This window comes from Oscillospiraceae bacterium MB08-C2-2 (assembly GCA_035621215.1).
In the GTDB taxonomy this organism is placed as follows: domain Bacteria; phylum Bacillota; class Clostridia; order Oscillospirales; family Ruminococcaceae; genus WRAV01.
Genome location: CP141729.1, coordinates 2,767,857 through 2,825,527 on the forward strand (window position 1 = coordinate 2,767,857; position 57,671 = coordinate 2,825,527).

Annotated in this window: 53 protein-coding genes, 1 tRNA gene, 1 pseudogene and 1 CRISPR repeat array; of the genes and pseudogenes, 44 read left to right on the forward strand and 11 right to left on the reverse strand. The window is 50.2% G+C overall.

The genetic code is table 11. The annotated features are described in order from the left end of the window. Nucleotides 1-169: 169 nt before the first annotated feature. Both U6B65_12415 and greA read left to right on the forward strand, forming a co-directional pair. A complete protein-coding gene (locus tag U6B65_12415) occupies nt 170-1,072 on the forward strand; it encodes a hypothetical protein (protein WRS27123.1) in 903 nt (300 codons plus the stop codon). A 132-nt stretch (nt 1,073-1,204) separates the two neighbouring features. Continuing rightward, a complete protein-coding gene (gene greA, locus U6B65_12420) occupies nt 1,205-1,684 on the forward strand; it encodes a transcription elongation factor GreA (GenBank protein ID WRS27124.1) in 480 nt (159 codons plus the stop codon). Nucleotides 1,685-1,844: 160 nt separating this feature from the next. Here the strand turns inward: greA and U6B65_12425 are convergent, their stop codons facing one another. The 3 genes and pseudogenes from U6B65_12425 to U6B65_12435 all read right to left on the reverse strand — a co-directional run bounded on the left by U6B65_12425 (nt 1,845) and on the right by U6B65_12435 (nt 5,977). Then, complete coding sequence (locus U6B65_12425) at nt 1,845-3,203, reverse strand: ABC transporter permease (GenBank protein WRS27125.1); 1,359 nt, start codon at nt 3,201-3,203, stop codon at nt 1,845-1,847. After that, complete coding sequence (locus U6B65_12430) at nt 3,190-5,010, reverse strand: hypothetical protein (GenBank protein ID WRS27126.1); 1,821 nt, start codon at nt 5,008-5,010, stop codon at nt 3,190-3,192. The genes U6B65_12425 and U6B65_12430 overlap by 14 nt, the downstream gene beginning before the upstream one ends. 247 nt (nt 5,011-5,257) lie before the next feature. Continuing rightward, nucleotides 5,258-5,977 (reverse strand): annotated as a pseudogene (locus U6B65_12435) (ABC transporter ATP-binding protein). A gap of 518 nt (nt 5,978-6,495) precedes the next feature. On the opposite strand from U6B65_12435, the gene U6B65_12440 reads away from it, so the two are divergent. From U6B65_12440 to U6B65_12605, 34 genes are all read left to right on the forward strand, one after another. Beyond that, nucleotides 6,496-7,038: a stage V sporulation T C-terminal domain-containing protein gene (locus U6B65_12440; protein ID WRS27127.1), complete on the forward strand. Its 543-nt coding sequence runs from the start codon at nt 6,496-6,498 to the stop codon at nt 7,036-7,038. A gap of 168 nt (nt 7,039-7,206) precedes the next feature. Then, nucleotides 7,207-7,698: a ribosome maturation factor RimP gene (gene rimP, locus U6B65_12445; protein ID WRS27128.1), complete on the forward strand. Its 492-nt coding sequence runs from the start codon at nt 7,207-7,209 to the stop codon at nt 7,696-7,698. Further along, nucleotides 7,695-8,747, forward strand: a complete 1,053-nt coding sequence (nusA, locus tag U6B65_12450; protein WRS27129.1) for a transcription termination factor NusA — start codon at nt 7,695-7,697, stop codon at nt 8,745-8,747. Before rimP ends, nusA begins: the two co-directional genes overlap by 4 nt. Before the next feature lie 208 nt (nt 8,748-8,955). Then, entirely contained in the window at nt 8,956-9,228 is a 273-nt protein-coding gene (locus U6B65_12455) for a YlxR family protein (protein WRS27130.1), read from the forward strand. Next, the gene (locus tag U6B65_12460) at nt 9,218-9,535 is read left to right on the forward strand and encodes a 50S ribosomal protein L7 (protein WRS27131.1); all 318 of its coding nucleotides are present in this window, start codon (nt 9,218-9,220) and stop codon (nt 9,533-9,535) included. The genes U6B65_12455 and U6B65_12460 overlap by 11 nt, the downstream gene beginning before the upstream one ends. A gap of 6 nt (nt 9,536-9,541) precedes the next feature. Then, nucleotides 9,542-12,088 (forward strand): translation initiation factor IF-2, encoded by a 2,547-nt coding sequence (gene infB, locus U6B65_12465; GenBank protein WRS27132.1) that lies wholly within the window; start codon nt 9,542-9,544, stop codon nt 12,086-12,088. 197 nt (nt 12,089-12,285) lie between these two features. Beyond that, nucleotides 12,286-12,624 carry a 30S ribosome-binding factor RbfA gene (gene rbfA / locus U6B65_12470; protein ID WRS27133.1) on the forward strand — a complete coding sequence of 113 codons (339 nt, stop codon included), beginning with the start codon at nt 12,286-12,288 and terminating at the stop codon, nt 12,622-12,624. Nucleotides 12,625-12,666: 42 nt separating this feature from the next. Continuing rightward, nucleotides 12,667-14,547 (forward strand): tRNA pseudouridine(55) synthase TruB, encoded by a 1,881-nt coding sequence (gene truB, locus U6B65_12475; GenBank protein WRS27134.1) that lies wholly within the window; start codon nt 12,667-12,669, stop codon nt 14,545-14,547. Continuing rightward, nucleotides 14,544-15,458 (forward strand): bifunctional riboflavin kinase/FAD synthetase, encoded by a 915-nt coding sequence (locus U6B65_12480; protein WRS27135.1) that lies wholly within the window; start codon nt 14,544-14,546, stop codon nt 15,456-15,458. The genes truB and U6B65_12480 overlap by 4 nt, the downstream gene beginning before the upstream one ends. Nucleotides 15,459-15,492: 34 nt before the next feature. After that, a complete protein-coding gene (locus tag U6B65_12485) occupies nt 15,493-15,969 on the forward strand; it encodes an Lrp/AsnC family transcriptional regulator (GenBank protein WRS27136.1) in 477 nt (158 codons plus the stop codon). Beyond that, entirely contained in the window at nt 15,969-17,126 is a 1,158-nt protein-coding gene (locus U6B65_12490; GenBank protein WRS27137.1) for an aminotransferase class I/II-fold pyridoxal phosphate-dependent enzyme, read from the forward strand. The genes U6B65_12485 and U6B65_12490 overlap by 1 nt, the downstream gene beginning before the upstream one ends. A 42-nt stretch (nt 17,127-17,168) precedes the next feature. Next, nucleotides 17,169-18,314: a DUF362 domain-containing protein gene (locus tag U6B65_12495; protein ID WRS27138.1), complete on the forward strand. Its 1,146-nt coding sequence runs from the start codon at nt 17,169-17,171 to the stop codon at nt 18,312-18,314. 8 nt (nt 18,315-18,322) lie between these two features. Next, nucleotides 18,323-19,201, forward strand: coding sequence for a 4-(cytidine 5'-diphospho)-2-C-methyl-D-erythritol kinase (ispE, locus tag U6B65_12500; protein ID WRS27139.1), 879 nt, complete (start codon nt 18,323-18,325; stop codon nt 19,199-19,201). A gap of 436 nt (nt 19,202-19,637) precedes the next feature. Next, nucleotides 19,638-20,261, forward strand: a complete 624-nt coding sequence (spoIIR, locus tag U6B65_12505; GenBank protein ID WRS27140.1) for a stage II sporulation protein R — start codon at nt 19,638-19,640, stop codon at nt 20,259-20,261. 587 nt (nt 20,262-20,848) lie between these two features. After that, nucleotides 20,849-21,730, forward strand: a complete 882-nt coding sequence (locus tag U6B65_12510) for an HAD family hydrolase (protein WRS27141.1) — start codon at nt 20,849-20,851, stop codon at nt 21,728-21,730. A 191-nt stretch (nt 21,731-21,921) separates the two neighbouring features. Next, nucleotides 21,922-22,917, forward strand: coding sequence for an aldo/keto reductase (locus tag U6B65_12515; protein WRS27142.1), 996 nt, complete (start codon nt 21,922-21,924; stop codon nt 22,915-22,917). Between the two features lie 284 nt (nt 22,918-23,201). After that, nucleotides 23,202-23,456 (forward strand): pro-sigmaK processing inhibitor BofA family protein, encoded by a 255-nt coding sequence (locus tag U6B65_12520; GenBank protein WRS27143.1) that lies wholly within the window; start codon nt 23,202-23,204, stop codon nt 23,454-23,456. Between the two features lie 290 nt (nt 23,457-23,746). Next, nucleotides 23,747-24,199 (forward strand): GNAT family N-acetyltransferase, encoded by a 453-nt coding sequence (locus U6B65_12525; GenBank protein WRS27144.1) that lies wholly within the window; start codon nt 23,747-23,749, stop codon nt 24,197-24,199. A 146-nt stretch (nt 24,200-24,345) separates the two neighbouring features. Beyond that, a tRNA-Pro gene (locus tag U6B65_12530) sits at nt 24,346-24,422 on the forward strand. A gap of 271 nt (nt 24,423-24,693) precedes the next feature. Then, a complete protein-coding gene (locus U6B65_12535; GenBank protein WRS27145.1) occupies nt 24,694-25,188 on the forward strand; it encodes an adenylate kinase in 495 nt (164 codons plus the stop codon). Nucleotide 25,189: 1 nt separating this feature from the next. Next, complete coding sequence (locus U6B65_12540; GenBank protein ID WRS27146.1) at nt 25,190-25,540, forward strand: DUF2200 domain-containing protein; 351 nt, start codon at nt 25,190-25,192, stop codon at nt 25,538-25,540. A 53-nt stretch (nt 25,541-25,593) separates the two neighbouring features. After that, complete coding sequence (locus U6B65_12545; protein WRS27147.1) at nt 25,594-26,199, forward strand: methyltransferase domain-containing protein; 606 nt, start codon at nt 25,594-25,596, stop codon at nt 26,197-26,199. An 84-nt stretch (nt 26,200-26,283) separates the two neighbouring features. Further along, nucleotides 26,284-26,514, forward strand: coding sequence for a hypothetical protein (locus tag U6B65_12550; GenBank protein WRS27148.1), 231 nt, complete (start codon nt 26,284-26,286; stop codon nt 26,512-26,514). Between the two features lie 195 nt (nt 26,515-26,709). After that, nucleotides 26,710-27,585 (forward strand): AraC family transcriptional regulator, encoded by an 876-nt coding sequence (locus U6B65_12555; GenBank protein WRS27149.1) that lies wholly within the window; start codon nt 26,710-26,712, stop codon nt 27,583-27,585. A gap of 458 nt (nt 27,586-28,043) precedes the next feature. Then, the gene (locus tag U6B65_12560; protein WRS27150.1) at nt 28,044-28,490 is read left to right on the forward strand and encodes a hypothetical protein; all 447 of its coding nucleotides are present in this window, start codon (nt 28,044-28,046) and stop codon (nt 28,488-28,490) included. A 495-nt stretch (nt 28,491-28,985) separates the two neighbouring features. After that, nucleotides 28,986-31,394, forward strand: coding sequence for a CRISPR-associated helicase Cas3' (gene cas3, locus U6B65_12565; GenBank protein ID WRS27151.1), 2,409 nt, complete (start codon nt 28,986-28,988; stop codon nt 31,392-31,394). Between the two features lie 14 nt (nt 31,395-31,408). Continuing rightward, a complete protein-coding gene (gene cas5c, locus U6B65_12570) occupies nt 31,409-32,125 on the forward strand; it encodes a type I-C CRISPR-associated protein Cas5c (GenBank protein ID WRS27152.1) in 717 nt (238 codons plus the stop codon). Between the two features lie 9 nt (nt 32,126-32,134). Continuing rightward, nucleotides 32,135-33,988 (forward strand): type I-C CRISPR-associated protein Cas8c/Csd1, encoded by a 1,854-nt coding sequence (gene cas8c, locus U6B65_12575; protein ID WRS28954.1) that lies wholly within the window; start codon nt 32,135-32,137, stop codon nt 33,986-33,988. Continuing rightward, entirely contained in the window at nt 33,985-34,839 is an 855-nt protein-coding gene (cas7c, locus tag U6B65_12580) for a type I-C CRISPR-associated protein Cas7/Csd2 (protein ID WRS27153.1), read from the forward strand. Before cas8c ends, cas7c begins: the two co-directional genes overlap by 4 nt. Beyond that, on the forward strand, nt 34,826-35,500 hold the full coding sequence (gene cas4 / locus U6B65_12585; GenBank protein ID WRS27154.1) for a CRISPR-associated protein Cas4: 675 nt from the start codon (nt 34,826-34,828) through the stop codon (nt 35,498-35,500). Before cas7c ends, cas4 begins: the two co-directional genes overlap by 14 nt. After that, complete coding sequence (cas1c, locus tag U6B65_12590; protein WRS27155.1) at nt 35,497-36,528, forward strand: type I-C CRISPR-associated endonuclease Cas1c; 1,032 nt, start codon at nt 35,497-35,499, stop codon at nt 36,526-36,528. Before cas4 ends, cas1c begins: the two co-directional genes overlap by 4 nt. A 3-nt stretch (nt 36,529-36,531) precedes the next feature. Then, nucleotides 36,532-36,822 (forward strand): CRISPR-associated endonuclease Cas2, encoded by a 291-nt coding sequence (gene cas2, locus U6B65_12595; protein WRS27156.1) that lies wholly within the window; start codon nt 36,532-36,534, stop codon nt 36,820-36,822. 158 nt (nt 36,823-36,980) lie between these two features. Further along, a CRISPR array of direct repeats spans nt 36,981-39,913; the repeat unit is 33 nt; unit sequence GTCGCTCCTCCTGCGAGGAGCGTGGATTGAAAT. Nucleotides 39,914-40,167: 254 nt separating this feature from the next. Beyond that, entirely contained in the window at nt 40,168-40,782 is a 615-nt protein-coding gene (locus tag U6B65_12600; protein ID WRS27157.1) for a formate/nitrite transporter family protein, read from the forward strand. 121 nt (nt 40,783-40,903) lie between these two features. Further along, complete coding sequence (locus U6B65_12605) at nt 40,904-41,365, forward strand: GNAT family N-acetyltransferase (GenBank protein WRS27158.1); 462 nt, start codon at nt 40,904-40,906, stop codon at nt 41,363-41,365. Between the two features lie 84 nt (nt 41,366-41,449). Here U6B65_12605 and U6B65_12610 read toward each other — a convergent pair whose 3' ends face one another. From U6B65_12610 to U6B65_12645, 8 genes are all read right to left on the reverse strand, one after another. Next, nucleotides 41,450-41,821 carry a desulfoferrodoxin family protein gene (locus U6B65_12610; protein WRS27159.1) on the reverse strand — a complete coding sequence of 124 codons (372 nt, stop codon included), beginning with the start codon at nt 41,819-41,821 and terminating at the stop codon, nt 41,450-41,452. A 199-nt stretch (nt 41,822-42,020) separates the two neighbouring features. Further along, nucleotides 42,021-43,337, reverse strand: a complete 1,317-nt coding sequence (locus U6B65_12615; protein ID WRS27160.1) for a fucose isomerase — start codon at nt 43,335-43,337, stop codon at nt 42,021-42,023. 69 nt (nt 43,338-43,406) lie between these two features. Beyond that, entirely contained in the window at nt 43,407-44,324 is a 918-nt protein-coding gene (locus tag U6B65_12620; GenBank protein WRS27161.1) for a DMT family transporter, read from the reverse strand. Between the two features lie 163 nt (nt 44,325-44,487). Continuing rightward, nucleotides 44,488-45,234 carry an ABC transporter ATP-binding protein gene (locus U6B65_12625; protein WRS27162.1) on the reverse strand — a complete coding sequence of 249 codons (747 nt, stop codon included), beginning with the start codon at nt 45,232-45,234 and terminating at the stop codon, nt 44,488-44,490. A gap of 15 nt (nt 45,235-45,249) precedes the next feature. Further along, nucleotides 45,250-46,023, reverse strand: a complete 774-nt coding sequence (locus U6B65_12630; GenBank protein WRS28955.1) for an ABC transporter ATP-binding protein — start codon at nt 46,021-46,023, stop codon at nt 45,250-45,252. Further along, nucleotides 46,002-46,790: an ABC transporter permease gene (locus U6B65_12635; protein ID WRS27163.1), complete on the reverse strand. Its 789-nt coding sequence runs from the start codon at nt 46,788-46,790 to the stop codon at nt 46,002-46,004. Before U6B65_12635 ends, U6B65_12630 begins: the two co-directional genes overlap by 22 nt. Then, nucleotides 46,791-47,582 (reverse strand): ABC transporter permease, encoded by a 792-nt coding sequence (locus U6B65_12640; protein WRS27164.1) that lies wholly within the window; start codon nt 47,580-47,582, stop codon nt 46,791-46,793. It abuts the gene before it with no gap. Nucleotides 47,583-47,681: 99 nt separating this feature from the next. Beyond that, entirely contained in the window at nt 47,682-48,818 is a 1,137-nt protein-coding gene (locus U6B65_12645) for an ABC transporter substrate-binding protein (protein ID WRS27165.1), read from the reverse strand. A 611-nt stretch (nt 48,819-49,429) separates the two neighbouring features. On the opposite strand from U6B65_12645, the gene U6B65_12650 reads away from it, so the two are divergent. The 8 genes from U6B65_12650 (at nt 49,430) to U6B65_12685 (ending at nt 57,635) form a co-directional block, all read left to right on the forward strand. After that, nucleotides 49,430-50,662: an ROK family transcriptional regulator gene (locus tag U6B65_12650; GenBank protein WRS27166.1), complete on the forward strand. Its 1,233-nt coding sequence runs from the start codon at nt 49,430-49,432 to the stop codon at nt 50,660-50,662. 38 nt (nt 50,663-50,700) lie between these two features. After that, the gene (locus U6B65_12655) at nt 50,701-51,762 is read left to right on the forward strand and encodes a M24 family metallopeptidase (GenBank protein ID WRS27167.1); all 1,062 of its coding nucleotides are present in this window, start codon (nt 50,701-50,703) and stop codon (nt 51,760-51,762) included. Between the two features lie 136 nt (nt 51,763-51,898). Next, nucleotides 51,899-52,483, forward strand: coding sequence for an isoprenylcysteine carboxylmethyltransferase family protein (locus tag U6B65_12660; GenBank protein ID WRS27168.1), 585 nt, complete (start codon nt 51,899-51,901; stop codon nt 52,481-52,483). Next, entirely contained in the window at nt 52,480-53,199 is a 720-nt protein-coding gene (locus tag U6B65_12665) for a flavodoxin family protein (GenBank protein WRS27169.1), read from the forward strand. The genes U6B65_12660 and U6B65_12665 overlap by 4 nt, the downstream gene beginning before the upstream one ends. 244 nt (nt 53,200-53,443) lie before the next feature. Next, nucleotides 53,444-54,337 (forward strand): hypothetical protein, encoded by an 894-nt coding sequence (locus U6B65_12670; GenBank protein WRS27170.1) that lies wholly within the window; start codon nt 53,444-53,446, stop codon nt 54,335-54,337. A gap of 171 nt (nt 54,338-54,508) precedes the next feature. Then, entirely contained in the window at nt 54,509-54,679 is a 171-nt protein-coding gene (locus U6B65_12675; protein ID WRS27171.1) for a 4Fe-4S binding protein, read from the forward strand. A 645-nt stretch (nt 54,680-55,324) separates the two neighbouring features. Further along, nucleotides 55,325-57,289, forward strand: a complete 1,965-nt coding sequence (locus tag U6B65_12680) for a 6-hydroxymethylpterin diphosphokinase MptE-like protein (protein WRS27172.1) — start codon at nt 55,325-55,327, stop codon at nt 57,287-57,289. Continuing rightward, entirely contained in the window at nt 57,267-57,635 is a 369-nt protein-coding gene (locus tag U6B65_12685; protein WRS27173.1) for a hypothetical protein, read from the forward strand. Before U6B65_12680 ends, U6B65_12685 begins: the two co-directional genes overlap by 23 nt. Nucleotides 57,636-57,671: the final 36 nt, after the last annotated feature.

The following is a 57,671-nucleotide window of genomic DNA, read 5'->3' on the forward strand; positions in this document are numbered from 1 at the left end:
CTATCCCGAGCCCTTCCCGCATAGACATACTGTATGTGTAATTCATATGCCGCAGAGATTTTAGAGGGATGCATTTCTTTTAAATCCGGCGGGGTATATACGCAGGCTGTGCCCGCTGGCTTTGCGGCACAATTGTCGATGCAGGGTGAGGGTGGTTTGGATGTTTGTTGTGTTGGAAATAAATGATCGGCAGGAGCCGGGTTTATTACACCGTCTTGCGGGAAAGCTGACAAAAGCCAAGCTTCAGCTGGAGCGGGAAACTCTGTTTGGCAAAAGCTATGGGAGGCTTCGGGTCAGCTCCTTGGAAAAGGAAGCCGATTGGTGGCGTGTCTATCAGTATTTGGGCCGTTATGGCCGGCGGCTTCTGTTGCCGGAAGGTGTGGAAGTTCCCGGCGGCGTTCCACTTCTGGGTTTTCACAGCGGGCTTTTTGATACCGAGGTGCTCTTTCATACAGCCTGTGCCATTATCAGCCGCAGCCGCATGCAGATGTATCGCCGCCTTGTGGGGCTTATAGACCCGGACGGCCGCTATGTCAGCCAGTTGGCCGGTTTGCTGAAGTATTTTACTGCGGTGAAGGTGCATACGGACAGGCCGGATTTATATCGGCCAGCCTGCCGGGAGATGATGGAAACCTTTGGGGCACCAGTGATGATCTGCGAAAGCCTTGCAGGTCTGGAAGGCTGTGTAATGGTGCTGTGCCCACAGCCTTTTGAAACGGAGCAGCCCCTTCGTTTGAGCGGCCCCGTGTTGGGCGATGAGAACATCCGCCTGCCCTGCAAGTTTGATTTAATTTCTCACCTTGAGGTGGAATTGCCCCAGGATATAAAGGAAAAGCTGCCCCCGGGGGTATCTCCCCATGAGTTTGCAGGTGCGCTTTATGAGCTGTTGGATATACGCAATCAGCCCCTTGTGGCTAAAAATATGCGATACAATCACAAAGTTTCCAGTTTGGGAGAGGTTGTGGGGCTGCTGGCCCGGCAATTTGAAGTGGCCACTTCCAATACGCCGCCCTGTGAGGCGAGAGAGGAGGAACGGGTCACAACCCGCTCGCCCTTCTCGGTGGAGCTATAGGCAATTATGCTTAAAATAAGACCAAACTTTTAATTTTTTTCGATCACTTGACAGCCTTGGGCACTTTTACTATAATACTGTTATTGCCTGAGGCCCTAATCAGCAAGAGTATTGGATAAGGGGAGAATATAAATGTCCGGAGAAATTCTCATGACCATGGATGGTTACAACCAGCTTAAGAGAGAGTTGGATGAACTTCGCACAGTTCGCCGCCGGGAAATTTCGGAGAAAATCCGTGTTGCTCGCGGTTTTGGTGACCTTTCTGAAAACAGCGAATACGATGAAGCCAAGAACGAACAGGCTATTGTGGAATCTAAGATTGCGACTCTCGAAGAGCAGTTTAAAAAGGCAAAGGTGATTCAGACCGATAAAATTTCTACAGAATTTGTTTCGGTTGGAACACAGGTTACCCTGTTGGATATCGAGTTTGATGAGGAAATGTCCTATCGTCTTGCCAGCGTGGTGGAGGCACATCATTCTTCTGTTGAAACCATCACCGATGAATCCCCGGTTGGCCGGGCTGTAATCGGCCACAAGGTGGGCGATACAGTGGAGGTTACTGTTCCCAATGGCGAAGTAGTTCGGTATAAGATCGTGGCAATCAGCCTTTAACGAGGGTATCCCCACAGAAAAGATTATGAAAACATTTTATACTTAAAAACGCCCTGAATCCGTAGATTCAGGGCGTTTTTCTGCTTTGCTTACACTTTTTCTCAAATAAACAAAGCGATTTTTCTTTGCGTACTTTCTTTTTTTCTAAAAAGACAGTACGTTATTCTTGTTTGATGGCTTCCAGTGCGCTGATGCGAACGGCACGGTTAGCGGGGTAAAAACCGGCACCGATGCCGATAAAGGTGGCAAAGCTCATCCCCAGCAAAACCAGCCACAGAGGAATAATGGACATTTTAGCTCCAGCCATTCCGCCCATCCCCAAGCTTTCACCCAGAGAACCGCCAAAGGTGTTGAGCAGATAGCTGAGCAGGTAGCTGAGACCCACGCCGATTACACCACCAAAAAAGCCGATCAGCCCCGCTTCTACCAGAAACACCTGCCGAATGTTGCTCACAAGGCACCCCAGCACCTTCATAACACCAATTTCACGGGTACGCTCATACACCGACATGATCATGGTGTTTGTGATGCTAATGGCCGCCACAAACAGTGTGATAGCCCCTATGCCCCCCAGAATCAGCTGAATCTGCTGAGCCGATTTTTGCAGGCTTTGGCGGTAGCTTTCCATGCTCCACGTGTTGTTGAAGCCCATTTCCTTAATGGCTGCCTCCACCTCCGCAACATATTTCAGCTCCGTGGCCTTAACCTTAACTGTCTGGAAGGTGCTCTTTTCCTTTTTTTGATCCTGTGTCAGCTTTACGCTGTTTTCTTTGTTATAGGCTTCTGTCAGCATGCGGAAATCATCTACCCGCATAAACACGCCGTTAGCGGTTTCCCAGCCTTTGGCGTAATCCTGCTTGAGGATACCGACTACCTTTACCTTGTATTCCAAGGTCTTAGCTCCCTCTTTCTGAGGCTCCATCTTAAGGGTAAATTCCGAATCCATCGGGTCAAAATAAGGGTCAGGCATTTCTTCGCCTTCGCCATAGCCAAAGCGGATGTATCCGCCACGTTTTTTCTTGGTATCCCGGAAATCATAGACTGCCTGTGAGCCCAAAATCACCGGAATTACCTTGGTATTGTAGCCGGAGGGAAAGCTTTCTCCCTGTGTTATTTCATAGCCCAGCTTTTCAATGGCTTCGGGATAAATCAGCGTCGGGGACATCCACATGGAATAGCGGTCCTTGCGTCCGGTGACCAGATTCACACTGCCATCAAAATTGCCGTAGCTGACAGGGGTGGCAATTTCCACATTGGGCAGTGCCTGTATCTGCTTGACAGCTTCATCGTTGAGAGAAACCGCATCGCCGCTGTAGCGCCCGCCGTTGATTTCAATCACAGTCAGATCACCGGCCTCCGCCAGCATTTGCTCCTGACTGGCATTGATGCCCACGCCAAGAGAAATCATCACCACAATGGAACAGGTTCCGATCACCACACCCATAACGGTGAGAAAGGTGCGCATTTTACGCCGAGTGAGATTTTGGACACACATTGCCAGTAAATCAGAAATCTTCATCCAAGTCTTCCTCATTTCCCTTAGCCTTGATACGCTTGATGATATACAGAGCCAAAGGCCCTGCAATCAGCAACCCGCCCACTGTACACAGGGATAACTGAAGCCAGTTGATCGACTTATTCTCCTCCCCCATGCCCGGGTCCACAGGCTCGGGATCTACAGGAGGCATCCACGCTTCTTCAACGGTTACGTTATAAGGCAAAGTAATGTGGTTGGTCACCATATTTTCATTTTCATATTGCAGCACAATTTCGCCGCTAAACTCACCGGCAGTGCTTGGAACCAGAGTGAATTCCAGTGAACCGGTTTTACCGGCCTCCACATTCCCGAAATGCTGGGTATCGGGAACAGCTTCACCAAAGGTGTTTACCCCAGATACATTGTAGACGGTGGATTTTCCACGGTTAATAAAGTTCAGTGTGAAATAATAGTTTTCGCCTACCTCCATAATTTCCGGCAAATCGGTGATGGGGTCTACCTCAAAACGGTCAATCTGGGTGATAGGGATGGCAATTTTCTCAGTGGTTTCGCCCTTTTCACGCTTTTTATCCACCAAGTATTCATAGGCAAATTTAATCTCCACCGATTTGCTGCCTACAGCCGCCCCTGCCTTGGCTTGCAGCCGGATTTGATGACCCATGCTGCCGCCTGCTTTCAGAGCGTCAATATAAACGCTGTTAGAAGCAGTGGCAATGGTCAAATCCTCAGGAGGAGTAATGGTCATGACAATGTTTTCCAGAGGAATGTCGGAGCTGGTGTTTTTAAAGCTGATATCCAGGGGGAACTCCTGACCGGCCTGAATATAATCCTTGCCGTAATTGTATTGGCTGATGATGATAAAGGGAGTGGGCGGCGCAACCCCGCTGCTATCATCGCCTACTTTAGCTTGGGGAATGGTGGCTGTACCATTGCCGGCAACCCGTTCGCCGTTCCACATATAGTATTGGGTGCGGAACCGCAGAGAGGTGGCAGAGCCATCCCACCGGATGTTGGAGAAAGTTAGGCGGAAGCGGGCATAGTCGAAGCCATCGGATTTATCGGGGTTGATCAGCCGAAGCTGGCCTTTGTTGTTGACCGAAGAAGTAAAACCAGATTCGGATACCAGATACCCGGTGAAATCCTCCTCGTTCATGTCCTCCACATCCTCATAGAGGAGGCCAAAATCGGTGAATACGATTTCCAGCTTGCCCACAACGGAATCCTTATCCAGAAAATCGATCACATCGCCCTTGGAATCCCGAGCGGTGACTTTATCCACCACAATGTCAGGTGTCCAGAGCTGGGGGTCATCATCGCCCCCGGAAGAGGAACTATCCTTATAATATTTTGAGTCAATGCTAAAATCTGCAACGAGAATTTCAGATATAGCTGTACCGCCGCTATTACTTAGAAAGGATATTCCAGAAATCTTAAATGGAGAAGCACGGTCTTGTGAACCATTAAAAACGGCGTTTTTAATGGTAAAGATCAGTGTTCTATCATCATTTGCTACAGTAATAGATTCGTATTTCTTGCTAAATCCGCCACCAGTTAATTCAAAAGTTACTTTGTTGTTTGTATTATTAAGGGAGGCGATTTGATAGCCATCAGCAACTCTCACTTTGAATTCCAGAGTATACTTGTCCCGAGACGCAAGCTTTCGGGAAATTTCGTATTCCTTATTTACATCAGTGTATATAGTTAAACTGGAATCAGTATATGCGCCAGCCGCATAGGCCGTCATGGAAAATAGTCCGCCTAAGGAAGTAGCCAGCAAAAGCAGAGCAGCGATAAGCGCAGCGGCTCTGGTTAGTTTTTTATTGTTCATGGGGTTCATCCTCTCCGGTTGTTTTTGGGGCTTCGGAGGCATTGCCTCTTTCGTCGGGCATAGGCTGGTTTGGCGGCTGAGCCTTGTTCACGATGGCGGAGGCATTGCCTCTTTCGTCGGGCGTAGGCTGGTTCGGAGATTGGCCTTTGTGGTCGGTGGCGGAGGCATTGCCTCTTTCGTCGGGCATAGGCTGGTTAACAGGTGGGCCTTTAGGTGAGGATGCCCTTTCGGTTAAGGTATCCTTCACAATGTTGCCGTCCCGCAGGGTAATCACCCGGTCGGCATATTCCGCCAGCTCCACATCATGGGTGACCAGCACCAAGGTGAGGTTGCTCTCCTTGGCCATCTTCACCATCAGTTCCATAACCTCAATGGTGGTTCTGGAATCCAGGTTTCCCGTTGGTTCATCGGCAAAAATAATTTTGGGCCTGGCCACAAAGGCACGGGCAATGCCCACACGCTGTTGCTGGCCGCCCGACATCTGGGAGGGCCGGTGGTTCATACGATTGCCCAGCCCCACATTTTGTAGCATCAGCTTGGATGCCTTTAACCGCTTTTTTTTATCCACGCCCCTGAAATTCAGCGGCATGCTTACATTTTCGATAGCGGTCATGCCCGGCATCAGGTTATAGGATTGAAAAATAAACCCGACATTTTGCTGGCGAAAGCGCGCCAAACGGTCTTCATCCAGCTTGGCAATGTTTTTTCCTGCAATCATCACACTGCCTCGGGTGGGTTTTTCCAGACCCGCCAATTGGTTGAGCAAAGTGGATTTACCGGAACCGGAGGTGCCTACAATACAGCAGACCTGCCCCACCGGTATATTTAGATTGATGTTGTCCAGCGCCACTACCTGGTTGCTGCCAATGCGGTAAATCTTGCGCAGACTGCTCACCTGTATGGCGATTGATTTATCCAAAAACACCCCTCCTAATTTAGAGTGCAAGCCAATTTCCCCACGCCGCATGTGTGGGAATGGCAATAAAATAGTTGGCCGCAGCTTGTCAGCTAAACGGCCCAAGTCTAAAAAATATATATTCTGCTAAAAAAACACACCAAATGCTATTATCTTACTTTACTATATCACATTCGGGACTGGCCTTCAATGAGTTTTATAGCTGTCTATGTCAAAACCATGTTTTGGTTTTGAACAGCGGTGATCTGCCGTTAACCGCTTCATTCTCATCTACATGCAATGCGTGTTTGCGGGCGAAGCCCACAATTTTGAACTTGTATACGTATATAAAGTTTGCTTCAAAACTCGGTATTTAGTAGGCATCCTCTGAAAAAAGGCCCAAAAGGATTTCCACCGCTTTGTAGTTTTGCCAGTATAAAATTTCCTTTGGAGTAAATAATACCTTTAAGACAAAAGAGATTTCTGCTAATAAAACTGCAGAAATTCACCGGGGCTCCCTTTATATAACTAAATGGAAAGGCCGGGAGAAGCATATTTCTATTTTACGACGATGGAGGAAAAATAACCATATGAAAGCAACAGGAATCGTGCGAAGAATTGATGATCTGGGCCGTGTTGTAATACCTAAAGAAATCCGCCGCACCATGCGCATCCGGGAGGGCGACCCTCTGGAAATCTACACAGACAACGATGGCGAAGTCATCTTTAAAAAATATTCCCCTCTGGGCGAACTGGGATCTTTTTCCAGTCAATATGCGGAGGTGCTTTACCGCACCGGGGGATTCCCCGTGGTGGTTTGCGACCGGGATCATGTCATCTCAGTAGCCGGTATTCCCAAAAAAGAGCTGCTGGAGCGCCGTGTATCCTCCAATCTGGAGGATAATATGGAACAGCGCAAGACTTTTGTCCACGAAGCGGCAGATTCCCCCCGCCTCCAGCCTGTAGAGGGCGTAGATCGCTATGCCTTGGCTGGGGCTCCCATTATCACCTCTGGGGATGTGTGCGGCTCCATTATGTTTCTGTCCAACGAAAATTCCGATCTTGCAACCAAAACCGAAATCAAGCTGATTACCACGGCCGCCGCTTTTCTCGGAAAGCAGATGGAGGAATAGCCTTTCTTTCTCTGCGCTATGCGGTTAAAATGGTGCCAGCCTCTTGCAAATAGACGCAATATGTGGTAGACTAAATAACGTAAATGATAGTAAGCATGACGAAAGAGTGGGAGGTTCCCGCTCTTTTGTTTGTGTATGGGGTTTGAGGCAAAAAAAGGAGGCGGAAATTTGGCCAGAGAACACAAGGAAACTACGGTGCAGATAGCGGCCCGTCTGGTTCAGCCTATTGTGGAAGAACGAGGGCTGATTTTGTGGGATGTTCGCTACGAAAAAGAGGGCAACGGCTGGTATTTGCGCTATTTTATAGATAAAGAGGGCGGCGTTGATATCAATGACTGCGAGGCGGTGAGCAAGGCGGTGGATCCCTTGCTGGATGAGGCCGACCCGGTCAGCCAGAGTTATACGCTGGAGGTTTGCTCCCCGGGGCTGGAGCGCTCGCTTATCAAGGATTGGCATTTTCAAAAGTATATCGGTGCGCCGGTTATGCTGCGCCTGATTCGGCCGGTGGAGGGAATCCGGGATTTCAAAGGCACCCTTCTTTCCAAGCAGGAGGATGAAATTACCATTGAGCTGGAGCCGGAGCTGACCATGACAGTGCAAAAGGGCGAGGTTGCCTATATTAAATTGGACGATTTTGAAATTGGAGGAAACAATCGATGAACACCGAATTTTTTGACGCGTTGACCCTTCTTGAAAAGGAGAAGGGGATACCGGCGGATTATCTGCTGGAGCGGATCAAAAATGCTATCGCAATTGCGGTGAAGCGGGATGTGGGCGGCGGCGAGGATGCAGTGGTGGAAATTGACCCGGATTCGGGCCGTTTTTATGTAGCCTACCGCAAAACCGTTGTGGAGCAGGTGGAAGAGCCCAGTGTTGAAATTCTCTTGGAAGAAGCAAGGAAATACAACAAGAGAGCCGAAGTGGGCGGCACTGTGGAAATCCCCATGGAAACCAAAAAATTCGGAAGAATTGCGGCACAGACCGCCAAGCATGTTATCCGGCAGGGCATTCGGGAAGGGGAGCGGGATCAGCTTCTCCATGAATACCAGAGCCGCCAGAACGACATTGTTTCCGCCATCGTTTTGCGCAGCGATGAGCGCCGTGGCAACATTACCCTTGAAATCGGCAAATCCGAGGCCATTCTCCCCAAGAGCGAGCAGGTGCCTACCGAGACCTTCCGGGATGGCGAGCGCATCCGTGTTTATGTGGTGGATGTAGCCTCCGGCGATAAAGGCCCCCGCCTGATGATTTCCCGCACCCATCCGGGGCTGGTTAAGCGCCTTTTTGAAATGCAGGTGCCGGAAATTTACGATGGCACTGTTGAAATCCGAGCCATTGCCCGTGAGGCCGGTTCACGCACCAAAATTGCTGTCTGGTCCAAGGATGAAAACGTGGATGCCGTTGGCGCCTGTATCGGCCCCAAGGGAACCCGTGTTTCGGACATTGTGGATGAGCTGGGCGGCGAAAAAATAGATGTAGTCAAATATTCCGAAGACCCACAGGAGCTGGTGGCTGCGGCCCTTTCGCCTGCTCAGGTAATTGCGGTTGAAATTGAAGATTTGGAACAGCGCAGCTGCAAGGTAACTGTGCCGGATCATCAGCTTTCGCTGGCGATTGGCAACAAGGGTCAAAATGCCCGTCTGGCAGCGCGGCTTACCGGATGGAAAATCGATATTCGCCCGGAAAGCGGCTTTTTCGGGGAAGAATAACTGCCTCACCTAAGCAAATATACCGATTTAGGTATAATCAGCGTACCTTTGACCATAGCTTGATTTTAGGGGAGCAGCCTTTGTCCGCTTGAACCAATCGCATACGACCTGTTCAGTGGATATTGTGTATCGGATTTTACTTTGGATTTTGAGGCTGGGTGTAAACGCGACTGCGGTCGATTGCCAAGCAAGGAAATGGGGGAACCTTATGAAACAGAGAAAGCTGCCTGTGCGCATGTGCCTCGGCTGCAATGAGCACAAGCCTAAAAAAGAGCTGGTGCGGGTGGTGCGCAGCCCACAGGGGGAAATCTCACTGGATACCACAGGGAAAAAGCCGGGGCGGGGCGCCTATATCTGCGGCAATTCCCAATGCCTTGCAAAAGCAATTAAGGCCAGAAGGCTGGAACGTGCCTTTTCCTGCCAGATACCCGAAGAGGTTTATGGGCGATTGGAGGAGGAAATGAAAAACAGTGGAGAATAATTTGCTTCTGGCGCTGGGCCTTTGCCGCAAAGCCGGCAAGCTGGTTATGGGGTTTGATCCTGTGGTGGAGGCTATGGTCTCCGGCAAGGTAAAGCTTCTGATAACCACCGCCGACCTTTCGCCCAAGAGTCTCAAAAACATAACATATGAAGCACAGAAATATGGAATTGCTCCCCGAGCCGCATCCTTGACCATGGAGGAGACAAAGGCGATGCTGGGGAGGCGTACAGGAATTCTGGCTGTGCTGGATCCGGGCTTGGCAGGCATGGTGGAAAAAAAGCTGAGCTGTGAAAATGAGGAGGATTAGATATATATGATGGAGAAGTATCGTGTACACGAGGTTGCCAAGGATTTGAAAGTTCCCAGCAAGGATATTATTGATCTTTTGGGCGAGCACTTTAAGGAGCCTAAAAAACATATGACAGCGCTGGAGCCTGTTGAACTGAGTGTGATCCTTGAGCATTACACCAATAAAAACAGCGTGGAAAGCTTTGATGCCTTTTTTGCCCGGGCCAATATGCCCAAGCCCCAGGCTCCTGCTAAGGAAGCGCCTGAGGCTCCTGCTAAAGAGGCTGTTGAGGCTCCCAAGGCTGCGCCTGCACCGGAAAAACCCCAGCAGAGTGCCCCCCAACAGAGCGCTCCTCAGCACAATGCACCTCATCGGCCGCAGGCTTCTGCCGGCGGCAGACCGGGCCAGAACCAGAATCGGCCCGGTCAGCAGGGCAACCAGAACCGTTTTAGCGGGCAGGGCCAGCGCCCCGCCGGCAACCAGAATCGGCCCGGGCAGCAGCAAAACCGCCCGGCCGCTCCCAGACCGTCGGTACCGCTTTCTTCCGCTCAGCCTCAGAACGCTGCCTCCGGCGATACAGTCAAGGTGGAGAAAGCCAACACCGCCCGCACTGTTGATATGCGTCAGGTCAAGGTGAATCTGGATAAATACAACGAGCGCTATGAGCAGATTGCCCCCACCAACCTTCAGAAAAAGGATACCGGGGTGAAAAAGCAGAAGCTAAGCCAGCGCTCTGCCCAGCGTGGCAAACCCTTCATGTCCCGCAAGGAGCAGGAGGCACAGAAGCTGCGCCGTCTGGAAATGGAGCGTCAGCGCCGCCAGAAGCTGGAAATTACTTTGCCTGAGGAAATCTCGGTCAGCGATTTGGCCTCCCGCCTGAAGATTCAGTCCGCAGAGGTCATCAAGCGCCTCATGGGCCTTGGTATCATGGCCGCTGCCGGCCAGATCATCGATTACGATACTGCCGCCATGATCGCTATGGAAATCGGCGCCAAGGTAGAGCCGGAGGTGGTTATAACCATCGAAGAGCGGCTGTTCCAGGAAATTGAGGATACCGATGAAAACACCCTGACCCGCAGCCCGGTTGTGGTTGTTATGGGCCACGTTGACCACGGTAAAACCTCTCTGCTGGATGCCATCCGGGATGCCAATGTAACGGCAGGCGAAGCCGGCGGCATTACCCAGCACATCGGTGCTTATCAGGTGCAGGTGGAGGATCGCTCCATCACCTTTTTGGATACCCCCGGTCACTCCGCTTTTACTTCCATGCGTGCCAGAGGCGCACAGGTCACCGATATTGCCATTCTGGTGGTGGCAGCCGATGACGGCATCAAGCCCCAGACTGTAGAGGCTATCAACCATGCCAAGGCGGCGGGTGTTCCCATCATCGTGGCTATCAACAAAATGGATAAGCCGGATGCCAACCCCGAGCGGGTAAAGCAGGGCCTCACCGAGCATGAGCTGGTTCCCGAAGAGTGGGGCGGCGAGACCATCTGCGTGGAGGTTTCGGCCAAACAGCACCAGAACATTGATTCTCTGCTGGAGATGGTGCTTCTGGTAGCGGATATGCGTGATCTTAAGGCCAACCCAGACCGTATGGCCAAGGGTACTGTTATTGAGGCTCGTCTGGATAAGGGCCGTGGCCCTGTGGCAACCATTCTGGTGCAGAACGGCACCCTCCACAACGGTGATGTGATTATTGCCGGAACAGCGGTGGGCCGTGTGCGTACCATGCTCAACGATAAGGGCGAGCGTGTTGAGGATGCAGGCCCTTCCACCCCTGTGGAAATCACCGGTTTGGGTGAAGTGCCCCAGGCTGGTGACGCCTTCAATGCGGTTGAGGATGAAAAGCTGGCCCGTGAGCTGGTGGATCAGCGCCGCCATGAGGCCAAGGAAGAAGTCTTTAAATCCTACACCAAGGTCACCTTGGATAACCTGTTCTCCCAGATTTCCGAAGGGGAAATTCAAGAACTGCCCATCATCATTAAGGCTGATGTGCAGGGTTCTGTGGAGGCTGTCAAGCAGTCTCTCGAGAAGCTCAACAGCGATGAAGTCCGGGTTCGGGTCATTCATGGCGGCGTAGGTGCTGTCAGTGAATCCGATGTTATGCTGGCCAATGCTTCCAACGCCATTATCGTTGGCTTTAACGTCCGTCCCGATCCTGCCGCTCAGGAAAATGCCCAGCGGGATGATGTTGAAATCCGCCTTTACCGCATCATTTATGATGCCATTGACGAAATCAAGGCCGCTATGCGTGGAATGCTGGCTCCCAAGACCCGCGAGGTGGATTTGGGCCGTGCCGAGGTTCGTCAGGTCTATAAGATTTCCAATGTGGGCACTGTAGCCGGCTGCTATGTGCTTAGCGGCAAGATTACCCGCTCTGCAAAGATTCGTGTGGTAAGAGACGGCATCATTATAGCGGATGACGAGCTGGATAGCCTGCGCCGCTTTAAGGACGATGTGAAGGAAGTTGCCACCGGCTATGAGTGCGGTATGGGCCTTAAAAAATATGGCGACATCAAGGAAGGCGATATTCTGGAAGCCTACGAAATCGAAGAATATAGAGACTAAGATCATTTATATGGCTCATTCGGCAGGAGATGCCGCCCATGCCGCTGATTCTCTGCCGAGGATCGGCGGCAAAGCCATACTTGCTTCGGGCATAAGAAGCGAGCAGCTTATGCAGGAGTAAGATACCCGCTTTCAGGCTAGACTAAGAAGGCAGGCAGCAAACTTTTAAAATGCAAGTATAGAAAGGGGGAGCCGTTATGGCGTCCCATAGAACACAGCGAACCACCGAGGATATTCGCCGGGAGCTTGCGGATATTATGCGCAGCATCAAGGATCCTCGTGTAACCGGGCTTTTGAGCATTGTCAAGGTGGATTTATCCGGGGATTATTCCTACTGCAAGGTTCTGATCAGCTCCATGGAGGGGTTGGAAGCCGCTAAAAAGGCGGTGGAGGGTCTAAACAGCGCCGCCGGTTATGTGCGCCGTGAAATCGGGCTGCGCATTCGGATGCGCCGTTCCCCCGAATTCCAGTTCATTGCCGATAATGGCATTGAATACAGCGCTTCTATCAATAAAATGCTGGGCGATATTCTCTAAGCGGCCGGTAAAACTTCATGTGGAAATGCAGGTGATCGTTGGATGAGCATTCAGTTGAGTGATGTTTGTGCTCTTCTTGGGGAGCAAGACGATATCGTGATTTTGGCACATCAAAAGCCGGATGGAGATACCCTAGGCTCTGCCTTTGGCCTCTATTTTGCTGTTAAAAGCCTTGGCAAGCGGGCCCGTGTGGAATGCGAGACTTTTCCCACGCGGTATAATGTGATTTTTGGGGCCTATGAGCCCGAGCCTTTTGAGCCTAAATTTGTGGTGGCGGTGGATGTGGCCGATCCCATGCTGTTGGGTCTGAATCTGCGCACCCGGTATGAGGGGGCGGTTGACCTTTGCATTGACCATCACCGTTCCAACAATGGCTTTGCCAAGCATACCTATGTGGATATTGGCTCTCCTGCCACCGCTCAGATTATGTATGATGTGGTTCTGGGCCTTGGGGCGGAGATGACCCCTACCATTGCGGATGCACTTTTCACCGGGATCAGCACCGATACAGGCTGCTTCCGGTACGATAATGTTACAGCGCGTACCCATGAGGTGGCGGGCCTGCTGGTTGCGGCCGGTGCACGCCATGGCCTCATAAATAAGCTCATGTTCGAAACCAAATCCAAAGGGCGGCTCCAGGTGGATATTCTGGTGCAAAGCTCCTTGGAATACCACTTCGGCGAGATGGGAGCCAGTGTTGTCATTCCCGAGGGAGTCAACGAAGCCTACGATGTCACCGATGAGGAGCTGGATGGTATTGCCTCTTTCCCCCGGAAGATCGAAGGGGTTAAAGTGGGCATGACCTTCCGCCAACGGGGCACCGACACCTATCGGGTTTCTCTGCGCACCTCCGAGGATGTGGATGCTTCCCGGATTGCCGAGCGTTTGGGCGGCGGCGGCCATTTGCAGGCCGCAGGCTGTTCGGTGCGTGCACCTTCTCTGGAAAAGGCCAAGAAAAAGGTTTTGGCCGCCGTGGAGGAAGGGCTGATTCGCAGCGGGCTGCTGCCCCCTAAAGAAAAACCCTTGTGCGGCATTCTGCTTATTGATAAGCCCGCTGAGTTCACCTCCTCCGATGTGGTGGCGGTGGTGCGGGGCATGCTTTCGGCTAAGGCCGGCCATGCCGGTACTCTTGATCCTATGGCTACGGGGGTTCTGCCTGTATTTGTCGGCCGTGCCACCAAAGCGGTGGATTTGATTCAAAATCAGGATAAGGGCTATCGCGCTACCTTCCAGCTGGGAATCGCCACCGATACACAGGATATTACCGGCACCGTTCTGGAAGAAAAGCCTTTCTCGGCCACTCTGGTGCAGGTGGAGCAAGCCTTGGAGGCATTCAAAGGCAATATTATGCAGACTCCGCCCATGTATTCTTCTGTAAAAATAGATGGACAGCGGCTTTACGACTTAGCCCGCCAAGGCAAAGAAGTGGCTCGTGAGCCAAGACCGGTGACCGTTTATGAAGCTCGGGTAACTGCTTTGGATGAGCAGGCGGGCCAGTATCAGCTGGAGGTTCTGTGCAGCAAGGGCACTTATATTCGCACCCTGATTCATGATCTGGGGCAGGACTTGGGCTGTGGAGCAACACTGACCAGTCTGGTGCGCACCAGTGCCTTGGGCTATGCCTTGGAGGAGTGCATTCCTCTGCGTGAAGCCCAGAAGCTGGCGGATGAAAAAGTGCTTGATCTGCGCCTTCTCCCGGTGGATAGTGCCTTTGCCGGGCTGACCCGTGTGGAGCTTTCCTCCAATCAGATTCGTATTTTTGCCAACGGTGGTTCTCTTGCTGCCACCGATGTGAAGCTGGAGGGGAAAATAGACTGCATGGTCACCGTTTACAGTCAGGAGGATGAGGAGTTTGCGGGTCTGGGCTGGGTATCCGGCGGCAGCCTGAAAGCCAAGCTCCTTTTGGATTTGAATTTGATATGAAACAAATAAATTCCTTGGCCGAGGCCTTGTTCTCTCAGCCGACCTCTGTGGCCTTGGGCCTCTTTGATGGGGTACATATTGGTCACCAGCAGGTTTTGTTGGCGGCAGCTGCGCAAAAGGCAAGCGGCCTGACCCCAGTGGCTTTTACCTTTGATATTGATGCAAGACTTCCCTCAAAAATTGAGCGGGAGCATCTGCTTTCTCCCGCTATGCGGGGGCGGCTTATGGCCGGAATGGGCATTGAGTATATGATATGTCCCCCTTTTGAGCAAGTGAAGAATTTCTCCCCTGAGGAGTTTGTGGAGGAAATACTCCACCGCACTCTGGGCGCCAAGGTGGTTTGCTGCGGCTATAACTATCACTTCGGCAAAAAGGCCGGAGGCAGTGCACAGGATTTGGTGCGCCTGTGCGGGGCCCTGGGCATTAAGGTTGTTGTGGTGGAGCCGGTGCGCATTGGCGGCCAGCTGGTTAGCTCCACTATGATTCGTGGTGCGGTTGCCGCTGGTGAGATGGAGCAGGCGGCGGCGATGCTGGGCCGCCCCTTTGGCCTCGATTTTAGGGTGGTCAGAGGCCGCCAGCTGGGGCGCACGCTGGGCTTCCCCACCATCAATCAGCCTTTTCCCGCTGGTTTTTGCCTGCCCCGCTTTGGGGTATATGCCAGCCGAACCCACTTGGAGGGGCGTATTCTGCCCTCGGTGACCAATGTGGGGGTTAAGCCTACGGTGGGCAGTGATCAAATACTGGCTGAAACCTATGTGGTAGGCTTTGAAGGCGATTTATACGATCAAAATATTTTTGTGGAACTGGTTGGTTTTATTCGGCCGGAACAGCGCTTTGCTTCCTTGGAGGAGCTGACCCGGCAGATGCGGCAGGATACCGAACTGGCCTGCCAAATATTTCAGCGGCCCTGAGCTGCTGCATAAACAGAATGGAGGGTAAAAAAGGATGTACGAATTACTGAAGCTGTTGGAAAAAAATGCTCGTCTTTCTCTTGAGGAACTGGCCGCCATGTTGGGCCGCACAGAGGCGCAGGTGGCACAGGCAATGGATGATTACGAAAAAGCCGGTATTCTCAGAGGCTATACTTCCGTTGTGGATTGGGAAAAAACCGAGCGGGATATCGTGACTGCACGCATCGAAGTGCAGGTAACGCCCAAAAAAGACAGAGGGTTTGATGAGCTGGCCGAAACCATTTCTCAGTATAAAGAAGTGCAGTCTCTCTATTTGATGAGCGGCGGCTATGATCTGGCCCTGACACTTGTCGGCAGAAGCTTTAAAGAAATTGCATCCTTTGTGGCTTACCGTCTGGCTCCGCTGGATGGGGTGCAGTCCACCGCCACCCATTTTGTGCTGCGCAAATACAAGGAGAAAAACATTATACTGCTGGATACACCCAAGGATGAGAGAGGAGTTATGCTGTAATGGATTATTCCCAGCTTCTCTCTCATAAGGCCCGAGAACTTAAACCCTCGGGCATACGCAAATTTTTCAGCGTAGCCAGCGAAATGGAAAATGTCATTTCACTGGGAGTGGGAGAGCCGGATTTTAAAACCCCTTGGGTTATTCGCAAAGCCGGTACGGATTCTCTCAACGCCGGGCGCACCTTCTATACCGCCAATTGCGGCCTCAAGGAGCTGCAAGGGGAAATCACCCGTTATTTGCAGCGGCGCTTTGATATGGAATATGATCCCACCGATGTATTGGTGACGGTGGGTGGTTCCGAAGCCATTGACATCTGCATTCGTGCTTTTGTCAACCCCGGCGATGAGGTGCTGATTCCCGAGCCTTGCTTTGTGGCCTATGCGCCCATTGCAGAGCTTTCGGGCGGTGTGGCTGTTCCCATTGTAACCAAAGAAGAGGATAGCTTTCGCCTGACTCCAGAAGCTTTGCGGGCGGCCATTACCCCCAAGAGCAAGCTACTGATTTTCCCTTTTCCCAATAACCCCACCGGCGGCGTTATGGAAAAGGAGCATTTGGAGGCCATTGCCGAGGTGCTTCGGGATACCAACATCATGGTGCTTTCGGATGAAATATACGCCGAGCTGACCTACAGCGGGCGGCATGTTTCCATTTCCACTCTGCCGGGCATGCGGGAGCGGACTGTAGTAGTCAACGGCTTTTCTAAGGCCTATGCCATGACCGGTTGGCGGCTGGGCTATGCAGTTGGCCCCACTCCGGTTATGCAGACACTGACCAAGATTCACCAGTATGCCATCATGTGCGCCCCCACTACAAGCCAGTATGCGGCCATTGTGGCCCTGCGGGACTGCGATGAGGAAATCGAGGCCATGGCTCGGGAATACAATATGCGCCGCCGATTTATGGTGCAGGGGCTGAACAAAATCGGCCTGCACTGCTTTGAGCCACAGGGGGCCTTTTATGTGTTCCCCTCCATCCAAAACACCGGCATGACCAGCCAGGAGTTCTGCGAAAAGCTCCTTTACAGCAAGCGGGTGGCTGTGGTGCCCGGCGATGCCTTTGGCCAGTGCGGCGAGGGCTTTGTGCGTATTTCTTATTCCTATTCCACCGACCACCTCAAGGAAGCGCTAAAGCGCATCGAGGCTTTCATCACAGAATAACATACCGATCTGTTTTTAGATGCATATGGAAGGAGACTTCTCTTGGAGGCTATCTCAGTATACAAAACGCCGGATTACACCGACGAAGCATTGGAGCGGGCAGTAGGGGGCCACTTTGAGGCCCTTAACCTGCCGGCCTTGCTGCGCCCGGAAATGAAGGTGACACTCAAGGTGAATCTGCTGATGCGCCGCCGCCCGGAGGAGGCCACCACCACCCACCCTGCCCTTGTGAGGGCGGTGATCCGCCGCCTCAAGGCAGAGGGGATTACCCATATCACCATTGCGGACAGCCCCGGCGGCCCTTATACTACAGGGGCACTCAGCGGCATTTATGGAGCCACCGGCATGGCGGCTCTGGCTGAGGAAGAAGGCGTGGCACTGAATCAGACCACCGGGTGGAAGGAACTCTCCTTTCCCGGGGGCAAGGTTTGCCACGGCTTCAACATCATTGAACCGGTTGCAGGGGCGGATTTGGTTATTAACCTGCCCAAGCTGAAAACCCATGCCATGACCCAGCTTTCCGGCGGGGTTAAGAATTTGTTTGGGTGCATCCCCGGCCTGCAAAAGCCGGAGCTGCACTTCCGCTTTACCGATAAGAAAACCTTTTCCGGCATGCTGGTGGATTTATCCCAGCTGGTGGCCCCCGGGGTTACCATACTGGATGCGGTGGTTGCTATGGAGGGGGATGGCCCTTCCTCGGGGACTCCCCGCACCGTAGGGCTGACTTTGGCAAGCACCAGCCCCCATGCACTGGATTTGGGGCTTTGCCACATGATGGATATGCGCCCTGATGAGGTTTTCACCGTGGCACTGGGTATTGAGCGGGGGCTGATTCCGCCTGCTTTTGACCCAGCCTGTCTGGTGGGCGAGCCGGAAGCTTTCAGCGTTATCACCGATTTCAAAAAGCCTGCCTCCCGTTCCACCGATTTCAGCGACAATATGCCTGCCTTCCTGCGCCGCCCGATGGCATTTATCCGGGAACGTTTTCTGGCACCCAGGCCGGTAATTCACCGTACCGGGTGCATCGGCTGTGGCAAATGTGCCGAGAGCTGCCCCGCCAAGGTGATTACTCTGCGGGAGCGTAAGGCTTATATCAACTATAAGGGCTGTATTCGTTGTTTCTGCTGCCATGAGATGTGCCCGGTTAAAACCATTCACATCAGCCAGTCCAAGCTGATGAAATGGTGAGGGCTTCTATGGAAAAGCTCACCACCATCACTCTTTCGGCTTTTTGCAAGGTGAATTTCACCTTGGATATCCTCGGGCTGGATCACCGGGGCTATCATTTGCTGGAAATGGTGATGCAGACCATTGATCTGGCCGATACAGTCACCCTTACCCTTCGGGAGCAGCCGGGGGTTACCCTAAGCTCCAACTGGCCCTCTATGCCCACTGGGGAGGATAACATCGCTGTTAAGGCGGCCAGAGCCTTCTGGAAGGCGGCGGGACTGCCTGCGGCGGGGCTGCACATCCACTTGGAAAAGCGTATTCCCGATCAGGCGGGGCTGGGCGGCGGCAGCGCCGATGGAGCCGCTGTGCTCAGGGGCCTGAACCGCATGGCCGGAAAACCTCTTACTCCCCATCAACTGGCACAGGCCGGTCTGACGGTGGGGGCGGATGTCCCCTTTTGTCTGGCGGGTGGCACGGCGCTGGTTGGCGGTATTGGTGAGAAGATAAAGCCTCTGCCTCCTTTGGAGCAGGGGTTTCTTTTGATTGCCAAACCACCCGAGGGAATGCCCACCCGTTTTGCCTTTCAGGCGTGGGATGCCTTACAGGATAACTGGCACCCGGATACGGCTGGCGCTGTTCAGGCTATACATACAGGCGATTTAACCAAGCTGGGGAAAGCGATGGGCAATTCTTTTTCTGCCGTGCAGCCGCTTGCCGTGGGGCGTCTCTGCCAATCTATGATGGCCGGTGGTGCACTGGGTGCGGTGGTTACCGGAAGCGGCACGGCTGTTGTGGGGCTGTTTGACTGTGAGAAAACAGCTCGAGCCTGTGAAGAAAGCTTGCAGGGTCAAGCACCCTTTGTGTATCTGGCAAAGCCTACTTTCTTTTTGAAAAAAAGAAAGTAGGCAAAGAAAAACCTCTTTATTTTCCCCGCCGGAGGCTGGAGGAGGACCATGGGGGAACTAGTTCCCCCATGAGGCGCTTCGTGCCCGCAGCTTTGCGAAGGGCACTTTCGCATTTTCCGCAGAAAATGCAAGCGCCTGAAAGTAGGCAAAGAAAAACCTCTTTATTTTCCCCGCCGGAGGCTGGAGGAGGACCATGGGGGAACTAGTTCCCCCATGAGGCGCTTCGTGCCCGCAGCTTTGCGAAGGGCACTTTCGCATTTTCCGCAGAAAATGCAAGCGCCTGAAAGTAGGTAAAGAAAAACCTCTTTATTCTTCCCGCCGGAGGCTGGAGGAGGCAAAAGAACAAACACTTTATTTTTAATTGGTATAATCTGGAAATATCTGTCAAGACTCTTGTTACGAAGAATCTTACCAACAAGAGAGGACAGATTTACATATGAAACGCTTGGATTTGGCCGTATTGATCGGGGCTGTTTTGGCTATCGCCCTATCTTCCTTTACCACCTTTGCGCAGGAATGCGATGCCGTGCGGGAGAATGTGGTTCGCCTGCACATTTTAGCCAACTCGGATAGTCAGGCTGATCAGGAACTCAAGCTTGCCGTGCGGGATGCGGTGCTGTTGGGAACCGCCCAGCTGTTTTCCGCTTCTTCAGATAAGACCGATACCGAGCGGGAAGTGCTGGAGCATATGGATGAGATCGAAGCCATTGCCCGGGAAGAAATCCAGCGTCAAGGCTACGATTACCCGGTTTCCGTGAGCCTGACCAATATGTTTTTTGAGACCCGCCAGTATGAGAATTTCACCATGCCTGCCGGTTATTACGATGCCGTGCGCATTCTCATTGGCGAGGGAGCCGGTAAAAACTGGTGGTGTGTGATGTTTCCGCCACTGTGCATTCCGGCCGCCTCCCCCAAAAGCGAGATGACCCCCACCGAGCAAATCCGCCTTATCGGCACAAGACCTCAGTATAAAGCCAAGCTGGCGGTGGTGGAGCTGGTGGAAACGGTAGCCGATCATTTCAGTGGCCGCAGTGAGCAGCCCGTGATTTTACCCGAATAGTGCCCCTTTGCTATTTCTCGGTCATAAATTGTGAGGACAGCTTCCCAAGCAGGCCACTTGCGGGAAGCTGTCCTTTGATGTATACTATAGTTAAATAGTATGACCATCCCCTTTATTATAGCTGTATAGGTTTAAACCCATAACGTGGTTTTAAACAGCGGCAATATGCCGTTAACCGCCATAGGTGGTCTATAGCGACTGTATGAGTATATAGAAAGCCTATTTGCTCTATGGATTTTATTATTTAATGCCTCCTGAACAGTTCAAAAACGTAACAATAGCAGTTCTTTGACGGCATTTTTGAATTGTTTGGGTGCAAGTTTCCTTGCCGAATACGCCAAAAAACTTGCACAAAGGATTTGCAGCGTGTGTCTGCAAATCCTTTCAGGTAGCCAATCAATGGTTCTGTAACGGAAAACAGGCCTGTTTTGCTGTCAAACAGAGCGGAAATTGCTCTGTTTGCAAATGCGCTTCGCAAAGCGTATTTGTTCAGTGGACATTATTTATGTGTCTGCCTTTGTGTTTTAAGCAGCGCAAAAGGCGGCTTTCTTTTGCCCAAACATGCCTGATGAGGCGGAGGTGCTTGTGTGGAGGAGAAGTTTAAAGAAACACTTTACATAACGGATTTGGATGGTACCCTTCTTGGGGAGGATGGCGTTCTTTCGGCTTACAGCCGGGATACCATCAATCAACTGGTGGAACAGGGCGTGCTTTTTTCAGTGGCCACGGCCCGCACTCTTCATTCAGCCTGGGATGTGGTTGGTGAGCTGAATTTGCAGCTGCCGGTTGTGCTGATGAATGGGGTTCTGATTTATGACTTGCAGAAGGAGCAGTATCTGCAAGTAAACCACTTGCCTCAGGAGCAGGTGGATTTGGTCATTGATCTGCTGCAGAAGCTGAATATGGGCGGCTTTATGTACGCACTGGATGGCAATACCGTGAAAGTTTATTATAACTCCACCAGTGAGCGGGATCAGCGGAATCCGGGATTTTATAAAGAACGCACCGAATGGGGCGGACGAGTCTTTATTCCGCAGGAGGATTTTAGAGAGGCGGCCCGAGACCAGCGGATTATCTATTTTACCCTGTATGGCGATTTAGAGGCCATGCATGTTATTTACGACGAGATCAGAAAGATGCCTGAGCTGGGGCACACCTTTTGTGAAGATATTTATGATGGCCGCTATTTTTTAGAGATTTTCAACCCTGCCATCTCCAAAGCGGCGGGGGCTGACTTTATCAAAAAATGGTGTGCAGCCAAAGAAGTGGTTGCTTTCGGTGATAACCAAAACGATCTGGAAATGCTGGAATGGGCAGATCGCTCCTATGTGCCGGAAAACGGCATCCGAATCGCCAAGAGGAAGGCCACGCAAGTGCTTGGCCCCTGCGGGGAGGATTGTGTGGCACGCTTTATTGAGCAGGAAACCGGTGCGCTGAGCGGCCGGCCGGATTCCAATAAGGCACTGTAATTGGGGGCTGGGACGTTACCCGGTTCCGCAGCAACTGTTTTGCATACAGCATACAGGGTTCTGAGCGGCAAGGCTTCTCATGGGTTTGAAATGGGAACACCCTGCTGTTTTGACCGTGTATGGGTATATATTTTATCCTGAAAGGGATAAACACGCTTTTTTCACACGCATTGAGGCAAAGGAGTAGAGCAATGAACAAGCGCGAAATCGGAAAATCAGGCATTATGGCAACAACCATTTCTTTGGGAAGCTGGGCTATCGGCGGCGGCAGCGCCTGGGGAGACAACAGCGATGATGAATCCATCCGCACCATTCATGCGGCTTTGGATGGCGGTATAAATGTTGTGGATACTGCACCCGTATACGGCAAAGGCCACAGCGAGACCGTGGTTGGCAAGGCCCTCAAAGGGCGCCGGGATCAGGTTCTTATTTCCACAAAATGTGGCCTGAACTGGAACGAAAATGGCGGTGTGGAGTTTTTCTCCCGGGATGGCTATACCATCTACCGCAATCTCACAGCCAAAAGCATTCGGGAAGATGTTGAAGGCAGCCTGCGCCGCCTTGGCACCGATTATATTGATATTTACTTCACCCACTGGCAGGCCATTGAGCCCCTTAAAACACCCATCTCTGAAACCATGACCGCTTTGATGGAGCTGAAAAAAGAGGGCAAAATTCGTGCCATTGGCGGCTCCAATGTTTCGTTGGAGGATATCAAGGAATACCAGAAATATGGCCAGTTTGATATCATTCAAGAAAAGTTCAGCATGCTGGATCGTAAAATTGATGCGGAGCTGCTGCCTTATTGTGAGAAAAACGATATCACCGTTATGGCTTATTCGCCCATTGAGCAGGGCCTGCTGACCGGTAAGGTCACAGTGGACTATCAGGCACCTGAGGGTTCCACTAAAAACCGTCAGCTTTGGTGGCAGCCGGAAAACCGCTGTGCGGCTATTCATATGCTGGATGGCTGGAAGGATTTGTGCGAAAAATACAGCTGCACTCTGACTCATCTGGTTGTGGCGTGGTCGGTGGAGTATTCTCCTGCCCTTAACATTCTCTGTGGCGCCCGCAAAGAAGATCAGATTGTGGATATTCTGGGTGCGGCCAAGGTGAAGCTGGAAGCCGCTGATTTCGAGCGGATGCGCCGGGATGCCGATCAGGTTGTGGCGGGTGTTGTAAAGTAAGAGCCGCCTAAGCCGGTATTTTGGAGGCTGCTCCTTTTGATAAAGCAGGGGGCCTCACTGCCCGGAGCCATTTGGGCGGCGAGGCCGCTGTTTTATTTGAGAGACTGTTTTCTGCCTGCCGAGATAGATAAAGGCTTTGTGGGCAAGTTTTATTTGTGTTTATTGCCGGGTTAGGGACAAACCGGGAATAATGACTTTCACTTTTCAATATACTGTGTTATCATCTGTTATCAAAATGGCAGATATGAGGATAGGTGTATATTGGGAAGGTTGGAGGTAAGAACATGAATATTTCTCCTTGGGTGTATGGCTTTTTGCTGATTGCAGGTGCTGCTCTTTTTGGTTATTACATAAAAATCGGAAGATTTTTCCGCTGTATGCTTTTCACGGCGGTTACGGGTTTTTTGGCTTTGGGAGCCTTGTGGCTACTGGGGCGTTTTGTTCCGTTGGCTCTGGCGGTAACCCCTTTGACCATATTCACCTCCGGTTTGCTGGGGATTCCGGGACTTTTGATTCTTTTTGTGCTAAATTTAATTTAATTCTCTTGCAATGAAGGATGTAAATTGCCCGGAAGTATGATATAATTGCCTATTATAACCGATTAACTTAAAAGTCTTGAAAGATTTTTAGACTCTATGGTTTTGCTATCACCTTATATGGACAATATGGCCTGCCTGCTTATCAAAGCAGGTTTTGATTTACTTTGGGACAGGCTTCTGAATTTTGATCTTTTTTGCAAGCTTTTATCTCTGCAAAGGGAAACGGATAGGGCCGATTTTTATGGGCTGCTTGTCAGAATGGTTACACAAGTAAGAAGGGAGCAACATTAGTGGAATTTCGATATTTTGCACCGGGAGAAGCCCCGGAAGACGCACTGAAGGTGCGGCTTGCTGTTTTTGTAGACGAACAGGGGTTTTCCAAGGAAAGTGAATTCGATGATATAGATTCCACCGCTCACCATACTGTTTTGTATGAGGGAACCAGACCGGTGGCCTGCGGGCGCACCTTTCCCGGTAAAGAGCCGGGTGAGTGGATCATCGGCCGGGTTGCTGTGCTTCCCACTTATCGCCGGGGCGGAACCGGGCGATTTCTGATGCTCCAGCTGGAGGAGCAGTGCCGGCAAAACGGCGCTCAAAGCATTCTTTTAGCGGCACAGGTGCAGGCACAGGGGTTCTATGAGAAATTGGGCTATGTAGCCGAGAGCGAAACTTTTCTGGAAGAGCATTGCCCCCATATCAATATGCGCAAGAAAATTGCGTTGGCTCCACGAAGCGGAAAATAACCCGAATTTGCTGATTGCATGCGGGTAGAGCATGCAGGCCATTATGGATATGGTGGCATAATGAAAAAACTACAGGTAAGAGATGGAGAAGCCAATAATTAGCTTGACGGAAACGTCCGGATGCGGTATACTATTTCTTGCACTGCCGAGGCGTAGCTCAGTTTGGTAGAGTGCCTGGTTTGGGACCAGGATGCCGCAGGTTCAAGTCCTGTCGCCTCGACCATTTTCCCTTTGAAAAACCGCCTATTTAGGCGGTTTTTTTGCGTTTTATATTTGGCTTTTAGAATGCTATCCTAAATTGATCTGCCCAGTTTGGGGTAGGAAATATTTTACGGTGGCGGGATTTTTCCTGCCGCCGTAAGTGCAAATCCCTAACCCATCCCTAACGGGGTCAAGAATTGTAGTATTATTGCAGAAATGCTATACTGGACTTAATTTTTGTACCTATGGTAGTGAAAAGGCCAGTCCACGACTTTGAAGCAGTGGGGGGAGCTATGCGAAAAATAATCGTCATTGGAAGCCCCGGTGCAGGCAAAAGCATGTTTGCACGCAAACTGAGAGATGAGACAGGGTTTCCGTTATATTATCTCGATATGCTGTGGCACAAGTCTGATCAAACCAATATCTCTCAAGAGAAGTTTGATGCGGGGCTGAACGAAATTTTTAAAAAAGACGCATGGATTATCGACGGAAATTACTTGCGGACGTTGGAACCTCGTTTGCAAGCGTGCGACACTGTCTTTTTTATGGACTACCCACTGGAAGTATGCATCTCTGGCGCGGCATCCCGCATTGGAAAACGGGGGGAGGATCTACCATGGGTTGAGACGACATTTGATGAAGAATTCAAACAGTGGATTCTCGATTTTTCTAAAGATCAATTGCCGCAGATTTATGATAACTTAAAGAAATATGAGAAAAGTAAAGATATTATGATCTTCAAGTCGAGAAAAGAAGCTGATGATTACCTAAAGATGGAGAATTGCTGAAATGGATAACGATAAAGTATATGAGATGCGCTTTTCCAAGGTTTACCCGCTTCTCGTCAATAAGGCTGTGCGAAAAGGGCGAACCCAGAGCGAGGTAGACGAGGTCATCCGCTGGCTGACGGGGTATAACCAAACGGCATTGGAAGCCATTCGGGAAAGCGATATTGACTACACCGCCTTTTTCCAAAATGCCCCCGAGCTAAACCCTAATCGAAAGCTCGTAACGGGTGCGGTCTGTGGGATCAGGGTTGAAGAAATCGGAGAACCTCTAATGCGGGAGATTCGCTATCTAGACAAGCTGATTGACGAACTGGCCAAAGGAAAAGCGATGGAGAAAATTTTACGCGGGTAGGCGGTTTGTGTATCTGTTTCCGCACAAAAATTTGATTGTCAGGAGCCGTGAGTATGGGGAAACGAACCGAGCGTTCTAAAAGGACATACGACCAGATGGCGGCGGGGTACGATACCTCGCCTGAAGGCTATTACACCCAGCCCCATAAGGCGGAGCTAGTCAAGCAGGTCAGCCTCCGTAACGGAGACAGCGTTTTGGATGTGGCCTGCGGCAACGGCACGCTCTTGGGGGCGCTTTCCAAGAAGGCAAGCATCCATGCGTTTGGTGTGGATTTGTCGGAAAATATGATTGCCGCAGCCAGAGAGCGCTACCCCAACTGTACCTTTGCGGTGAGCGCCTGTGTCCCCCTTCCCTTTGAAAACGAAAGCATGGATGTCATCACAGTATCCTGTGCATTCCATCATTTTGAGGACCCCCATACCTTTGCGGGTGAATGCATGAAGGTGTTGAAGAAGAACGGAATGGTTTATCTGGCTGAACCGTTTTTTACTCCTGTGATACGGTGGCTCGCCAACACGGTGGTGTTTCCGTTTTCCAAGTCCGGCGATGTCAAGGTTTACAGCAGACAGGAACTGCATGGGATGTTTGAAGCGGCGGGGTTTCGTGATATAAGCGTATATACAAAAGGCACCGTTCTGTTCTTCTCGGCAAAAAAATAATGCAACTTGTACTGGAGGGCTGCGCATGAACGAACTGCCGGAGTTCTCTAACCGGGTGGAGTTCCGGGCGAGGCTGGTGGGAAATTGTGTCACCAGCTGCAGCGTGTGTGGCTGCTCTTTGGCAAAGCAAGCGGCCCTAAAACCATCGTGACCGAGCATGGCAGAGAAAAAATGGCCGAAGCCAAACGAAACGGCCGGTGGAATGCCGCCAAGACACCGGCTGTGACAGATGAGCAGATCAACGCCGCAGCCGAGCTGCTGCGGGCATATGAGCCAGCCTACACCAACTTCCAAGCCATGCCGCCGTCGGCTTAGGAGACCTATACACGGGCCTATCTGGATGCCAAAACAGTAGCGGGACGGGAAAAACGTCTGGCGCGGACGGTGGATCGGCTCAAGAAAAACTTAAAGCCCATATAGGAGGCATACCCTGTCATCCCACCGCACGGAAAGTCAAGAACGCTGGTCACTGGACTGATAGAATGATCACATACGGAAGGAGGTTTGAAGATGGATTGGATTACGGGGATACAGCGAGCACTGGATTACACCGAAGCGCATTTGACCGAGAAAATGGACTATGAGGCGGTGGCAAAGCAGGCTTATTCGTCAGCTTTTCATTTCCAGCGGGCGTTCAGCATGCTCTGCGGGTTTTCCCTTGGCGACTATATCCGTATGCGCCGCTTGACGCTGGCGGCTGAAGACTTGATCCGCACCGGCGACAAAATCATCGACATCGCGCTGGGGTACGGTTACGATACCCCCGAAAGCTTCTCCCGTGCATTCCAGCGGTTTCATGGCATTACCCCGACCGAGGCGCGCCGGGGAGGCACCATCAAATCCTTCTCCAGACTCTCCGTAAAATTGATTCTATCGGGAGGCAGTACTATGGATTACAGGATTGAAAAGAAAGATGCGTTCAAAATCATCTGCAAGAAAAAGCAGGTCACCAAGCCCCAAGGAGACACCGCCACAGAGGACATTTCGGCATTCTGGAACGAATGCACCAAGGCCGGTATTATCGAGGACATTTGCAAATACGGCCGCTTTGACAAGCTGAACGGCGTGCTGGGCATCTGCTTCTCAAAGGAACTGGCTGATTCCGGCTTTCCCTACGGCATCGGCGCGGAATACAATGGCGCGCCTTTGGGCAATGAGGGGCTGGAAATTGTGGATATCCCTGCACACACCTACGCAATTTTTCAGTGCAGGGGCAAGATGCCCGAGGCATTCAAGACCACCTACCAGCGCATTGTCACCGAGTTCTTTCCCCAGAGCAATTACGAATACGGCAACGGCGTGGAGCTGGAAGTTTACCCCTCCGCAGAAGTGGGCGACCCCAATTATACTTGCGAAATTTGGGTTGCGGTGAACGAGAAGAAGTAAAGAAATCTTACACAGCAGCCGGGCAGAGTAAAGCTGCCCGGCTGCTGCATGTTCAATCATACATTGTAAAAACCAAACCTTCGTGGTAGAATAAGGAAAAGAATCAGTGCAAATTCTACTTATGAGACTACCATTACCAAGGAGTAGGGGAAGACTCTTGGATAAGCGAAGCGGGTTTGAGCGCCCGTTTGTTGATAGCATTAATGCTTTCAATCATCTATACAACCATCTGCTAAACATTCTTTTTGATGGTCAAGCCTTGTACCTTGAATCGGGAGAATAGGAGAAGGCTTAGTCTTACCGACGCTTGGGAAAGTACACACACTAAAAATTTAAATAAGTTGCGTTGATAAGACCTACCCGGATGCCGCATTCGGGTAGGTCTTATGGTTCTCATCCGACTTTCTTGAACGGGATGACCTTACACCTGCGGAAAATTGCTATTTAAGGAGGATAATATGGACTGGAAAGAAGTCAACACGCAGAAAGATATTGACGAATTGCTGGGTGCGTATGGGAATTTTCACGACTCCTGTATCACGAACCTGCGTTACGACAGCGGCAGCTATGTCACATCGGATAAGGCTATGCATTTCAGCGGCGCTGACGATCGAAATTTAATCGTTGCTTTCCAATGTCAATGGGACCCGATTACAATAGAGCTGTGCTTTTCAGGGCTTAGGCGGCTGCATCTCGTTGGCTGGCAGGATAACTATCTGAACAATATTTCATCTGCTTATTTGGCATTTCACGAGAAATTGTTACCTGGTAAACCAGAACGGCTTATTGTTTGGTCTGACACGGATGGGTTTGAACCGAAGACAGTGTCAGAGAGTAACGCTCTCACGGAACCAGCCGATACCTACATGATTTCCAATCGGCTAAAATGGAGAATCATTGATTAGGGGATAATATATCTTTGGGAGTTGCATCCCAATCAGGAACATACAGTGCGGTGCTTTGCCGCAAGCCCAAAAAACCCGAGCCACATCTATTAGCATACAGAATTCATCCCTAATAAAATCACGAAATTCGAAAGAAAGCGATGAGCACACAAGGCAGAGTGGGCAAGCGCCAAAGAGCAAGGAGAAGGTATTATGCATATAAGATTGGCAACTCTGGATGATCTTCAAATGATACTAAAAGCGGGTTGGTATCCATTTTATGAGTAAAGATAAACGTTCTTTGTTAACAAATCCCTATAAAAAATGTCGAATTATAGCAGAATAGGCGTTGATTAAGTGGAAATGTTTGGTATAATTTAAGCTAGTAGCCTCTTTGAGCTGTCGTTGTGTGTATTTATTTCTTGATTGGCTTCATGACAAACAGGAGCTGATATAAAATTCCCGCGTATTGTTTTTCTGTATCCTTCTTGAAATTTACAGAAAAGGCGTGATTGTATGATGCAAGATTTGGCTCACATCACTGAGATAAATGGACAAAGAGTGGAGCAGTCTGTTGCAAGCCATTCTTTGAATGTTGCCGCTTATGCCGCCCAGAAGCTGAAAGGCATGAATCTTCGACATACAGCGTATCTTGCCGGGCTTCTGCACGATATGGGAAAGTGCACAGACCAATACCAAGACTATCTGCGGCGAGCTGCTAATCATGAAGATGTGAAGCGGGGCAGTGTAAACCACACCTTTTGCGGATGCATCTATTTGCTGAAAAAATACCACAGCGGCCGGCCGCAGGGCATGGACACCATGGCCTGTGAGCTTCTTGTATACGCCATGGGATCACACCATGGGCAGTTTGATTGTGTCTCGTTGGAAAACACCAGCGGCTTTGAAAAACGCCTGTATAAGGATGCCGCCGAAATAGAATACCCGCAGGCCGTGGAACGCTTTCTGGTGCAGTGCGTCTCAAGCGAAGAAATTGACCGGCTTTTTTTGCTGGCACAAAATGAAATTACAAGCTTGTTCCAAAGCTTGAAAATACAGTTTGGAAAAGGTGCGACACAGATTCACTTTTTGATGGGTCTTGCCGCCCGTATGGTGCTTTCCGCTGTTATTGATGGAGACCGCAGGGATACGGCAGAATTCATGAGCGGCACCAAACACAGCTTTCGTGCCGGCTCGCCGAACCTGTGGGAGGAGCAAATTCAGTTTCTGGAACAGAAGCTTTCGGCTTTTGATGCGACAGCACCTATTAACCGGGTACGTCGCTGCTTTTCCGAGCTTTGCCGGGATTTTGCCTGCCAGCATGGGGGCGGCATTTACCGACTCACGCTGCCCACCGGTGCGGGCAAAACCCTTTCAGCGCTGCGGTATGCACTGCATCATGCCAAAACATACGAGAAAAAGCGGGTCATTTTTGTGATTCCGCTTTTAAGCATTTTGGAGCAAAACAGCGGGGTTATCCGCAGCTTTTTACAGGATCAGAGTATTCTCACCGAGCATCACTCAAATGTTGTCAAAACCTTTGAAACCCCTGAAGAGCTGGATCACTATGAGCTGCTCACCGAAACATGGGAGTCTCCCATTGTGATTACAACGTTGGTTCAACTTTTGAATACTCTTTTTTCAGGCAAAACCACCGCTGTGCGCCGCATGAGCGCCCTGACCGATGCTGTTATCGTGATCGATGAAATTCAGTCGCTGCCCAAAAGAGTGACCAACATGTTTAATATGGCACTGAATTTTTTAGCCGGAGCCTGTGGGGCTACCGTGGTTTTATCCTCTGCTACCCAGCCTTGCTTTGATGAAACAGCAAGGCCCCTTCGCTATTCCCAGCCGGTGGATATTGTGCCCTATGACCCGGCTATTTTTGATACTCTCAAGCGCACCCGCATTGTGGACTATACCTCCCCCTATGGCATGTCGCTGGAAGAGCTGGCGGATTTTTCCCAAAGCCTGCTCCAAGAGGGTTCCTCCTTACTGATTGTGTGCAATACCAAGGAAAGTGCCCGAAAGCTGTATGATGAACTGGACAGTCGCAGCGCCAGCAAGCTCTTTCATCTTTCGGTCTCCATGTGCCCGGCCCATCGGGCGGATACACTGGCTCATATCCACACTGCTCTGGATGGCAGGGAAAAGGCGATTTGCGTCTCTACTCAGCTGGTGGAGGCCGGTGTGGATTTTTCGTTTGAAAGCGTGATCCGTGTTGAGGCAGGGCTCGATAACATTGCACAGGCCGCCGGGCGATGCAACCGCAGCTTTGATTTTGGCGGTATACGCTCTGTCTATATTGTTAAGCTCAGGCAGGATGCCGAAAAGCTGGGGATGCTCCCGGAGATAGCGGCGGCCCAGCAGTGCACAGAGCAGCTTTTGCATCAGTTTGCAGACAATCCCCAGTCACTGGATGCTGACCTGCTCAGTGAAAAGAGCATTGCACAATATTACAATTTGCTCTTTGGGCATTCGGCTATCAAAGGCCAATTTGGCTTTCCCCGAATACTCTCTCATGACCAGCGGGAGCAGCTGTTTGACCTGCTGGCTGATAATCCCAATCATATTAAGCGGCCTGAATTTAAAGGAAGGTACTTTTTCAATCAGGCCTTTAAAACAGCGGGGGAGCTTTTTGAGGTTTTTGATGAAAACACCACCGATATCATCGTGCCCTACAATGAGCAGGCAGATCAGGTTATAGCCGACCTGTTTTCACAAAAGGCCGCTCATGACTATGGTTTTTTAAAGGAATGCATTGAAAGAGCCAAGCCGTATACCATCCATATTTTTAAGCACCAGTATATGAAGCTGATGGAATATGGAATGCTTTTATCGGATAAGCAAAATCGTTTTCTTGCTTTAAATAAGCAGTACTACCACGCCGAGACCGGCTTGATTATGGAAAAATTCATTTATTGAGAGGAGGTATTTGATTGCAGCATCAAAACATTGTGGAGTTTGAAGTCAGCGGAGATTATGCCTTGTTTTCAGACCCCATTACAAGGGTGGGCGGTGAAAAGTTTACCTATCAAGTTCCCACCTATGAGGCGATCAAAGGTGTTCTGCATAGCATTTATTGGAAGCCTACACTGATCTGGGTAATTGATGCGGTTCGGGTTATGAACCAGATTCAAACCGAGACCAAAGGCATTCGCCCCATTAAATACAACGGGGGAAATGACCTTTCTTATTACACTTACTTAAAAGACTGCAAATATCAGGTAAAAGCACACTTTATCTGGAATGAAAACCGCCCGGAGCTCCTGCATGACCGCAATGAGAACAAGCACCACAACATTGCCAAGCGCATGATTGAGCGGGGGGGCCGACGGGATGTTTTTCTGGGTACCCGGGAATGTCAGGCCTATGTGGAGCCCTGCACCTTTGGCGAGGGCGAAAGCTTTTATGAAAACACCCCCCAGCTTAATTTTGGCGTGATGTATCACGGCATTACCTATGCAGACGAAGCCTATTCGGAAGAAACACAAGGCAACATGACTGTGCGGTTGTGGCGTGCGGTTATGGAGCAAGGTGTTCTTTCCTTCACTCCGCCGGAGCAGTGCATCCACCGCCCTGTGCGAGAAATGCAGATCAAGCCCTTTGGCGAAAAACTGGGTAATTTTTCACCCATTGAGTCGGAGGTGGTTTAATTGGCTTGGATGAGAACGCTTTACCAAACCTATCAGGAGAATATCCATATGGCGGGGAAGCCGGTGGAGGGCGTGCCTCTGTCGCTGGTGGCCCATATGACCGCCAATGCCCAGATCGAAATCTCCATTGATTCCCAAGGCATTTTTTGTGGTGCTCATGACCTGACAAAGGAACAAGGTAAAACCATCATACCGGTAACAGAAGCCTCTGCTTCACGTTCCAGCGGGGATGCGCCCCACCCCTTGTGCGATACCCTATCCTACATTGCGGGGGATTTTGCCCAGTATCTTTCCGATTCCAAAGCGGCTGGCAAGGTGGAAAGAAAGTTTGAAAAGTATCTTGCCGCTTTAGAGGGCTGGGTGCAGTCCCCCTATACCCACCCAAAGATACAAGCCATTCACCGCTATATTGCTCAGAAGCAAATGGTACAGGATCTCATTGGCAGCGGTGTCTTAGAGGCTGCGGACGGCAAGCTGCTGGAGAAAAAGGTTTCGAGCACTGTTTATGAAAAAGCCTTGGTTCGGTTCCGGGTGATTGATAGCAGCCCCCAAGCCGTTTGGGAGGATGAAACACTGTTTGATTGTTATATCAAGTATTATGCCACCTCACAAGAGGGCAGAAGAGATATCTGCTACTTGAGCGGGGAAGAAGCGGTCATATCCGGCATTCACCCCAAGGGCATTGTGGCCGCCAGCTATGGGGCCAAGCTGATTTCGGCCAACGACAGCACGAACTTCACCTACCGGGGGCGTTTTGAAACGGCCGAGCAGGCTAGTGCCATCGGCTATGAGGCCACCCAGAAGGTACACAGCGCTCTCACATGGCTGGCCGCCCGTCAGGGCGTGGTTGCAGGCACTAAGGAAAAGCGTACCTACATTTGTTGGAATCCCAACGGCAAAAAGGTGCCCGATTTGGAAGACCCTTTTGGCCTTGAGGATGACAGCGAGCCTCGTTCCTATACCGAAGAAGAATATAAACAAAGGCTGATTGATGCCTTAAGCGGCTATCAAAACACACTGGAACACAACGATGAAATTGTAATTATGGGGCTGGATGCAGCTACAACCGGCCGGCTTTCCATCGTTTATTACAATGAGCTGAGAGGCTCGGATTTTTACAACCGCCTTATGGATTGGGGCCTGACCTGCCGTTGGTATTTTACGGCTTTTACAGCGGATAAAAAGCCCACTACCACCACACTCACGCCGCTGACCAAGCAGATTGTGCGCTGTGCTTTCGGCACCGAGCGGGGCCGCTTTCTTGAGACAGACGATAAGGTGATGAAAGAGCAGTATCAGCGCCTGATCTACTGCATGCTGGATCAAAAGCCGCTGCCCCGGGATATTATGCATGCGGCGGTTCTGCGGGCCTCCAACCCACTGCCCTATTCTTGGGGCAACCGTGAGCGGATTCTTTCCACAGCCTGTGCGCTGATTTCCAAATATCACCACGACAGAGCAAAAGGAGTGAGTATTAGCATGAATCTGGACTATGGCAACAACGACAGAAGTTATCTTTTCGGCAGGCTGTTGGCTGTGCTGGAAAAAGCGGAGCGCTCCACCTTTTCCAGAGAGGAAACACGAGAGCCCAACGCCATGCGCCTGCAAAACGTTTTTGTCAACCACCCTATGAGCACATGGAAAATATTGCAGGAAAAGCTGAACCCCTATTTTGAGCGGATGTCTCCCGGCTCAAGGTATTATTACAAGGAACTAGTATCTGATATCATAGATTTGATTACTCAGCACCACAGCCCGGAAGAACTGAACCGCCCCTTAGAAGAATTGTATTTAATCGGCTACTATTTGCAGCGCAAAGAACTCAACCAACCCAAAAACAACAAGGAGGAACAGGAGATATGAAGGCCCTTGAAAACAAGATTGATTTTGTGGTTCTGGTGTCCGTTGCCCACGCCAACCCCAACGGTGACCCCCTCAACGGCAACCGCCCCCGCACCACCTACACCGGCAACGGCGAAATCTCCGATGTGTGCATCAAGAGAAAGCTGCGCAACCGGTTGCAGGATTTAGGCGAAGGCATTTTTGTTCAATCCGATGAGCGTTCTGACGATGGATTCACCAGCCTGAGCCAGCGTGCCTCCCAGACCATTACCGCCTTCACATCAAAGGAGGATTACGCTGCCCAAGCCTGCAAGAAATGGTTTGATGTCCGGGCCTTTGGGCAGGTTTTCGCCTATAAAAAGGGCAAGGATAAGGATGGAGTTTCGGTGGGTGTCCGGGGGCCTGTCTCCCTTCATCAGGCTCTGAGTGTTTCTCCCGTGGATATTAACAGCATGCAGATCACCAAGAGCGTGAACAGTGAGCCCACCGAGGATGGAAAGAAAAGCTCCGATACCATGGGTGCCAAGCATATGGTGGAGTTTGGGCTCTATAAAATCAAGGGTGCCATTAATGTGCAGCTGGCCGAGAAAACCGGCTTCACCGAGGAAGATGCGGATCAAATCAAGGAATGCCTGCGCACCCTTTTTATCAACGACAGCTCTTCCGCAAGGCCGGATGGCAGCATGGAGGTTATCCGCCTTTATTGGTGGAAGCACAACAATAAAATAGGGCAGTATTCCTCCGCCAAGGTACATAATTCCATCCAAATCGCCCCCAAGGATGGGGTGGCTTATCCCAAGTCCCCGGAGGATTACAACATCCAGCTGCTTCCTTTGGAAGGATTGGAGCCTGAGATCATTGATGGCATATGAGGAAGAAGATTTTCTGATGCTCTCGGGCATACAGCATTTTGCCTTTTGCCGCCGCCAGTGGGCGCTGATTCATATTGAGCAGCTTTGGGAGGAAAACCTGCGTACCGTAGAGGGAAACCTTCTTCACGAAAACTGCCACGATGGCTATTCCTATGAAAGCCGCAAAGATGTGATCATTTCCCGGGGTATGCCGATTTTCTCCCGCACTTTAGGTGCAAGCGGTGCCTGTGATATTGTGGAGCTGAGAAAATCCCGTGAGGGAATCTCTCTCCACGGCCGTGAGGGCCTGTATATCCCGTATCCGGTGGAATATAAGCACGGGGAGCCTAAAGACAACGACGTTGATAGTCTCCAGCTGGTGGCACAGGCAATCTGTCTGGAGGAAATGCTCAGCTGTGAAATCAGCGATGGTGCCATTTTTTACGGTAAAACGAAGAGGCGGCAAAAGGTTGTGCTGACCAAGGAGCTTAAAGAGCAGGTGAGGTCTTTCTTTGCAGAAATGCACAGCTATGTTCAGCGTGGATATGTCCCCAAAGTGAAGCCCACCAAAAGCTGCCATGCCTGTTCCCTCAAAAATCTTTGCCTGCCCAAGCTGTGCAAAATCAAATCGGTTCGTGACTATCTGGAGCAGAATCTTGGCACTCAGGAGGCGCAGCCATGAAAAAGCTTTTAAATACCCTGTATGTCACCACAGAAAATGCTTATCTTGCGCTGGATGGAGAAAATGTGGTGATTCAATGCGAGGGCGAGACATTGGGGCGCCTGCCTATCCATATGATTGACGGTATCATGGCCTTTGGGTACATTGGCGCCAGCCCGGCCCTGATGGGCAAATGCGCCGAGATGAACAAGTCGCTGGTCTTTTTAAAGCCCAGTGGGCGTTTTCTGGCCAAGGTAACCGGAAAATCCTATGGAAATATCCTTTTGAGGCGCAGCCAGTACCGCATCTGTGACCACGAGGAGCAGTCTTTGGCCATTGCCCGGAACATCATTTCAGCAAAGCTTGCAAACTCCAATGCGGTTCTCAGCCGTGCAATGCGGGATCATGCCTTGCGCATTGATACCGAAAAATTTGCCCGGATTGGGGAAGCGCTTCAAAAAGGAAAGGTTAACGCTTATCATGCCCAGAGTGCTGAAAGTCTACGGGGATTAGAGGGAGAGTGCGCCAACCTCTATTTCTCGGTGTTTGATGATATGATTTTGCAGCAGAAGGAGGATTTCAGTTACAGGGGCCGTTCTCGCCGCCCTCCTATGGATTATGTAAATGCCATGCTTTCCTTTTCTTACAGCCTGCTGACCTCGATGTGTGTCAGTGCGCTTGAATCGGTGGGGCTGGATGCTTATGCAGGTGTTTTCCATACCGAGAGGCCGGGGCGGTGCTCTCTGGCGCTGGACATATTGGAAGAATTCCGTGCTCCTTTTGCAGACCGCTTTGTGTTAACAGCTATCAACAAAAAAAGCATCTGTGGGAAAGATTTTGTAGAAAAGGAGAACGGCGGCATCTTGCTGACCGAGGATGGCCGTAAAAAGTTTCTCACCCTTTGGCAGCAAAAAAAGAAGGAAGAGCTTATGCATCCTTTTTTGCAGGAAAAGGTAGAATGGGGCCTTTTGCCCTATGTACAGGCTATGCTGCTGGCCAAATATATACGGGGCGATCTCGATGAATATCCTCCGTTTATATGGAGGTGACCTATGCTGGTGCTTATAACGTATGATGTAAATACCCAAGATGCACAGGGCAGCAGACGGCTGCGTAAGGTTTCAAAGGTCTGTGTCAACTACGGCCAGCGGGTGCAAAATTCTGTCTTTGAATGCCTGCTTTCGCCTGCTGAGCTGTGTGTAGTGAAAAGCCAATTGTTCAGCATTCTGGATGGAACCAAGGATAGCCTGCGAATTTATAACCTTGGCAACAGTTATAAAACACGCATTGAGCATTATGGCGCCAAGCAAACCTATTCCCCGGAAGAACCAATGATTTTTTAGTGCGAACCCCAAGTGCACATAGAAATACGGGGGGATTCGCACAGGTGTTTTTGTAAAAATATGTCTTGAAAATGCTCACTGTATAATGGGTTTAGTTCTTTTGTGGTTATAACGCTGACTTTTAAGCGGATTATAGCCCGAAATTTATATGTTCCACCGTCGCTCCTCCTGCGAGGAGCGTGGATTGAAATGTGACAATGATGCACTTTGGATACCGTTCATGGAGTCGCTCCTCCTGCGAGGAGCGTGGATTGAAATATGAAGGCATACATGAGCATTGCCAGAAGGGCAACCCGTCGCTCCTCCTGCGAGGAGCGTGGATTGAAATAAATCAATTTTTCCCCACTCAGTACTAGGCATCCAGTCGCTCCTCCTGCGAGGAGCGTGGATTGAAATAAAACGAGCAGTGATATACCCCATATCATTCCGGGGTCGCTCCTCCTGCGAGGAGCGTGGATTGAAATAGAAAAACAACAAGCAAAGCAAACCCCACAGCAAGTCGCTCCTCCTGCGAGGAGCGTGGATTGAAATAAAACGAGCAGTGATATACCCCATATCATTCCGGGTCGCTCCTCCTGCGAGGAGCGTGGATTGAAATCGCTTTCCAATACTCGTCTTTAGCAAGTGCCTCGGGTCGCTCCTCCTGCGAGGAGCGTGGATTGAAATATGAAGGCATATAGGAGCATGGCCAGAAGGGCAAGTCGCTCCTCCTGCGAGGAGCGTGGATTGAAATTTTGCGGTAAAGACCGGATTCAAAGCGAGCACTGGTCGCTCCTCCTGCGAGGAGCGTGGATTGAAATAAAATACCGGGCAAGGATGGTGGAATCAAAGCGATAGTCGCTCCTCCTGCGAGGAGCGTGGATTGAAATCTCAATCAAAGATAAAAAAGGAGTTAAATGCTCAGGTCGCTCCTCCTGCGAGGAGCGTGGATTGAAATATTTAGAATAGCCTGCAGATTTCTAGCTATTAGCTGTCGCTCCTCCTGCGAGGAGCGTGGATTGAAATAATTTTGCCAGCCGTTGGCGGAGCTTTTACCGGTGTCGCTCCTCCTGCGAGGAGCGTGGATTGAAATAAAAACCATTTATTTGCCCTCCCACTCCGAAATCAGTCGCTCCTCCTGCGAGGAGCGTGGATTGAAATCAGCTCCACTTGCAGCGAGTGTGCCCACGACTGTTGGTCGCTCCTCCTGCGAGGAGCGTGGATTGAAATGTGAGGCTATCTTTGTGAGCAAAACGGTGCGGGGCGTCGCTCCTCCTGCGAGGAGCGTGGATTGAAATAGTTTATGGCGGCAATTCCACGCACTTTGCGTAGTCGCTCCTCCTGCGAGGAGCGTGGATTGAAATTATGTTGGATGCAGTGTGGTCTTTTTTGAATGCTGTCGCTCCTCCTGCGAGGAGCGTGGATTGAAATCCTCATTGATGTAAGTATCCCGGTCGGGTGTAAGTCGCTCCTCCTGCGAGGAGCGTGGATTGAAATAAAGCGTGACTGTAATATGTAATGACCGATAGCTGTCGCTCCTCCTGCGAGGAGCGTGGATTGAAATTTTACGATAAAGACCGGATTCAAACCGGGCGCTGGTCGCTCCTCCTGCGAGGAGCGTGGATTGAAATCTCACACCCGGAATAGCATCTGCGGGGTAGGGCTGTCGCTCCTCCTGCGAGGAGCGTGGATTGAAATCATAAATTAGGTCAAAATGCTGGACAAAAAAAATAAGTCGCTCCTCCTGCGAGGAGCGTGGATTGAAATTTTCAGCCCAGCAATCTCTTTACCGGCCGGAAGCGTCGCTCCTCCTGCGAGGAGCGTGGATTGAAATCTGTCGTATCCGGCATGGTTTTTTCTCCTTTTAGGTCGCTCCTCCTGCGAGGAGCGTGGATTGAAATTGGTCAAACAGCGTGATAGGTAGCCATCCGATTGGTCGCTCCTCCTGCGAGGAGCGTGGATTGAAATCAAGTGTGACTCTCTCAAATCCATTGTGCCCTGGTAGTCGCTCCTCCTGCGAGGAGCGTGGATTGAAATGGCTATGCCCGGTCTGTCAGTGGCGGCGCTCTCTGTCGCTCCTCCTGCGAGGAGCGTGGATTGAAATGGGCTGTACATAAGCGGCTCAATTTGGATGACCCGTCGCTCCTCCTGCGAGGAGCGTGGATTGAAATGATTCCCAATGGAGTTGATGCGCCGGTGTTTGGCGTCGCTCCTCCTGCGAGGAGCGTGGATTGAAATATTATAACACCACCGAAACAAAAAATAGGGTTTTGTCGCTCCTCCTGCGAGGAGCGTGGATTGAAATAAAAGTAATCAATCCGGAATGCTGTGGGTTTGCAGTCGCTCCTCCTGCGAGGAGCGTGGATTGAAATAGAGCAAGACGGAGGTTATTGTTTTTAAAAGTGGTCGCTCCTCCTGCGAGGAGCGTGGATTGAAATTGAGTACTGGTTATTAGTATCCCGGGTGCGCACCGTCGCTCCTCCTGCGAGGAGCGTGGATTGAAATAAAAATCCACCCGAGATCAGAGTAATCAATCGTGTGTCGCTCCTCCTGCGAGGAGCGTGGATTGAAATCGTAAACTTGGCGTACCCGGTCTCCTTCGCCCGAGTCGCTCCTCCTGCGAGGAGCGTGGGTTGAAATTCTACACCAGAGGGGGCCACTTACTTGCCCAGCATGTCGCTCCTCCTGCGAGGAGCGTGGATTGAAATAATGCGAGATGCAAGTTCCTTTTGCTCGGCCGCGTCGCTCCTCCTGCGAGGGGCGTGGATTGAAATGGCTAGCGCACTAGAATATGTTGCGCAATCTGTCGTCGCTCCTCCTACGAGGAGCGTGGATTGAAATCCCTAAAAGCAAACGCAGCCGGGTGGCAATAGCCTGTCGCTCCTCTTGCGAGGAGCGTGGATTGAAATAAAGAGATTGCCTTGGGCTGTGGGGCTATTTTTAGTCGCTCCTCTTGCGAGGAGCGTGGATTGAAATCATCTTAAAGGTGAAATACACCTTTTACGCCGAAGGTCGCTCCTCTTGCGAGAAGCGCGAATTTAAACTATAATGAAAAAATGGCTACAGCATTTAGTGCATCATTGCTTCTCTTGCGAGGAGCGTGGATTGAAATTTGTCCTAAATTATGGTAATATAGAGTTGCCGAAGTCGCTCCTCCTGCGAGAAGCAGAAGCGTGGAGTGAGAGGCTATCTGCGATTCAGTGAAAAATAGGTGAATTTATTTATACACTTCCTGATTGGAGAGTGCTATACTGAATTCAGCTTAAAACAGCGCTGGAATCTGTTTTGAAGTGGGAAAATGCCACCTATTCATGCCTTCGTGTGGTGGATACGGTTGGCCATATTGCGAGATGAAAGGAGAATGATGTGCTGAATAAGTGGATCAAGGCTGTTTTGGGTGGAGCGGCCATCAGTGTTGGTGGGGTGGTTTACTGTTCGGTGGAAAACCACATTGCCGGGGCTTTTTTGTTTGCTGTTGGGCTTTTTACCATTTATACCTTTGGGTTGAACCTTTATACGGGCAAGGTCTGCCTGATTCCGCAGAAGCCGCTTTCCTATTTTGGGGAGCTGGCGGTGATATATGCCGGAAACATTGTGGGAACAGTCGGCATGGGCTACCTTCTGCGAGGCACCAAACTGATACGTCTGGCGGAGACCGCCCAATCGTTGGCGTCTTCCAAGCTGGCGGATACACCGGGAAGTGCCTTTGTTATGTCTGTGCTGTGCGGCGTGATGATGTGTGTTGCGGTGCTGGGCTTTACCACCATTCAGGATGGTGTGGGCAAATATTTGGCGTTGATTATGCCGGTTATGGTGTTTCTCGTTGCGGGGTTTGAGCACAGCATTGCCAACTTCTTTTATATATCACTGGCTAATTTGTGGAGCCTGAAGGCTATTGGATTTAGTATCATTTACGCTTTGGGAAATATGGCAGGCGGTGTTATTCTGCCCTTAGCCTCCAAGCTGCGTGAAAGTCACTGACCCAACAGTCCGGTGCAGAATCATTGTGAAAAGAAGCCGATTGCGCAGATGCAATTGGCTTCTTTCGCTGTATGTGCTATTATTATGCAATCAACATAAAATTGCTGGGAGGAGAATGGATATGCTGATTAAAACAATAGCGGCAGAGCATAGGCTGGAGGCGCGATCTCTCATAGAAGCCGTTTTCATGCAATACGATGCCCCCGATTATTCTGCGCAAGGAGTCAGCACCTTCCAGTGCATTCTGGCGGATCAAAGCATGCTTGAGAGGCTGGATATGCTGGGCGCATACATTGAAAACAAGCTGGTGGGCGTTCTTGCGACCAAAAACAGCGGAGCCCACATCACCTTCTTTTTTGTAGATGGCCGGTATCACCGGAAGGGTATAGGAAAAGAGCTTTTCAAGCAAATGCTTGAGCAGAACAGCCAGCTTAAAATAACGGTGAATTCCTCCCCTTATGCGGTGGATGTATACAGGCGTTTGGGATTTGCCCCAGATGGTGATGAATGTACCACAGACGGCATTCGATACACACCCATGACCTATAGCAGAATGCGCACCCAATCGCTTAGCGGTGAATAAAAACAACCCCAGCCGCCACGAGCCCGTAAGGCTCCAGCCGCTGGAGTTGTTTTAGCCGATATGTGTTGTAGATTCGCTGGAAGCTTACTTCTCAGCCTTCCACAAGCCGTGCAGGTTGCAGTATTCATAAACGGTAAAGGGCTTATCCTGGCAGACACTAAAGGTAGCTTTGGGCTCCTGATCGGGGGTAAGCTTGGTATACTGTACCTTACCATCCTGCTCCACCAGAATGAACTGGATGAAATGCTCGGGGGTCATAGGATGGAGCACATCACCGACCTGTACTGTGAGGGTGTTGCCTTCCAGAGAAAAGGCGGGAACATGCTTCTCCTGAGCGGCATCGGTGGTGTTGGCGTGCAGCAGGGAGATAGGCTCACCGCAGCATACCGGAACAGCGCCGGAATCCACTAGCTTTACGATAATGTTTCCACATAATTTGCAGCGAAAAATTTCCATTTTTCTCTCTCCTTTATAATCAATCTTTGATTGGTTGGGCAAAATTCTATAATAAAATTTAAAAAATTTTATTATATTTAGTTTAGCGCAGAATAGGGTGGAAGTCAATCGAAAAATCTACAGAGTTGGTATGAATTGAAAGCAAAAAATCTCCGATGCTTCGTGTGAGGCACCGGAGATTTTTTTATTTTGTTAGGTCCTATTCGATGACTTCGAAATTCATCATTTGGGCAAAGCGTTTGAGAATGCTGCGGTATTCACCATAAACAAAGGCAACGTGGTGGGCAAAGCCGTTGCTGATGACCGATTCCAGCAGTTCATCCATGCTCTGCTCAAAGCGCACCTTCACATAGGTGCCGGTGAGCTGTTTTTCCATAGGGATGGTATCGCCGGCGCACATAAACATTCTGGTTTTGCCCCGGGCGGTATCAATACGCATCATGTTGATGTGGCCATCCATCATAACAAATCCGGCGGTTACACCCTTGCCACCGGCAAAGTATGTATCCAGACTCCGGTCGCTTTTGCCGTCCCACAGGTTTGCGGGGGCTACGCCACAGTGCCACATGAGGGCAAAGTTTTCTTCCAAATCCACCTGTGAAAGATCGGCAAGATAGGGAGTTTCCACACCCAGCGCCTTGGTTACCAGCATGGAAAGAGCACCTTCAATATCCCCTTCGCAGGAAAGAATGCGGCCCCGGGACTGCACAACCGACATGGAAGCACAAGGGGAGACCCCATAGGTAGCGGCAAATTCCGGCCAGCAACGAACAGCTACGCAATCCAGCTTGTTTTTATCCATAAACTTTTCGATGCTGACACACAGCCCGGCCACCTTGCGCACCTGCTCATCGGTTACATCCTTGGTGGTAAAGAGCTTGCGGACCTTAACTTCTTCTTCATCCAGCTCCTGCTCGCTGACAGGCTGGCCAAACATATCGGCAATTTCATAGTGATCGATAAGAATGCCGGTTTTGCGGTAAACATCCAGATCATCGGAGCCCACATTGAAAAAGCCGTGAGCCCGGTAGCCAACGATACCCACATGGGCGTTATCCAGAACAACCTTGGCCCGCAGAGCTTTGAGCCATTCCTCATCAATCCAATCGCCAATGGTGTAGCTGATATTGTCATAGCCTGCCTTGTAAAGGTTGGAGGCGTTGAGATTCAGGCCGCACACGGCATTGAGGCGGATTTTTCCACCATCATAGGGAAGCTCGTTGAAAGCCCACAGAAGAATCGGCTTTCTGACATGCTTGGCCAGCACCAGTGCCAGATGCCCCAGATGAAAGGTTCCGCTGATGATCACCAGACCATCCACATTGGCGGCCAGCATTTTTTGAGCGGCGGCCTGCGCATCTTCCACCTCGATGACAGCCTGCTCTTCGAACACAAAGTCGACCTCAGGCAGCTTCGTGCGCAACTCCTCCATCTTGTTGTTGTAAATCTCCTGTGCAGCTTTATGATCATAGGTGGTTCTTACAAGGCAAACAACACCCAATGTTACCTTTTTCATTGGTTAACCCACTCCTTGTGTTTTATCTCAAAATTGAATAGAAAGTTTGAAAGGAAAATTTAAAAATTTTCAGGCTGTTTTTGGAGGGCGACTGTGCTTAAGGATCACGGCCACCGCCATAGCCAGCACAATTATTGTGCCAATGCATTTATCTGCACCGGGGAGCTGCCGGGTTGTGACTGTCTCAAAGGCCAGAGCAAACACAGGAATCAGCAGCAGAATGATCTTCACAATCCAGACCGGGTGCTTGGCCAGTGCGCGGTAATAAAGGGTATAGATGCCCACCTGCCCAAGACCTGCCAGCATCACAATATACACCAGCGGTGTCTGGCTCCAAACCGCTCCCACTTGGGAAATCTCACCCACCACCAATGCGGCAGTGATGAAAAGCAAGCCGGCCACTGCGTTGTTGTAATAGGCAATCACACTGTTGATGCCCGATTTATCCTGACTGCCGATGCGCTGCACCTCCATACGCTGTACCTTTTGGATGATAAATGCGTTGATGGATACAAACAAGGCGCTGAGCACAAAAAACAAATCGGTGGCCCGGAACTGCATGGCAAAGGGATTGATACCCATAACCAGCATGGCGCCTCCCAGCATGACAAAGGTCAGCAGCCAATCCAGCTTATCAAACTTTTCACGGTTGATAAACGCCGCCATGACCTGCACAAAGATCACATCCACCTTGAGCAGAACGGTGCCGGTTCCCGCTGAAGAATAGCGCAGTCCGATAAAGGAGGTGAAATCCAGCAAAAAGCCCAGGCAGCCAATCAAAATCAGCCATGGCAGATAATTTTTGGGGCAGCGCAGCAGAGGCAGGCGCTTGCCGAAGGCCATGACCAACGTGAGCAGCACAAAGGCCATAATCCGAACGGAGGAACCTGTTACAAAAGGGCTTAACTGCTTGTTTAGGGTATTGACAGCGATATAAAAGAGCGACCAGACAAGGGAAAGCCACAGGACATTGCCATATTTTTTCATAAATGCTCATCTGCCCGATGCCACGGCGCAGATTGTGTCTCCTTGGAATATACTCAATGAACCCCAAGCGATTTCATTTTAAAGCCCCACGGGCAGTTCCGTGGGGCCGCCCAAAGGCGGGTTCATTTGCATTGATCAGATAATTAAGATGCGCATAGGCGCCTTACCACCATTTGATCTGCTCGGTGATATACTGCCGCTTTTCAATAAACTCTGGGCTGGATACATTGCGGGGGCGGGGCAGATCAATCAGGGTTTCTTCCTTGATGGTGGTGGGCTTGTTGGAAAGAATCAGGCACCGCTCCGCCATATAAACCGCTTCTTCAATGTTATGGGTGATGAAGATGATAGTGGTTTTGGTTTTCTGCCACAGCTTGATCAGCTCATCCTCCAGCTTAAAGCGCAGCTCAATATCCAGCTGGCCATAAGGCTCATCCATCAGCAGAAGCTCCGGCTCGGTGGCAAAGGCTCTGGCGATAACCACACGCTGGAGCATAGAGGCGGAAAGCTGGCTGGGGTAGTAATCCCTGAACTCGGTGAGACCCACCATTTCCAGCACTTCATCCACCTTTTGCTTTGTTTTCTCCTTGGAGGTATTCTTGATCTCAAGGCCAAAGGCGATGTTTTGCTCCACGTTCAGCCAGGGCATGGTGGAATATTCCTGAAAGATATAAGCGATGTTGTGCTTTTTGAGATCCACCGGCTCATCGTTGATATAGATTTCGCCGCTGGTGAGTGTATAGAGCTTGGATAAGCTGTTCAAAAAGGTGGTTTTTCCGCAGCCGGTGGGGCCTACAATGCACAGGAACTCGCCGTCGTGCACATTAAAGGAGATGTTATCCAGCACCAGCAGGTCACCAAAGGCCTTTGATATATTGACAGCCTTTACTTTAATATTCGAATCGTTCACAGCTACCCAACCTTTCTATAATGTAGCGTCCACTGCGCGGGTGATTTCCTCCCGAAGCCGCAGAAACTCAGGATCCATATAGTCTCTTGGCCGGGGAAGGTTGATTTCATACTCGCACCGGATTTTTGAAGGGCAGTTGGTCATGACCACGATCCGGTCTGCCAGATAGAGGGCTTCCTCTATGTTGTTGGTTACGAATACAACGGTACGCTTTTCTGCCTGCCATATACGTTCGATTTCTTCCTGCATCAAATAGCGGGTCTGGGCATCCAAATGGCCGAAGGGCTCATCCATATAGAGGCAGATAGGCTCGTTGCAATAGGCTCTGGCAATACCCACACGCTGGCGCATACCGCCGGAAAGCTTGGCAGGGAAAGCGTTTTCGAAGCCGTTGAGGCCTACCAGGTCGATGTAGTGCATGGCCCGTTCACGCCGCTCCTTTTTGGATATACCCCGCACCTTGGGGCCAAATTCTACGTTGCCCATAACGGTCAGCCATGGAAAAATAGCTGTGGTCTGATAGACCACGCCACGTTCAGGGCCGGGGCCCTCCACTGGCTTGTCCGCTACCGAAACCTTTCCTCCGGAGGGAAGCTCAAGGCCGGATAAAACATTGATCATGGTGGTTTTTCCGCATTGGCCGGGGCCAAACAGCACTAGAAATTCGTTTTCTCGAACATTTAAAGAGACATCGTCTATAACGGTGAGAGTGCCCTTAGGAGTTTCAAACTCTTTGGTGACATTCTTGCACTCGATAATGGTCTTTTTTATACTCCCTTGTTGTTCCATGCGCATAGGTGTGTTTCCGCCCCTCTCATAATAATCGCAAGTAAAAAGCCGATCAGGCCGATTGCCAGAATACCCACAAGAATCTGGGGCATATTGTTGGTTTCCATACCGGCAAAAATCATCCAGCCGATGCCTTCTGAGGAGCGAACCATTTCAGCGGCCACCACGGTAGCCCAGCTGCTGGAAAGCGCGATTTGCAGGCCTGCAAAAATCTGAGGCACAGAGGATGGAATAACAATTTTGGTGAAAATCTGTATTTTGTTGGCCCCAAGCATTCGGGCGGCGCCCACCAGAACCGGGTCTACAGCCAAAGCACCGGCGTAGGCATTCATGGTGACATTGGAAAAGGCGGCAAGAAAAATCAGGAAATACTTGGTCATCTCGCCAAGCCCCAGCCACAGAATGGAAAGGGGAATCCATGCAATGGGAGGGATCGGGCGGATCATTTCAAAAACAGGGCGGCAAAAGGCTTCAATGCTCTTGTTCCAGCCCATGGCAAGACCCAGCACAATACCGGCTATTGCCGCTACAGTATAGGCAATGAGCACACGACTCAGAGACCAGAAGGCGTGGCCTAAAATGGTGTAGGGGCCGATTTTGGTATAGAGGCCCTTGATAAAGCGAGTGATGACCACGACAGGGGTGGGCATAATCTGGGCCAGCCCGGTAAAGGTGGTAACCAGCTGCCACAGAATCAGGAAGCAACCGATGGAGATCGAAGCAGCGATCGCTTTTTGTGTTTTTGTGCTTCTGTGCAAAACGTCCATTTACCATCTGCCTCCTTTGAGAATAGCTTTTTCTAGCAGGGAAATCAGGTAGGTCAGGAATGCGCCAATGGCGCCGATGGAGATCATACCCACGATAATAACATCTGGGCGGGTCAGCCCTCGGCTCTGCTGAATCATAAAGCCAAGGCCCTTGGTGGAGGCAAGCAGCTCAGCCGCAACCAGAGCGGTCCAAGCGGAGCCCAGAGCCACACGCAGGGAGGTAAGAATCATAGGCATAGCGGTGGGAATGGCGATTCTGAAAAGCATCTGGCGGTTGCTTGCGCCGAAGGTTTGCGCTACCCACAGGTGCACAGCCTTGGTCTGCTTGATGCCGGTGTAGGAGTTAACGATGCAGGGAATCAGCGCAGAAAGAAAGATAACCGCAACCTTGGAGGCCATGCCGATGCCGAAGAAGGTGAGCATAACCGGAATCCATGCAATGCCGGGGATCGGGCGCAGCAGGTCGAAAAGGGGACGGGCATAAATATCCACCTTTTCGCTCCAGCCCATGAGAATGCCCAGCGGGATACCCACAACAAGAGCCAGAAAATAGCCACTCAGTGCAACCTGCAGGCTGGCGCCAATGTGCTGGAACAGGGTGCCTCCATCGGGGTTGGGATTGCTCAGCTTATAAATAAAGGTTTTAACGATTTTGGCAGGGCTGGGGAAAACATTGGAGGGGAACACCTTAAACACTGCCGTGATCAAGTGCCACACCAAGATAAACAGCACAATGGATAAAACAGACAACGCTATGTATTTGCCATTGCCCTTTTTCTTTTTTGCTTGCAAAACATTGATCCCTCTTTCCTGTGGAGTATACAGCTGAAAAATCAAGGCCGGAAAGACCTTTTTCAGAGCTTTCCGGCCTTGCAGCGAGGTCTTTTATGACTATTTGCCGATTACTTTAACATCAATGCCAAAGGCATCCTTGATAACGGTAGGATCAAAGCAGGTATCCAGATTTTCCAGAAGTTCTTCTTCGATTTTACCGGCTGTGGTAAAGAAGTTGGCAAGCTCGGTGTAGCTGTCGCCAAACACATAGCCATCCTGCTTGATGAAATCCTGATTGATATAATCTCTTACAGAGGCTTCCTGCTCCATGAGCTTGTCATCGTATTCAAAGCCATTGGCTCCGAAGAACTTAATGGAAAACTCTTTGCGCAGCGCAGGATCTTTCACAAACGCATCACAGGCTTTTTCATATACCTGAACGAACTTCACAACATCATCGCGTCTGTCAGCAAGAACATCCTTACGTGCGATGATACCATCCTTCATAGTCAGACCGGCGGCCTCTTCAAAGGATACAGCACGGACTGCACCGCTTTCGGCAGCTTGGAAAGAGAACGGCGGAGGCACAGAGATGGCGTCACCTTCACCGGCAAGGAAAGCCTGAAGAGCTTGGGCAAATTCCATGTGAATCTGTTCAAATTCGCTTTCCTTTACACCGAACAGCTCGGCGTATTTAATGGTGGTATACTGGGAGACAGTGCCAAGAGCGCCCAGAACCTTAATGCCGCGGATGGTATCGGCAGAACCAAGAACATCGGGTTTATCAGCAATCTGGCCCTTAACCTGTGCAAGGGGAGAATCGGCTCTTACATAGAGGCCCATACCACCGGCGGTGTTGGTTTCATAAACAAGAGTGCTGATGCCATTGACCATTGAAAATACAGCGGCAGTGCCGGCAACGCCCATATCAATTTGTTTGGCAGCAAGAGATTCATTCATAGGGGTGCCGTTGGGGAACATAACAAATTCCACATCCAAACCGGCTTCTGCAAACCAGCCCTGATCCAAAGCATACTGAGCGGGAACATTAACCGTGTAGGGCATCATACCCACCTTCAGTTTTTCTCCGGAAGCCACGGGTGCGGCAGGAGCGCTTTCGGCACTGCCGGAGCTAGCGGGAGTTGTGGCGGTGTTCCCTGCGCTGCTGGAAGCGGGCTTGCTGTCGGATTGACAGCCGGCGAACAGCATAACTAACATGAGCATACTCAGTGCAAGTGAAATAACCTTTTTCATTCTGCGAATCCTCCGTCAAATTTTTTGTTGAATAGAAGCCGCCGTGCCATACGGCGGAGGGCTTGACCTATATTACCTCCTGTTCAGATTTCGATGTGCATAGTGGAGATATAACCAAAGACAGCTGCGGGTTGGCCAGAATACTCTGCGGTGGGGATACACCGGCCGGCGGTATGCGGCACAGCCTTTTGGCTATATACGACATTCAGAGCCGTTTTAAGATCATAGCAGAGGCCCTGCTGCCGAATCGGGATAAACCGATGTTTTTTGGATGACACTTACTTAACAAGGATTTATCGAATTCGATACTATTATAATTGCGTTCGACAATATTTTCAATATTAATCGTACACAAAAAATAAAATAATGTTTGTATTTTTGTTATAAAATTATATTTTGTACAAAAATAGTATTGTGTTATATCGTTTTCGATGTTATCCTTATGAGGATATGTACAAAATGATTTTAATGCGATACAATATATCATAGAAAAAACATCCTGCTTTTTGGGGTGTTTGACTTAGATGCAGGAGTATCGCTTCTGGGCGGAGCATTGCCCGAAATGGCGGTCTACAGCCGCACAGACACAGCAGATTACCAGAGGTGAGCAAATGGAACTCCAGGTTGGCATGGGCGAAATTAAAAAGGTAAACACACAAAACAGTATATTGGATATCATCCGCAAGAATGGGGAAGCATCAAAGTTCGATATTAAAAAGATTTCCCGATACAGTATGTCCACTGTGCTGACTGTTATAGAGGAACTAGAAAGGCTGGGGTATATTCAATATTCCAGAACCGGAAAATCCTCTGTGGGGCGCAAACCCACTCTGTATACCCTCAATGCCGAAGCAGGATATTTTGTGGGAGTTGAATTCAATGCCGATGAAATACACTGTGTTCTGCTGGATTTTAAGCTGCAGGTTGTGTGCGCCAAATCCAGTGTAATTCTGGAGGCGGACCGACAGGCCGACCGTATGCTGGAGATTCTGTTTTCGCATATTTCGGAGATGCTGGATTTTCTGCCCTCGCCGGAAAAGGTGATGGGCATTGGTGTGGGTGCTCCCGGCTATGTTACAGAGGAAAGCACCATCCTGTTTTATGCTTATATTGCAGATTGGACCAATATCAATTTGCGTCAGCTGATTGAGGAGCACTTTCATATTCCCACTTATCTGGATAACAACATCAATCTGATTGCTCTTGCCCATCGCAAGGTTACGGAAGACAATCAGAATTTTTTGCTGTTTTCCATCCGAAGCGGTATCCGTTTCGGATGTGTGCTCAACAATGAGATTTACCGGGGCGCCTTTAATCTTTCGGGTGAGGTGGGGCACACCACCGTTTATCCCAGCAGCCGCCAGTGCCGCTGTGGGCGCAAAGGCTGCTTGGAAAGCGAAATTTCCAACTATGCCATTATCAACAAGCTGGTGGAGGGTATTTCTGTAGGGCAGTATGGGCAGCTTTGGAAAATGGCGGAGAAGAAGCAGGAGAATCTGACCGTTTCGCTGTTTGTTCGCTCGGTTCTGGCCGGGCATGAGGAATCCCTTGAACTGTTTGATGAAATCTGTAACTATCTTGGCAGCGCTTTGGCTCAATCCATTAATATGATGAACCCTTCGCTGATCTATCTGCGCAGTGCTCTGAACGAAGCAGGAGATTTGCTGATGGAAAGGCTGGGTACCGTGATTCGCAAACATTCCTTTTATGCAAGCTTGGAAAATTTTGAGCTGCGCCTTTCGGATATAGGGCCCAATGCAGGAGCTATTGGTGCGGCGCAATTTGCTATGAACAACAATTTCGGCTATGTTTCTATTCCCGCTTTTGCTGCGGGTTTATCGTAATCATTTCACTATTTTGGGATCAAAAAGGGGTAATTATTGTGTCAAGAATCATTGAAAGCAACCGCAAGGTTGAGGCAGTGCGGAAAAAGCTGGCAGAGCTGGATGTCAATGCCGTGGTCATCCGCAAGCAGTGCAATTTCTCATGGATTACCGCAGGAGGGCGTGGCTTTATCGGGCTGGCATCTGAGAATGCCTGCGGCTGTATTGTGGTGAGCAAGGATGCAGTCTACCTGTTTGCCAATAACATTGAAGCCCCCCGGCTTGCCAATGAGGAGCTGCCCGAGGGTTTTGCACAAGTAGTCAGCACTCTGTGGGAAAACGATGGCACACTGAACCAGCTGATTGCCGATAAGGTCGGCACTTTTGTGGAGGATAGTGCTCTGGAGCCTTTCTTTAAGGAACAGCGCACCCTTTTGTGTGAAGAAGAAATTCAGCGTTACCGTGTTCTGGCCAAAGAAACGGTGGAGGTTGTGGAGCAGGTCTGCCGGGAGCTCCCTCAAGGTGCCACCGAGGTGGAGATTGCGGGAATGCTGGCTCAGGGCTTTTGGAAGCGTGCCATTGAGCCGATCACGCTGCTGGTTGCAGCCGATGACCGCAGTAATCATGTTCGCCATTATGTTCCCACTGAGAAAAAGGTTCAGAAAGGCGTAATCCTTTCTGTGTGTGCAAGACGGCATGGCCTCATCGTTTCCGCTACCCGCATCGTGGCCTTTGACAAGGCTTTTGCCGCAGGCTATCGCAACCTGCTCAAGGTGGAGGCGGATATGTTTGACAGCATTAAAGCAGGCAACCGTATTTCTGATGTTTTTGCCGCAGGCTGTGCTTCTTATGCCAGCAACGGTCTGCCGGAAGAATGGCAGAACCATCATCAGGGCGGGCTGACCGGCTATGTAGCTCGGGAAATCCGTGCAGACCACAGCACAGGGACCGAAATTCTTGTTAATCAAGCCTATGCCTTTAATCCTTCTGTTAAAGGCGCCAAGTGTGAGGATACCGTTCTGGTGACCGAACAAGGGCTTGAATTTCTTACAGACCCCACCGCACAGTGGCCCTGCATCCAGCAGAGTGGCTACCGCCGGGCCGATGTGCTCTGCCGATAAAACAAAACTACTGCAAAGTTTAAAAAACAGATAAATTCCAGCAACGGAATTTGTCTGTTTTCTTTTATGCCCACATACATTATAATGGTATGAAGCAGGCAAGCTAAAATCAGGTCTGCTTAAAGGGAGTGAAAGCTTGGTTTATCAAATACTATCCTTTGCCACGCTGGCGGCATTTTATTCCATCTATATAGGGAAGATGCTGGCCCAGAGAAAAAAGGGCATACAGACAGACCATATGGCAAAAGGTAACAAGCAAGGTTCTCTCATGACAGTGGAGCGGCTTATGAAGCTGGCGACCTACAGCGTTGTGGTTGCTGAGGCTGTGAGCATTCTTCTGAACCGGTATGCTTTGGCTCCGGCTCTACGTCAAGCGGGTGTTCTGATTGGATTTGCCGGAGTGGCGGTTTTTGGCACGGCGGTTTATACAATGCGAGACAGTTGGCGGGCGGGTATTCCGCAGGAAGATAAAACAGCTATGATTACCGATGGGATATACGCTTTCAGCCGGAATCCGGCGTTTGTGGGATTCTATTTAACCTATGCGGGCATTCTCCTGACTTTCTTCAACTGGGTGCTGTTGGTTTTTACAGTGCTTTCTATCACGCTTCTGCACCTCCAGATTCTCAAGGAAGAAGTGTTTTTGCCGACAGTGTTTGGAGAGCAATATTATGAATATAAAAAACAGGTAAGACGCTATGTGGGCAGGGTGAAAAAATGAAAATCACGGTGATCAACGGTACAGAGGTTAAAGGCTGTACCTACCAGATCAAAGAAGCCTTTTTGGAATCTTTGCGTGCCGAAAATGAAATCAAAGAGTTTTATTTACCCAAGGATATGCCCCATTTTTGCACAGGCTGTAAAAACTGCTTCTTTAAAAGTGAGAGCCACTGCCCGCATGCGCTGTATGTGCGGCCCATTTGGGAGGCCATGCTGGAAGCCGATTTGCTGGTGTTTGCCTCTCCGGTTTATGCCCTGCGAACCACAGCCCAAATGAAGGCGCTGCTGGATCACCTGTGCGTGCATTGGATGGTGCACCGGCCGGACGATAGAATGTTCGCCAAACGAGCCGTTATTCTGACCAATGCAATTGGCGTGTTTAATGGGGGCGCCCAGAAGGATATTGCCACCAGTCTCACATGGCTGGGCATTTCAGATATCAGAAAAATGGGTGTGGGGCTTTTAGAAGGTGTTATCTGGCAGGAGCTTTCCGCCAAGCGGCGCCATGAAATTATTCGTAAAGCCCAAAGGCTGTCTTGGCGCTGTCACAAGGTAAAGCCTGCCAGCAAAGGAATTCGGATTGGGTTGCTGTTTGAGATGACGCGAATGCTCCATCAGGCTGTTGCCAAAAAAGAGATTCCACTCTCTGCCGATAATCGGCATTGGGTGCAAAAGGGTTGGATTCAGGTGAAAGCTATAGGTGCTGAAACGAATTAGAAGATCGCTGCTCTTTCATTATTAAAATAAAACAGAGCTTTTTGATTGAAGAAGTGAGCCGCTTTGTGGTATAATAAGCACAAAGCGCATATTATGCCGCCTTATGCTGTGCGTAATTTTTCGCATCCTTTCTTATTGTGGATAAAGGAAGTGCCTATCGCACGGCATGAGCACAAAAGTGAAAAAATTTAGTTTTATAAAGTCATGAGAAGAAATTTTAACTATATATTGTGGAGGTGTTCGTATGTTGGGAAGCGATGCAATAGCTGCTCTCACCGCTGTGGCTGCTATATTCGTGGTTGTGTTCGTTATAGCGCTTGTAGTTGATTTGGTGATGTATATTCTGCGCTCCATTGGTTTGTGGAATATTGGCACAAACCGGAGGCTGCCCAATCCGTGGCTTGCGTGGATACCGGTTGTCTGGGCCTATTCTCTTGGAAATGTGGCCGATGATATCAATCAAAGAACCGGCAAAAAAACAGTTTATCGCTACCTTTTGCTGGGTGGAAGCATTCTGGCCGGTGTGTTTGGGGCAGCTGCAAATGGCCCTGCTTTTATGCGTTTTAGAGAGTTTATGGAAGAACTTCAATACGGTTATGCCGATCCGCGCTCTTTAGCTGGACTATACACCATGGGCGGCCTGCTTTCACTGGTGGGCTTGGCTGTAAAAGTAATTGAGTATATCGCATTGTATGCCATATATAAGGAATACAAGCCCCAAAATGCGGTGCTGTGGACTGTTTTGAGTGTTTTCTTTGGCTTTTTGCCCAGCATTTTCTTATTCACTTTGCGCAATGCGCCGACACCTGCACCCTATGGCTATGGCTCCTATGGCGGGCAGCAGTGGCCCAATCAGGGCTATGCAAATCCCAATCAGGGGTATGCACCTCCCTCTTGGCCCGGTCAGCAGCCCGGCAATCCTCCCTATGGGGGATACTACCAGCAGCCTCCTGCACCCTCTGCTAACCCCAATCCAAACCCTGTTCCGCCTTCCGGGGATGGCTTTTCCAATTCCGGCGGCTTGGGGTTTGATGCCCAGCCTAAGGAAAATCCTTTTTCTTCGCCTGCGGATTTCGGCTCCTTCACAAATCCTCCCCAAGAGGAGAAGCCAGACGAGCATCAGCCTCCCCAAGCTTAAAGGTAATATTCGGAATAGAACGCCAATTCATGCTGCCAGCCGCATGAATCGGCGTTTTTTGGTGAAGATATCAAAGCCGGGTATAAGGAATTTTTATAACTATTTTGGTGTAAACCTCTTGATTTTTAAATGTGACATGCTACAATAGGAGATGTAAAGGAGGTATAAAAAATGGCATATTTTATCAATGATGAGTGCATTAGCTGTGGCGCCTGCGAATCCGAGTGCCCTGTCAGCTGCATTTCCGAGGGCGAAGGCAAGTTTGTTATCGATGAGGGTGCTTGTATCGACTGCGGTTCCTGCGCTGGCGTGTGCCCTGTTCAGGCTCCCAATCCTCGCTAAGCTTTTAGCAGGATACAATTTTAAGGATATCCCAAAAAGCAGACCACATCCGTGGCCTGCTTTTTTCTTTTTATAGTAGCCGAGCTTAAAAATAAGCACACTTGTTTTCAAACTGATTGATTTACACTATGCGGGTCGGATCAAAATAGGTGGTATCATAGAGCGGGGAAGCCCTAGAGCAGCATTTGGCATCCGCTAGTATTGTGTTTCTATATAATGTCCACTGAACAAATGCGCTTTGCGAAGCGCATTTGCAAACAGAGCAGTTTTCGCTCTGTTTGACGGCAAAACAGGCCTGTTTTGCCGTTTCAGAACCATTGATTGGCTGCCTGAAAAGATTTGCGGACACACGCCTACAATCCTTTGTGCAAGGTTTTTTGCCGTATTCGGTGAAAAACCTTGCACCTAAACAATTCAAAAACGCTGCCAAGGTACTGCAGTTGTTACGTTTTTGAATTGTTTAGCAGACATTATATATCAATTTGGAATAACTACGATGAGGAGGGCCTTTGCACGGTTCTTTTCCGGCTGTGAGTCACATGTCCATAGAATTTATGTCGGTGAGAAACCGGGTTGTAACCCTTGATTTTTTATGATACAATTATTTTGTTTCTCACTGGAATTTACTGCCTTAGGAGGATGCTCATGTTTGTCACCAAGGATTTTACCCAGCCTGAAAAAATGCTGATTCAGATGGAGACCCTCCCCAAGGATGAACCCATTACCGTAGAAATCAGCCGGGATGGGCTGCCGGTGGTGCGGGTAGAGCAGGGGGATAAAAAGCTGTATTTAGGCAGTAAATACAGCGCCGCCGGGGATGTGCAGCAGGTGGTGGCAGAGGCCGCTGAAATGCTGCCCAACAGCACTGTGATTGTGTTTGGCCTTGGCAATGGGGAATACATAAAGAAAATTACCCCCACCTTTTTAAACAACAACTTGCTGGTTATTCTGGAGCCGAATCTGGAGGTTATCCGTGCCTTTCTGGCCGGGTCAGGGGTGCGGCGCATCAAGCGGGGAGACCCGGTTATCCTATACCATGTATCGGAAGAGGATTTGCCGGCAATTTCCCGCCACATTCAACAGGATAGCAACCGAAGCATAAAATTTATAGTACACCCCGGTTATACCCGGGCCTATCCCCAGTTGGTCAAATCCGCTGCTGCTATGGTGGTGGAAAGCCAGAAAAGCATTATACTCGAGGATAACACATGGGATTTGTTTGTGTATGACTGGGTGGATAACCCCATTCGCAACATCCGCTATATACCCAGCGCTTACCCTTTGAATGACTTTGTAGAAACCCAGAAGGGATGCCCGGCGGTTATTGTTTCGGCGGGACCCTCCTTATCTAAAAATATCCACCTGCTTGAAAAGGTGAAGGAACAGTTTGTTATTATTTCGGGTGGACGGCCCTTGCGGCCGCTTTTGGATTTGAATATCCACCCGGATTTTGTATGCATCATCGATGCGGGAAAGGCCTCCTTCAATTTGGTGGATGGTGTTTTGCCCAAAGCGGATACCACCCTTATCCATTACGACAGAATCCCCGCCGATATTTTTGAGCAATATCAGGGGCGGCATGTTTTTTATACCGATAACCCCGCCTATGATAAGATTTTCGGGCGGCCCATCGGCAATATGATTACCGGCACCACGGTGGCGCATGCTTCGGTTTTCGCCGCTTTGAATATGGGCTGCAACCCCATCATTTTTATCGGGCAGGATTTGGCCTTTACCGATGACCGGAACCATGCCGGGCTCACCAGCTTTGATTTTGATAAGCAGGATCAGAAAAAGCTGGTGGAAGCGGATGATAATGTTTGGGTTGAGGATATCCACGGTGGGCAGGTAAAAACCAGCCACCTGTATAATCAGTTCCGCCAGACCATTGAAGAGATTATTACCCAGAATCCTGGTACCACCTTTATCAATGCCACCCAGGGCGGAGCCAACATTAAGGGCACGGCGGTAATGGATTTGGATGAGGCCATCCGACTGTATGAAAACGCGCCGGTAAAAAATCTGGATTTTGAGAATCATGAGAAAATTGGCCATCAAGAGGAATTTGAGGATTATAAACGAGGCCTGCTCAAAAAATACCAGGATATGGGCAAAGAGATTGAGGGAGCTTTTGACTACAGCGATAAGCTGCTCATTGCAGAAAGCGCCGGGAACAGTGCGGGGATGTATAAGCATTCCAAACGGCTCAATAAGCTGGAAAATAAAATGAGCCGGCTGGTTTCGGAGGATTCTATGCTGCAATCTCTGGTGGCTTCCTCCTTCAAGAAAATTAAGCGCAACAATGAATTGCTTCTTACCGGACGAGAAACGGTTCGAGAGGCGGCTCTCAAAGGTTATGAGCGCAGAAGTGAGCTGTATTCTGCCTATAAAGTAGCCAGTGCCTATCTGGTAAAAATGCTCAAGAAAGAGCTGGGCCTTTGGACAGAGGAGGACGAGAGACTGGATCAGGAGCAAGCTCAAATGCCGCAGGGTGGAGCTGCCCCTTTGTCACTGGTGGAGAGCATGAATATAGCCGGTATGAGTGCCGCATTAAAAGATGCTTTGAAAGACTGGGAGGAAATCGCCAATGGAAATGACCAATCCCGCTGAGCTGCAGGAAGTTTTAAAAGAAGCCCAGCGTTATATTGCGGCGTTGATTGAGGGCGCTGCTGCCTGTGCGGCACATTTTGAGCAGGAGCAGGATGCAAAGGGAATGGAGCTGTTGCTTCAAATCATTGATGGTTTGGAATGGCTCATGAGCGCTGTGCGCCTGACTAGGCCTCTCCAGAGCAATCCGGTGGATCCGGACGGTGCGGCCGATGTGTTTGGAGAGATTGTGGAAGGCCTTGAAAATCAGGACTATACTCTTTGCGGAGATTTGCTGAAATTCGAGTTGGTTCCTATGCTGGAAGCATGGCAGGAGCAGCTTGATGAGCGGGAAACCTATATACAGTAATCTTGAACTCATGTACTATAAAATTTAAATGAATCA

Bases quoted from the DNA above. Each gene is read 5' to 3' on its own strand.
- greA (WRS27124.1), top strand. From the start codon at position 1,205: ATGTCCGGAGAAATTCTCATGACCATGGATGGTTACAACCAGCTTAAG.
- U6B65_12425 (WRS27125.1), bottom strand. From the start codon at position 3,203: ATGAAGATTTCTGATTTACTGGCAATGTGTGTCCAAAATCTCACTCGG.
- U6B65_12430 (WRS27126.1), bottom strand. From the start codon at position 5,010: ATGAACAATAAAAAACTAACCAGAGCCGCTGCGCTTATCGCTGCTCTG.
- U6B65_12440 (WRS27127.1), top strand. From the start codon at position 6,496: ATGAAAGCAACAGGAATCGTGCGAAGAATTGATGATCTGGGCCGTGTT.
- nusA (WRS27129.1), top strand. From the start codon at position 7,695: ATGAACACCGAATTTTTTGACGCGTTGACCCTTCTTGAAAAGGAGAAG.
- U6B65_12455 (WRS27130.1), top strand. From the start codon at position 8,956: ATGAAACAGAGAAAGCTGCCTGTGCGCATGTGCCTCGGCTGCAATGAG.
- infB (WRS27132.1), top strand. From the start codon at position 9,542: ATGATGGAGAAGTATCGTGTACACGAGGTTGCCAAGGATTTGAAAGTT.
- rbfA (WRS27133.1), top strand. From the start codon at position 12,286: ATGGCGTCCCATAGAACACAGCGAACCACCGAGGATATTCGCCGGGAG.
- truB (WRS27134.1), top strand. From the start codon at position 12,667: ATGAGCATTCAGTTGAGTGATGTTTGTGCTCTTCTTGGGGAGCAAGAC.
- U6B65_12480 (WRS27135.1), top strand. From the start codon at position 14,544: ATGAAACAAATAAATTCCTTGGCCGAGGCCTTGTTCTCTCAGCCGACC.
- U6B65_12485 (WRS27136.1), top strand. From the start codon at position 15,493: ATGTACGAATTACTGAAGCTGTTGGAAAAAAATGCTCGTCTTTCTCTT.
- U6B65_12490 (WRS27137.1), top strand. From the start codon at position 15,969: ATGGATTATTCCCAGCTTCTCTCTCATAAGGCCCGAGAACTTAAACCC.
- ispE (WRS27139.1), top strand. From the start codon at position 18,323: ATGGAAAAGCTCACCACCATCACTCTTTCGGCTTTTTGCAAGGTGAAT.
- spoIIR (WRS27140.1), top strand. From the start codon at position 19,638: ATGAAACGCTTGGATTTGGCCGTATTGATCGGGGCTGTTTTGGCTATC.
- U6B65_12515 (WRS27142.1), top strand. From the start codon at position 21,922: ATGAACAAGCGCGAAATCGGAAAATCAGGCATTATGGCAACAACCATT.
- U6B65_12520 (WRS27143.1), top strand. From the start codon at position 23,202: ATGAATATTTCTCCTTGGGTGTATGGCTTTTTGCTGATTGCAGGTGCT.
- U6B65_12535 (WRS27145.1), top strand. From the start codon at position 24,694: ATGCGAAAAATAATCGTCATTGGAAGCCCCGGTGCAGGCAAAAGCATG.
- U6B65_12540 (WRS27146.1), top strand. From the start codon at position 25,190: ATGGATAACGATAAAGTATATGAGATGCGCTTTTCCAAGGTTTACCCG.
- U6B65_12545 (WRS27147.1), top strand. From the start codon at position 25,594: ATGGGGAAACGAACCGAGCGTTCTAAAAGGACATACGACCAGATGGCG.
- U6B65_12555 (WRS27149.1), top strand. From the start codon at position 26,710: ATGGATTGGATTACGGGGATACAGCGAGCACTGGATTACACCGAAGCG.
- U6B65_12560 (WRS27150.1), top strand. From the start codon at position 28,044: ATGGACTGGAAAGAAGTCAACACGCAGAAAGATATTGACGAATTGCTG.
- cas3 (WRS27151.1), top strand. From the start codon at position 28,986: ATGATGCAAGATTTGGCTCACATCACTGAGATAAATGGACAAAGAGTG.
- cas8c (WRS28954.1), top strand. From the start codon at position 32,135: ATGAGAACGCTTTACCAAACCTATCAGGAGAATATCCATATGGCGGGG.
- cas7c (WRS27153.1), top strand. From the start codon at position 33,985: ATGAAGGCCCTTGAAAACAAGATTGATTTTGTGGTTCTGGTGTCCGTT.
- cas1c (WRS27155.1), top strand. From the start codon at position 35,497: ATGAAAAAGCTTTTAAATACCCTGTATGTCACCACAGAAAATGCTTAT.
- cas2 (WRS27156.1), top strand. From the start codon at position 36,532: ATGCTGGTGCTTATAACGTATGATGTAAATACCCAAGATGCACAGGGC.
- U6B65_12605 (WRS27158.1), top strand. From the start codon at position 40,904: ATGCTGATTAAAACAATAGCGGCAGAGCATAGGCTGGAGGCGCGATCT.
- U6B65_12610 (WRS27159.1), bottom strand. From the start codon at position 41,821: ATGGAAATTTTTCGCTGCAAATTATGTGGAAACATTATCGTAAAGCTA.
- U6B65_12615 (WRS27160.1), bottom strand. From the start codon at position 43,337: ATGAAAAAGGTAACATTGGGTGTTGTTTGCCTTGTAAGAACCACCTAT.
- U6B65_12620 (WRS27161.1), bottom strand. From the start codon at position 44,324: ATGAAAAAATATGGCAATGTCCTGTGGCTTTCCCTTGTCTGGTCGCTC.
- U6B65_12630 (WRS28955.1), bottom strand. From the start codon at position 46,023: ATGGAACAACAAGGGAGTATAAAAAAGACCATTATCGAGTGCAAGAAT.
- U6B65_12635 (WRS27163.1), bottom strand. From the start codon at position 46,790: ATGGACGTTTTGCACAGAAGCACAAAAACACAAAAAGCGATCGCTGCT.
- U6B65_12645 (WRS27165.1), bottom strand. From the start codon at position 48,818: ATGAAAAAGGTTATTTCACTTGCACTGAGTATGCTCATGTTAGTTATG.
- U6B65_12650 (WRS27166.1), top strand. From the start codon at position 49,430: ATGGAACTCCAGGTTGGCATGGGCGAAATTAAAAAGGTAAACACACAA.
- U6B65_12665 (WRS27169.1), top strand. From the start codon at position 52,480: ATGAAAATCACGGTGATCAACGGTACAGAGGTTAAAGGCTGTACCTAC.
- U6B65_12670 (WRS27170.1), top strand. From the start codon at position 53,444: ATGTTGGGAAGCGATGCAATAGCTGCTCTCACCGCTGTGGCTGCTATA.
- U6B65_12675 (WRS27171.1), top strand. From the start codon at position 54,509: ATGGCATATTTTATCAATGATGAGTGCATTAGCTGTGGCGCCTGCGAA.
- U6B65_12680 (WRS27172.1), top strand. From the start codon at position 55,325: ATGTTTGTCACCAAGGATTTTACCCAGCCTGAAAAAATGCTGATTCAG.
- U6B65_12685 (WRS27173.1), top strand. From the start codon at position 57,267: ATGGAAATGACCAATCCCGCTGAGCTGCAGGAAGTTTTAAAAGAAGCC.